The organism is Caballeronia telluris (assembly GCF_001544495.1).
Lineage (GTDB): Bacteria > Pseudomonadota > Gammaproteobacteria > Burkholderiales > Burkholderiaceae > Caballeronia > Caballeronia telluris.
The window spans coordinates 230,099-287,769 of the sequence record NZ_FCNZ02000005.1 but is presented as its reverse complement, the minus strand read 5'-3'; the positions used below and the strand labels follow the sequence as shown (position 1 = coordinate 287,769).

The window sequence follows — 57,671 nt, the reverse complement described above, 5'->3', positions numbered from 1 at the left end:
TCGTAGACCAGGCCATCAGCGGGCGCCACGACGCGCTTCTGGTCCAGCTTCCACTGTGTCTGCGCGAGGGATGCCTGGGCTGCGGCCACCTGCGCCCTTTGCGCGGCGATCTGTTGCGAGCGGCCGGGCAGGCGCGCCACTTCGACCTGGTTCGTCAGCTCGCGCACCTGCGCCGCGGTCGCATCGGCGTTGGCGCGTGAATCGTCGAGCTGCGCCTTCGGGATGCCGCCCGCGCGGAATTGAGCTTCGTCGCGCGTGAGTTGCAAGGCGGCTTTGCGCGCATTGGCCTGCGCCTGCGCCAGTTGTGCGCGGTTCACATTGACTTCGGGCACGCGCTTGCCCGTCTCGATGTCGGCGAGTTGCGCGCGCGCCGTGGCGAGTTGCTGTTGTGCTCCTTCCAATGCAGCGGTTTCATCGACCGCTTCGAGCGTGAACAAGGGCGCATTGGAACGCACGGTTTGGCCGCGCGCGACGGACAGTTGCGTAAGCGAACCCGACTGCGATGAAGCGAGATACACGAATTCGCCTTCGACATAGCCCTGGTAGACATTCCGATCGTCACGCGAGCAAGCCGATAGCAGGACGAGCGCGCAAAGCAATCCAAAATGGATGCCGTTGATCGGCTGCCTGATGCAGCGCCGAGTCAGCTTCGCGCGGGCAGGAGCGAGGTTCATGGAGTCAGCTTCCGTATCGGGTTCGTGGTACGTCTGAAAAGGTAATCAGCTATCCGAAATAGGTGGCGCGCTTGTTTCATGGAAGAAGACAAGAGCTTAGGCCAACAGTCGCGCGGCGAGTTACTCGCAGCCTTCCTGCATCCATCCCGATGGAAACTATTATCGACGTTCTAGTTTCCAAGGTCAATCGCGCATCGCCAACCACCTATTTCGCAAGTGGAATTCGCGACTTAATTAAAAGCTGCGAAGCCGCTTAAGGTTCAGCCCTTTTGAGCGACGTCCTCCCGGGGAAGCAGCAAATAGGCGCTGGCCGAACTCGCGATGGCGAGGGTAGCGGCAATGAGCAGCACTAAGCGATATCCCGATACGAACGACTCGTCGATCGCACGGGCCACGGCCGGATTTCCGCTATGAATGCCTGCTAGTAAGGCGCGCTGCATATACACGGCGTTGCGCATATCGGCGCTCAGAGCAAGCGCTTCGAGTTTTTCTTGCAGCATGCTGTCGAAGCGAACGGACAGCAAGACCCCGAAAACGGCAATCGCGAGCAATCCGGCAATCCGCGAGACGGCATTGTTCACGCCGGACGCCACGCCCGCATCGTTCAATTGAACTGCGTTCATGACCGTGGTCGTCAGTGGGGCGACGCAGGTCGCCATGCCGAGACCGAGCACGAACATGGGCGGAAAGATCGTGCTCCAGTATGAAGCGCCGGCGCGGGTCGATGCGGACGCTGCGAGCCACGCGAACCCTGCTGCGACGATGAGCGGCCCGACGACGAGTGGAAGCCGGGCGCCGTGGCTTGCGATCAGGCCGCCGGACCAGCGGGACAGCGCAAAGATAAGAAGAATGAGCGGCAACAGCGCCGCGCCCGCTTCGGTCGCGGTGTAGCCTTCGACCTGAATCAAGTCGAGCGGCAGGAAGTACAGCGTGCCGCCGAAAGCCGCGTAAAGAAACAGCGTGATGAGGTTCGCGCCGGCGAACGTGCGCGACCGAAAGAGCGCGAGCGGCATCATCGGCGCTGTCGAGCGCGCCTCGACAACCACGAAAAGGATGAGCGCGACGACGCCGCATGCCGCAGTCGTCGCGATGACGGTCCCGCCGCGAGCGGCTTCGATGAGCGCGAACGTCACGCATCCAAGACCGGCGCACGCGAGCAAGGCGCCCGGCCAGTCGAGGGTTTGCGGCATCGAGTCGTTGCGGCTTTCCGGAACGCCGGACAGCGTGATCCAGACGACGACGGCGGCCAGCGGCAAATTGATGAAGAAGACCGCGCGCCACGAAAGCTGTTCGATCATCCAGCCGCCCGCCACTGGGCCGAACGCCGCCATGATCGCGGTGAATGCGGACCACGTACCTATCGCGCGGCCGCGCCTTTCCGCCGGAAACGAAGCGCTGATAAGCGACAGGCTGCCGGGCACGAGCAGTGCCGCGCCGATGCCCTGCATGGCGCGCGCCGTGATGAGCGTGTAGACCGTTTCGGCCAGACCGCACCATGCCGACGCGGCCGCGAAGATCACCACGCCTGCCGCGAAAATCTTGCGTCGGCCATAGAGATCGCCGAGCGATCCGCCGAGAAGCAGGAGCGACGCCAGCGTCAGCGCATACGCTTCGACGACCCACTGGAGCTGGCTAGCCGTCGCGTGAAGGCTTGCTTGCAGCGCTGCCAGCGCGACGTTCACGACGGTTCCGTCGATGAACGCCATGCTCGATCCAAGGATCGCCGCGAGCAGGACGCCGGTTGTAGCAGTCGAGCGGATCATAGGCCTCAAGATTGCTTAGACTGATTCAGGAAGTCGATTGGCAGACGCTGCATATAGAAACGATCTTGGGTATTGCCCGCATAGCACACGCACGTTCGATTTTTCGACATGCAGACGTTTTGTTCACCGCGCGATCTTAGTCATGCAGCTAAACCCGTAGGCCCATTCGCTGCTGTGCTGCCCCGGGTGTTCGGCGTATCGTATGCTCTACGGGCGAGAGCCTTCGTTGCAGCCGCTTAAAACAGTCTTAGAGAGCGTTGCCATGGCCGAAGACAGCCAACCGACAAACGACGACCCCGCGCAGGGTACCGAGGATCCTGCGCCCGCCCGGTTCCTTCCGGCTTTCGTCTGGCGTGCGTCGCGCGATGGCCGCATCGTCTATGCGAATCCATGGGCCTGCCTTTATCTCGGCGTGCCCTATGACAAGGTGCTCGGGCAGCACTGGAACGTCTTTGTTTACCCGGACGATATCGGCTTTGTCATCGACGCGGTTCGTCAGATGACGGGCCGCACGCTGCTGCGCAACGTCGACGTAAGGCTGATGCGCGCGGACGGCGTGTTCCGCTGGCATACGCTGCATCTCCAGGCGACGCGCGACGAGCTGGGTGGAATCGCCGATACGGTGGGCGTGGCGATCGACATCCACGAATGCAAGCACGCGTGGGAATTGTATGAAGCAAGCGAGCGGCGCCTTCAGGCCGCATTTCAGGGTGCCTGCATGGGCGCCTGGGAATGGGACATGAAAACGCGCGTCGTGCGCATGACCGCGCAACTCGCGAAAATCTACGATTTTCCCGAAGGCACCGACGCCGTGATGCTCGCCGAATTGACGGAGCGCGTGGCGCCGGCGTATCGCGAACCCTATCAACGCAAGCTCGATGCGGTCCTGCAGCATCATGCGCCGTTCGAACTCGATTTTCTGTTGGACGAGCGGATCGCGCCGCAGCGGTGGCTTCGCATGCGCGGACATCCCGAGTACGACCACGAGGGATTCCTCGTGCGCGTGTACGGCGTCACGTTCGACATCAGCGATCATCGCATCCATGAAGAGCGGCTGAGTCTCAGCGAGCGGCGCTATCGCGCGCTGGTCGAATCGACCGGAGCGATGGTGTGGTCGGCGACGCCGGATGGCAGCGTGCGGCCAGCGGGCGGTTCATGGGACGATTTCGCGGGCGTCGATCCTTCGTGCATCGCGGGCTGGGGCTGGATGGAACTAGTCCATCCGGAAGATCGCGAGATGGCGCGCGAGAGTTGGCAGAACGCGTTGCGCCAGAAGACCACGCAGTCGCTTACGTTCCGTTTGCGGCGCAAGGATGGCGTGTATCGGATCGTCGAGGCGCGCGCCGCACCGCTTTGCGATCAGAACGGCAATCTTCAGGAATGGTTCGGCACGACGACCGATGTCACTGCGCAGTACGAGGCCAAAGCGGCGATCGAAGCGCGCTCGCTGAGGCTCAGGGTGGCGATGCAGGCCGCCAAGCTCAGTATCGCGACGCTCGATCTGTCCGATTGGGTGCTCTCCATCGAAGATGGCGGCGACCGGCGCAAGACCGAACGCGTTCCTTACGTCGCGGCGCTGCAACGCGTGCACGAAGAAGACCGGGCCGCGCTCGACCGCTATATCCGGCGCCTCGCGAACGGCGAGAAGCCAAGCGCGAACTTCGAATTCCGCCTGAACAATTCCCAGCCCGAGCGGTGGATAGAAGGCAGCGCGCTGCTGCAACTCAGCGCCGCCGGCAAGCCGATGCGCGTCATCAGTTCCGTCATCGACATCACCGAGCGCAAGCGCCTCGAACTGATCCTGCGCGAGTCGAGCCGTCGCAAGGACGAGTTTCTTGCGATGCTCGCGCACGAATTGCGTAATCCGCTCGCGCCCTTGCGAACGGTCATCGCGCTGATGCAAAAGGACGTGCCGCTGGGTGAGCGCGAACAGGACCTCGTCGGCCTGATGCAGCGGCAGGTCGAGCACATGACGCATATCGTCGACGACCTGCTGGAAGTGTCGCGTATCACGCAGGGTCGCATTGCGCTCAAGCGAGAGCCGATTCTGGTGTGCACCGCCGTGTATCACGCGGTCGAGGCCGTGGCCGGCATGGCGCAGGCGCGCATGCAGCACATGCATGTCGAAGTGCCCGACGCGACCAACTGGGTGTTCGGCGACGTCACGCGGGTCTCGCAGATTCTCGTGAACATCCTCAACAACGCCATCAAGTACACGCCGGAAGGCGGCAGCATCAGCGTCACCGCGCATGCTGACGACGCGTGGGTGTCGATCGTGATCGGCGATACGGGATCGGGCATTTCGCCCGATCTGCTGCCGAAGATTTTCGATCTCTTCTCGCAGGGCGAGCGCACGCTCGACCGTTCGGAAGGCGGCCTCGGTATCGGCCTTTCACTCGTCAAGAAGCTCGTCGAAATGCACGACGGACGAATTTCCGTGCAAAGTCCGGGGCCCGGTCGTGGCACGACGGTCATCGTCGACCTGCCGCGGCTGCATCATCAGGAACGTCACTCGGGTGCGACGCTTTCCGCGCTCGATGAGCAACCGGAAGCGGCCGTGCGCCGTATTCTGATCGTCGACGACAATCGCGATGCCGCCGATTCCCTCGCGATGCTCTGCGAAACCGAGAACCACGTCACTCGGGTGGCGTATTCGCCGGCAGAGGCGCTCGACGTCGGGCAGGAATTCAAGCCGGATGTCGCGTTGCTCGACATCGGCCTTCCCGGCATGGATGGCTACGAACTGGCGAGGCGTCTGCGCAAGAAGGGCGAGACGACGCCGCTTCTGATTGCGATCACGGGCTACGGACAAGCAGAGGACCGCATGCGCGCTCAGGCGGCGGGCTTTGACCTGCACTTCGTCAAACCGGTGAACGTGGAGAGCCTGTTGAAAGCGCTGTCGTCGCGCGCCGCATGAGTCGGGCTGGGGCCGACGGCGCCGCCGGTAGCATTTTCCTCGGCTGTTTTTAAGCTGGCGGCAATTAGTCCCACAAAAACCTTTATCGCCGAAGCCGCATTGATCTAAAGATTTCACGGCAGTGAAACGTTTGCCGTGCATATCCCGAATCGCGCGCCGAAGGCATACTGCTTCCTCATAACTAAAAGCATCGAGAGAAGGAAATGACCGGGGAAGCAAGGAAACTCTATTACGTGGGACTCGGGTTGAGTCCCGATCTGCATGCGCGCCTGAAGGACCGGCAATGGGACGTCGAACTCGTCGACCCCGGCAAGCGCGGCCAGGCAATGCGGCGCATCACCGGTGTCAGCGCTGGCATCCTGGATCTCTCCGACTGCCAGTTTCCGCGCGACTGGGCGGTCATGGAAGCCTTGCTCGCCGCTCCGTCGATCGGCTGGATCGCGATCGGCCACCCTGAACAAATCATGGAAGCCGGCGCGCGCAGAGTGATACGCGACTTCTGCTTCGACTATGTGACGCTGCCGACGGCGAATGAACGTATCGTCGATGCCGTCGGCCACGCCCACGGCATGTTGACCTTGCAGGAGGCGGAGGAGAGCAGCGCCCCGGCCCGCGCCGAGGACGAGATGATCGGTTCGTGCGACGCGATGCTCGCGCTGTTCCGCTCGATCCGCAAGGTCGCGATGACCGATGCGTCCGTGTTCATTTCCGGCGAATCGGGCACCGGAAAGGAACTTACTGCGGCGGCGATTCACAAGCGTTCGGTGCGTCGCAACGAGCCGTTCGTCGCGATCAATTGCGGCGCGATTCCGGCGCACCTGCTGCAATCCGAACTCTTCGGCTACGAGCGCGGCGCGTTCACCGGGGCGAACCAGCGCAAGATCGGGCGCGTCGAAGCGGCCAACGGTGGCACGCTCTTCCTCGACGAAATCGGCGATCTGCCGCTCGAAAGCCAGGCGAGTCTTTTGCGCTTCCTGCAAGAGCGCAAGGTGGAACGTCTCGGCGGCCACGGCTCAACGCCTGTGGACGTGCGCATCATCTCGGCGACCCACGTCGACATGCAGACGGCGATGATTGAAGGGCGCTTCCGCGCCGACTTGTACCACCGTCTTTGCGTGTTGCAGATCGACGAGCCGCCGCTGCGCTCGCGCGGCAAGGATATCGAGCTGCTCGCGAAGCACATGTTCGACCGCTTCAAGAAAGACGCCAACCGGCGTCTGCGCGGCTTCTCGCCGTGCGCTATTGCCGCGCTTCACAACTACGGATGGCCCGGGAACGTGCGCGAACTGATCAACCGAGTGCGGCGCGCGATCGTGATGTCGGAAGGGCGGCAGATTACCGCGCGCGACCTCGAACTGGGCGAATACGTCGAAGTCGCGCCGGTGTCGCTCGCGCAGGCGCGCGAAGCGGCCGAGCGGCAGGCGATCGAACTGGCGCTTTTGCGTCATCGTGGACGCCTCGGCGACGCGGCCCACGAACTCGGAATTTCACGCGTGACGCTGTATCGCCTGCTCACGTCGCATGGTTTGCGATCTGCGACGCTTGGCGTCGGAACGTCCGAGACGCAGTGCGCGCGCCCTGCTGCGTGACCTGCTTTCCTGCTAGCCATGACCTCGGAGCCTCAGGGTTATAGCCTGAGGCTTTTCCAGACAGTTAGACAAACGTTTGCGCGCGACCTCGCGTCTTAAGCATTGCTTAGGCGAGCGATCGGGTTTCGGGCGCCCGCGATTGCGGCTCGTCGCGCTGGATGCCCACGTGTTTGTCTAAAGTTAAGCGTCCGTTCAAAAGCATCATTCAACGTGCGGAGACGCACTCATGTCCGCCAGATCCTTGTTGCACAATGCGCCGTATGTAATCGGTTTCGCATTGGCACGGAAATCCTGGCTCCTTCGTCGATGCGCTAGCGAAAGAAGAAATCGTAGAGAGAATGCGTGGCTTGAACGGGGCAGGACTTGAAAGTGGCTTATCGACAAAACGATAAGGCATCCGAAAGGAATGCGGGGGTTGTTTCGCTTGCGCTGCAAACGACGGAGCGCGGGGCGATTACGAATGCGCAAGTGGCGATGTACCACACGGCGAGAAAATATCATGACAAGCTTCATCGCCCGATCGCGGGCTCCGCTGCGCCTGGGACTGGCGGGCGGCGGGACGGACGTGCCGCCTTACTCGGACCAGTTCGGCGGCCTTGCGCTCAACGTGACCATCGAAAAGTTCGCTTACGCGTCCATTGCCCCGCGTGACGACGCGCGAATAGAACTAGTCGCGGCCGACACCGACATATCCTGGCGCGGTCCTGTCGCGCCCGAACTGGCGACGCGTCCGGGCCTCGCATTGCACGTCGGCGTCTACAACCGCATCGTCAGGGACTTCAATGGCGGACATCCGCTTGCAGTCACCATCACGACGTGTTCCGAGGCGCCGCCGGGGTCGGGGCTCGGGTCCTCGTCCACTATCGTCGTCGCGCTCGTTCAGGCGTTCTGCGAACTGCTGTCGCTGCCGCTCGGCGAATACGACATCGCCCATCTCGCTCACGATATCGAACGCGTCGACCTCTGCCTTGCAGGCGGGAAGCAGGATCAGTACGCAGCGACTTTTGGCGGGCTGAACTTCATGGAGTTCTACGGCGACCGTGTGATCGTCAATCCGCTTCGCATCAAACAGGAAACCAAGGCGGAAATGGAGGCGTCGCTGGTGCTTTACTTCACCGGCGTCTCGCGCGAATCGGCGAACATCATCAAGGAACAAAGCGCCAACGTCGCCAATGGCGAGAGCGATCCGCTTGCCGCACTGCACGAAGTCAAGACCGAAGCGGTTCGCATGAAGGAAGCCGTGTTGCGCGGCGACTTTCACGCGTTCGCGCGTTCCATGGCCGACGCCTGGGAATCCAAGAAGCGCATGGCCCGAAACATCTCGAATCCCATGATCGACGAACTCTATAGAGTCGCGATCAATGCGGGGGCTAAAGCCGGGAAGGTATCGGGCGCGGGTGGCGGCGGCTTCATGATGTTCTTTGTCGATCCTATAGATCGGCCACGGGTCATGCGCACGCTAAGCGCCAGCAGCCAGCTCAATGGTCACGTGCTCAATTGCACGTTCACCGATATCGGCGCCCAATCGTGGAGAAAAAAGCTATGACGATGACTGTCCTGGGGGAGATCGACAAGACACTTTCGGTCTTGCAGGCGCTTCGGGCCGATAGCGGTCTGATCGAACGCGTGCAGCAGGTTGCGGAGCGCATCACCGTGGCGTTTCGCGCGGGCAACAAGGTTCTGCTTGCAGGAAACGGGGGAAGCGCAGCCGATGCGCAGCACATTGCGGGCGAATTCGTGAGCCGCTTTTGCTTCGACCGACCCGGACTGCCCGCGTTTGCGCTGACGGTCGACACGTCGGTCTTGACGGCCATCGGCAACGACTACGGCTATGAACGGCTCTTCGAGCGCCAGATACAGGCATCGGGCCGAGCAGGCGACGTGTTCTGGGGATATTCGACCTCGGGCCGCTCGCCCAACATCATTCGCGCGTTCGAAGCGGCTCGATCGGCGGGCATGTTCACGGTGGGCTTTACAGGCAACGGTGCCGGCGCCGCGCAAATGCGCGAACTCACGGACGTCTGTATCGACATTCCGTCGCCGTCGACGCCGCGAATCCAGGAAGCGCATCTGCTGTGCGGTCATATCATATGCGGCATCGTCGAAGAGAAGATCTTCGGATGAGCGACGTCCTGCCATGCCTCATTCTCGCGGGCGGGCTCGGTACGCGCTTGCGTCCGGTCCTCGGCGACGAGATGCCGAAGGCGTTGGCGTCGATTGGCGGGCGGCCGTTCCTGTCGTGGATGCTGCATCGGCTCGTGCAGCAAGGCGCGCCTGAGATCGTGCTCGCGATCGGACACGGCCAGCGACACATCAGGGACTTTGTCGCGTCGTCCCGTGACGGCATCGAAGTGTCGTTTGTCGAGGAGCATGAGCCGTTGGGCACCGGCGGCGCGATCGTGCACGCACTGCGCGCTCACGGTGCGCCCGACATGATCGTGATGAACGGCGATACGATTTCCAACCTCGATCTGCGCGGTCTGTCGGCCTTCCATCGGTCGACCAAGGCGGACCTGGTGATCGCGGCGACGACCGTGCCGGACGGTTCCCGCTACGGCACGCTTGCCTTCGATGCGCAGACCAGGCGCCTTCGCGCATTCCATGAAAAGCGTGAAGGACATGGCTTCATCAACGCCGGAACGTACACGCTAAGGGCAGCAAGTGTTCTAGCGTGCGAATTGCCCAAGCGATTTTCGTTCGAGCAGGATTTCCTGGCTAAACGGGTTGCTGCAATGGATATGCGGGTCTTTCCCGATGTGACGGAGTTCATCGACATCGGCATTCCGCAAGACTACGCGCGCGCGCAGACCGTCATTCCCCAAATGCTAGAGGCTTACGGTCGTGAAGCGTAAGGCGTTATTCCTCGATCGGGACGGCGTGATGAATGTCGACTTCGGCTATGTCCACCAGCCCGAGCGATGCGTGTTCATCGCAGGCATCTTCGATCTCGTTTGTCTGGCAAATGAAACTGGTTATGCGGTGATCGTGGTGACGAATCAGGCTGGCATCGGCCGTGGCTATTACTCGGAAGCGCAGTTCGCGTCTTTCATGCAGTGGATGAGCGATCGCTTTGTCAAAGAAGGCGCGACCATCGACAGGGTCTACCACTGTCCGCATCATCCAGACGCGGCGTTGGGCGCATACCGGAAATCCTGTTTGTGCAGAAAGCCCTCGCCAGGAATGTTCGACGCAGCGCGGCAAGATCTCGATCTGGATATGCCGGCTTCGATCCTGATCGGTGACAAACGATCGGATATGGAAGCGGGACGGCGTGCGGGAGTCGGCCATTGCTTTTTGTTCGGTTCAAAAGAGAAAAGTGAGGTGCCGAATGGCGCGCTGGCAATCGATGCCTTGCTGGAAGTTACCCCATTGTTGAAGGCTAAACCAGCCATTATTCAAGCTTGATGGGTGGCGAGATCACGTTTTGCATGAACGGCTTGCCGACCGCCTTGAGAAAGTAAGAATTGGAAGATCGCTCTGTAAGCGGGATCGACGTGACGGAAGGCGCGTAGCGTCCAACGAGTCTGAACGATGCAGGAGCCGCCTGCTCATAGAGCTCAAGATGATCGACGTTCTCCGGATGGCTAAGCGATACGGCCAGCGTTTGACCCGCGCGGCGCGCATCGATCTTCACGCAACTCGCGATACCCGTTTCGAGCGCGCTGCCCTCCTCATAGTCGTTCCAGGTAACGAGCTGAAGGAAGGGGATTTGCTGATGCGCGCTGTAGTGCTCGTTGAGAATGCGGAAGCCTTCGAGCCACGTCTTGCCGCAGTCTTGTGCAAGTACGTGCGGAGATGCGGCGGCCCACGGCGCCATCGAATCGTCGAAGCCCTTCCACACACCGCCGACCGCGATCTTCGTGGGCTGGCTCGTTGCGGTGTTGTAGAAGATGTCGAGGCCGGTGAGGCTGGCGGGATCGTCTTTCGCGCGTGCTTTGGATTGCGCCTCTACCCAGACGAAAGCGCCTTTGCTTGCGGGAAGATTAAGGCCATGTGCATGAATGTGGACCCAGAGAACGTCGGGACGCGCTGCCTGTATGCGAGCCCAATCCGCTTTGCCAACCGCTTCCATGCCGAATTCGAAGACGACCGGCCGGCCGTCATGACGCAGGTATTGGCGCGAAGGAAAATACTCGCGCGCCATGTAGTCGAGCTGGTGAAGAATGGTCTGGTTCAGGTCGCAGCCTTTGCAAGCGTTGAACTTGAACGTGCCGCTGTCCACCATCAGCGCAAAGCTCATCTTGGGGTTCGCGGCAAGCGCGGGCATCGACGCCTTCCAGGCGGTATCGACGAAATGCCCCTCGCCGTACCAGTCGACGATCACGCCGTCGACGCCGCGCGATGCCATATCGTCGAAGGTGCGCTGCGCCTGGCGCGGATCGTCGGAGCGATAGCCCACGTCGAGGCCGCGTGGGTTCGGCCCCCACCAGGGCAAGTAGTGCGCGAGTACCTTGGTCGTGCTTCCGGGGTAAAGCAACGTATGAACATCGACTTTGGACACGGATGTCGTGCCCGCCAGATTGCCGTTCGACGAGCCCTTGAAAAGCGGGCTTGCGGAAGTGTTGGGCGCATTGAGCGTCGAGACGAATTCGGCAGCGCCCGCATCGACTGTCAAGGCGGAAATCGAAAGCAGTACGGCAAGCGCAATGGGCTTAAGCATGTCTAAAAGAAGAGCCGATCAATTCAATGATGAGAGGATACGGTCTCTGAGTCCTTTAACCATGTTGGCTTGCCAACAGAATGCCGTTAAGCACTGTGGTCTCATGTTATGACATGTTTAATTCCCATCAGGCATCGCCGCTCAAGCCAGAGGCGTGCTTGTATCTCCTGCGAATAGTGGAGTCCATGCATGAGCCGAAACAGACCTTTCCTTGACGACGATCTTGGATGGAGCGACAAGGGATCGCGAGAAGGAATCAAGCTGTCCCCGCTTGACATGGTCGAGAACGTCTTCGACCACAAATGGATCTTCATAGGCGTCTTCTTTGCATGCGTCGTGCTCTCGGTGATGTACATCGCGCTCTCCACGCCGGTGTATTCCGCCGATGCGCTGATCCAGATCGAGGAAAGGAAGGCGAGCACGCTCGGCTCGCTTTCCGACGTGTCGAAAGCGCTTGATATTCAGGATTCGCCTGTCGTCGGAGAAATCGACATCGTTCGCTCCCGTACCGTGCTCGCGCAGGCGATGGACACGACCGTCGCGCAGGCCGAAGTCTCGGTCAAGAATCGCATGCCGCTCGTCGGCGCGTTCCTCGGCTCGATTCTTCCCAAGGAGCCCAGCGGCCTTGTCGCCCCTTTGATCGAAGAACCTTTATGGGCTTGGGGCGGAGAAGCGGTCGAGTTCAAGACGTTCAACGTGCCAGACGAACAGTTGGGAAAGAAGCTTGAACTCGACTACGCAGGTAATGACAAGTGGACCCTCAAGGACGCGGCCGGTAACGAAGTGCTGACCGGGACAGTCGGAACGCCGAGCGCCGCCGCGGGTTACACCGTGAACGTGCAGAAGATGATTGCGCGTCCCGGCACCGAGTTCACCGTGCAGCGCTTCTCGACTCAGGCACGGCTCGAACAGATCCAGAAAGTCTTCAATGTGGTGGAGACGAAGCGGCAATCGAACATCATCCAGCTCGCGTTCGAAGATGCGGACCCGGTGTTCGCGTCGCGCTTTGTCAACGCGGTCGCCGCCGCGTATCTGGAGTCGAACGCGAGGCGTCACGCGGCGGATTCAGAACGCAGCCTTGCATTCCTGAACGCGCAACTGCCGGTCGTCAAGGAGCGCGTGCAAAAGGCCGAGCAGGCGCTAAACGACTATCGCAACAAGGAAGGCACGATCGACGTGCAGGGCGAAGCAAAGATGCTGCTCGACGAATCGGCGCTGGTCGAGAAGTCGCGCCTCGAAGCCAAGCTGGTTTATCAGGATCTGGCACAGCGCTTCACCGGCGAGCAACCGCAACTCGTCGCGGCGGCCAACAAGTTCCGGCAGCTCGATCAAAAGTCGGCGGAACTGCAAGGCAAGATCGCGCGGCTTCCCGCGATGCAGCAACAATATTTGCGCCTCGCGCGCGATGTCGAAGTGAACAATCAGTTGTATGTCGGCCTCTTGAACAACGCGCAGCAGTTGCAGATCGCGCAAGCCGGTGCGATGGGCAATGCTGCGATCGTCGACAAGGCAGTGCCTCCGCAAAAGCCTGCGCGCCCCAAGCGAGTGATCGTCGTGCTGCTCGGCGCTGCGTTCGGCGCGGTCCTTGGCTTCCTCGCGACGCAACTCATTCCGCTTCTCTCGGGAAGTATCCGCGATCCCAAGCGGCTCGAGTCGATGGTGGGCATTCAGACGCTCGGCGTGCTGCCCATCTCGCCGCATCAGCTCGAAGCGAGCGTTTCGAACATTCCGCGCTTCATGGTGAGCAAGGAGCAATCGGACACGCCGCTCGTCGAGGCGATGGACGCACTCGCGCACTCGCTGCAATACAAGCTCGCATCGACGGCGGGCGCAAAGGTCGTGCTCGTGACGTCGGCCGTGCCGGGACAGGGCAAGTCCATGATCTCGGCGAATCTCGCTTATCTGTATGCGGAAAAGGGATTGAAAACGCTCTTGATCGACGCGGACATGCGCAAGTCGACGATCGAACGCTACATGCAGGTCAAGGGAAATCAGGGATTGGCGGGCGTGCTGCAAGGAACGATTGCACCGAGCAAAGCCATCACCGAGCCGTTCGAGAACCTGCACGCGCTGGCCGCGGGCAAGCATGTCAGACACATGCGCAAGCTCCTCGGCCCGGAGAAGATTTCCGCGCTCATCGATTCGATGCGCGAAGAGTACGACATGATCGTGATCGATTCGCCGCCGGTGCTTCCGGCCGCCGATGCCGCCGTGATATCGCGCTTCGCCGACGTAACGCTCTTCGTGGCGCGACAAGGCAAGGTGAGTTATTCGGAAGTGACCGAGTCCGTCTCGCGTCTCTCGAAGGTCGGCACGCAGGTGGACGGTCTGGTGTTCAACGGCTTCGAGCCATCGCCGCTGCGCTATGGCTACTACTCGGACGCGTACCGCTACCTCGACGGCGCTTAAGAAAGGCGCGGACAATCAGCACAATCGAAGGAACCGACAGGCGCACGTTTGCGCGGTCACGGAGAACCGGCGGCATGGATGCAATCAGCGAATCGTTGTTGAACGAGTCGGGGCCTCTGGACGAGACGACCCGGACGCGCGTCGTCTGGTTCCTGGGGCCACGGCCGGCAAGCTGGAACGGGGTGATGCGCTACAGCCTGGATTGCCTGGAGATGATGAAGACGTTCGACGACTTCACGGTCGAGTCCATCGACATCCCCGCAGAGCCGCGCTCGCTCAAGCGCTACTGGACGCATTTCGTGCTTTATCCGTTACGCGCGATGCTCGCAGCGCGTTCGGCAGACCTCATCGTGCTCTACCAGGAAGACATGGCGTACATGATCCCGTTCGTGCGACTCGCGCGCGGGAAGGTCTGCATCGTGATGCATCACGTCATCTTTCCGGACCGCACGCGCGGAATCGTCGAGACGCTCAAAGCACGCTACATGCGCATGCTGCAGCCGCTGATCGCCAAGGCCGATCTTGTCGTATCGACGACGGGCGTCACGGTAAGCGACGGCATCGAGGAACTTGGGATCAAGCCAGATCGCATCGAGCTCGTGCCTAACGCGTTCGACGAACGCATCGTTCCTGTCGATGCCGGCGTGCGTGAACGCGCCCGTGAGCACTTGCGTGAAAAGCTGGGCGTCGCGATCGGCGACGAAAGCGTGTTCCTCAATGTGGGCACCGACGAAACACGCAAGAACAACGCTGTCGTGTTTCGCGCGATGGCGGAACTCGGCCGCAAGGACGTGATGATGCTGCGCGTTGGCAAGGCGCAGAACGCCGCGAACCGCAAGGAGTGCGAGGACATCGCACGGAATGCTGGCATCAAGGCGCATTTCATCGAAGGGGCGAGCGATGAAGACCTCGCGTTCTGCTATCAGGCCGCAGACGTTTATGTATCGCCGACGCTGCACGAAGGTTTCGGGCGCACGGTGATCGAAGCGCAACTGGTAGGGCTTCCTGTGATCGCTTCCGATCTGCCCGTATACCGATTCACGATGGCCGACTCGTTCCTTGCCGTGAGCGAACCGACGCGGACCGCCGGCTGGCGCAGGGAGATCGAACGGATCTTGAAGGACGAACATTTGCGCCGCACGCTGGCGCAAAGCGGTAGGGCGAATGCCAGGCGCTTTTCGAGCGCGGCGGTCAGCGCCGATCTGCACCGCGCGCTGCGTCGTGCGACGCAGCGTCAGGTATAGCGGATCAAAGGACTCTGATGGCAGCACACCATTCGATGCGAGCGGCAAATTCAGGCGCGGCCGGCTACTCCGCCGCCGGTCTGATCTTTCCCGCGTTCTATGCGCTCGCGTTCGTGACCAACGCGGCGTTGCCGTCGCTCGGCCTTGCATCTTACAGCGCGACAGGAGCGCTCGCGCTTGCGGGTGTGGGTCTTGTCGCGCTGGTGATCGCGCGGCCGGTGTTTTCGGTGTCGCTGCTCTATCTCCTTGCCATCAGTCTCTCGGTGTTCGTCGCGGGCGTCGGCATCGAGAGCGGCGGCTTTCTCGTGGAGACCGGCGTCCAGGGCGAAGCAACGGGCGCCTTCAGCCGGCTTCTGTGGTTCTATCTGATCTTTGTGGCTTGCGCCCTGGTCGGCTTCAACTATCTGTATCGCGAGGGTCGCGTGCGTGGGCCGGTCGTGCCGCGCATGACGGTCGAGCAAGGCAGCATCGCGCTAGGGCTCGCGCTTGGCGCGGCCGTGATCGCAACGGGCGTCATCGCCGGCGCGACGGAAGGCTTCGCGCTGCTCAAGGGCGTCAACCGCTTTGCGCTACGCAACGATAGCGCGAGTGCCGGGCCGCTCTTCAACCTGTTCCTGAACAATCAGTTGTTCGTCGCCGTGCTGCTCGGCACGTTCTGTTCGGCGCCGACGCGCTTGGTCAGATGGACCGCGATCCTCATGATCGTCGCCGACGTCGGACTTCTGGTGCTGCATGGCGAGCAGTTTATGTCGGTGCTCGGCGTGGGCCTCGCGGTGCTCGTGCCGTTCATTGCCATCGAAGCCGCGAACGGCGAGCGCGTGGTCCGCTATCTCGGCGTCGGCGCGGCGATTGCGCTCGCGCTTGGCTGCGCATCGGTGTTCTATGCATACAAGGGACAAGGGCTCGACCTGTCGGATACGGTCATGTCGCGCGTCTTGCTGCAAGGCCAGGTCTGGTACGTCGTCGATAACGACGCGGGCCTCTTCGATGCACCAGCTGGCGGCGCGGCCGCATTTTCGCGTGTGCTGAGTTCCCTTGCATCGCCCGCAGCGCCGACGTTCTTCAACGACGGCGCCGTCAGCGGTTTGCGCGACGTGATGCTCGCCTACGGAACCCCCGACGTTCTGCGCGCCTATGTTCGCGACGACGTGACCTTCACGATGGGCCAGATGGCGGTGCCCGTCTACTGGTTCGGCTTCGCGGGCGCGGCGCTCTTCATTGCATTGACCGGCGTCGTGTATGGCGCGCTTGCGGCCGCGCAGATCGTCGTGACGCAGCGTGGCGGGGTCGTGATGCTGTGGCTCGTGACGAAGATCGTCTCGTATGTGGGCTTCGGTTTGCAGCAGGGCGAGTACTGGAATCTGTTCGGCTTGCGCACGCTCGGATACGTGCTGATCGCGCTCGCCTGGTGGTATTGCGTCGATGCCCGCGCGGCCGGGTTCCATCGCCGCATACGGGGATAACGTGAACTCACTCGTGCAACTCCTTTTTTCGTCGTTCTCGGGCGTGGTCTGCGAGAAGATCGTCGGCGCGCTCGCGGCGATCGCAAGCAACCATCTGTTCGCGAACATCTATGGAGCGCAGCTCTTCGGCGAGCTTCAGTTTGCGCTCTCGCTCGCATACGTGGTCGGCAGCGTGGCACTGATCTTCGGTTCTCCGACTATCGCACCGATCCTCGGCAAGCATCGCCGCCTGCGGCACATCGTCTTCTATCGCACGTTCCGTTTACGCCTGACGCTGACCGTCGCGGTGATGATCCTGTTCATGGCAGCGGTAGCCATCGCGATGCCTTCGTCGAGCGCAACGGCCCTCACGCTCATCGCGGCGCTGGTGCTGATCGTCGAACCGCTCGCGCTCGGTTCGCTGATGGCTTATGCGGAAACCAAGCCGTGGGTCATCACGCGGGCGAAGGCGTACGCGAGCGGCGTGCGCGTGCTGTGGCTGCTCGGCGCGGCGCATGCGTCGGTCGGCGCCGTCGTTGCTTCGTTCGCGTGGCCGCTCGAAGCGTGCGTCGCAGCGGTCGCGCCGTTCAGCCGCTATCGGTCGCTTGCGTTCCGCACGCCGAAGTCTCTTCTCGGCGATGCCGTCGTTACGCGAACGCTGGTCTTGCGCGGGCTAAAGATCTGGCCCGCGATAGCGGCGAGCGTCGTCGTGCTGCGCATGGATCGCTTGTTGCTCGGCGTGATGATGTCCAAGGCCGATCTCGGCATCTATGCGGCGGCGGCATCGCTCGTCGAGCAGTGGAATTCGGTCGGTACGACGCTCGCGCTCGCGCTCGCTCCGACGATGGTCTATGCCGCGCGCAACGAACGGCAACTCGTCGCGAGGGCGAGCAAGCTCGCGCTCTATCTCGCCGCGGTGGGTGCGGTCGCGTGGATCGGCAGCATCTTCGTCGGGGAACGCGTGTTCCTGCTCATCTACGGACCGGCCTTCGAAGCGGGCGTGCCGGTCATGATCTATGCGACCGCATGCGCGATCGCCACGTTCGCCGACGCGGGACTCAGCACCTGGCTCGTTGCCGCGCGCCGCTACCGTCTCGTGATGATCAAGCAGGCGATGACCGTCGCGGCCATCGCGGCGGCACCGGTGCTCATGCCGCGCTCGCTCATGATGTACGCGCCCGCGACAGGCACCGCGGTGTCGCTCGTGGTGTTCTGGGCGATCACCTTCGGCTTCGCACTTCACCGCACGGAGCGCGCATGAAGATCTGCCTCAGTGCCAATCGCTTTCCTCCCAATGTCGTGGGCGGCGCCGAAGTGATGGTCCATGCGCTCGCGCTGCAACTGAGCGCGCGCGGACACGAAGTCAGCGTGCTCACCTTATCCGACACGCGAGCGGGCAGCCGCGCGGTCGTGGACGGCATCGACGTGCATCTGCTTCCGAACGTGAACGTCTACAACCAGTTTGCCCATACCGAACGCGGCTTTCTCAAGAAGACACTGTTCGGCGTGATCGACCTGTTCAATCCGCTCGTGCTTGTGATGGCGGTGCGCAAGCTGAAGCAACTGGACGCCGACGTGCTCTGCACGAATACGCTAAAGGGACTTGGCCCGGCAATGTGGATTGCGGCGTGGTTGCGTCGTATTCCCGTCGTGCACATCAATCACGATTACTGGCTCGTCTGCCCGCGCTCGACGATGTTCAAGAACGGGCACTCGTGTTCGACGCCGTGCGGCCAGTGCCGCAGCTTCGCGCGACCGAAGGCGTGGCTGTCGCGATTGGTGAGTCATTCCGTCAGCGTGAGCCGCTTCGTGGAAGAGCGTCATCGCGAACTCGGCTTCTTTGCGCGAAGCGAGCGCAGCGTGGTTCACAACGCGCCCGCAAGGATCTCGTTCATGCAAAGGCTTCCGGGTGCGCCGGGCACGCCGTTTCGCATCGGCTTCATTGGACGCATCGACGAAACCAAGGGCATCGCGCCGTTGCTGGAGAGCGTCAAGCGCGCGAACGTTCAGGATGCCGAACTGCACATCGCCGGCAGGGACAAGGGAGGCGTCCTGCCCGATTTGCTTCGCCAGTACCCTGGCCTCACGGTCAAGCACCACGGGTTCATGGACCGAGAGGCATTCTATGGAATCGTCGACCTCGTCGTCGTCACATCGATGTGGGACGAGCCTTTCGGCATCGTCGCGATAGAGCCGTGGGAGTTCGGCAAGCCATCGATTGCGTTCGCTTCGGGCGGCTTGCCCGAGGTTTACGAGGGCATGCCGGAACTCGTCGTGCCGAAAGGCGATACCGGTGCGCTCGGCGCACTCATCCAACGCATGGCGACGGATCGCGCGTTCTATGCGGACATGGCCTCGCGTTGCCATGCGCAACGCGAGCGCTTCGTGCCGCCAAAGCAGGCGGTCGAGCTGGAAAGGGTACTGATGTCGGCCGTGACGGCACGTTCCAGAACGGCACGCTCGCGACGGGCGATCGATCGCAAAGTCGAGGCCGATGTGTCCGACAAATAACAAGCGGTGTAAAGAACAAGCACGGGGTTGCTCATGAGAAAGCGGGTATTGATGGTGATGACGCGGGACATCCCTCCCGAGGCCACGAACGGGCGCGAGCGAACACTGCGCTTCATCCGGGATGCGATCGGAAGCGAAGTGGAACTGCGCGAGTTCACGATCCGCTCGCTGTTTGAATCGGGCGGCTCAGCCGCAAAGATGGCGGCGTTGATCAGGCTGATGCGGGGTATCGTGACAGGCGCACCGTGTGCGCTTCAGGTCGCGATGTTCGCGGATCGCCGCAAGGAGCGCAAACTCGCTGCGATGATCGCCGAGTTCAAGCCCGACGTGGTCTATCTCGACGGCGTCCGGCTCGTCGACTATGCGTCGGGCATTCGCGTGCTGATCGGGCGAAGGCCGATCATCTTCGACTTCGACGATCTGATGTCGCGCCGTGCCGCGATGCTTTACGATGCGCGCTTGCCGGTCTCTCCCGGCTATCTGACGAAGTCGATTCCGGGACCGCTCGTCAGGCTTGCCAACGCGAGTTTCATCCGCCAGGCGTTCCTGCGATACGAGCGATATTGCCTGCAAGGACACGAGCGTCAGGCGGTCGAAGCGGCGCATGCGGTCACGCTGGTTTCGTCGGATGACGCGCAAGCCCTAGGAGCGCTGCTCGATTCGCGGACGGCGATGCGCAAGGTCCATGTGATCGCGCCACCGATGACATCGACGAGACCTTTGGCGCGTCCTGCCGATCTGCTTCGATTCGTGTTCATCGGTTCGGATACCCAGTTGCAGAACCGGCTTTCCATCGACTATCTGCTTGGACTATGGAAGCGCCTCGCGCCGCGCACGCCGCTCGTCGTCTATGGGCGCATGGTGCGTGAGTACGATGCCGTGCCGAACGTTCGTTTCGCGGGCTTCGCGCCTTCGCACGACGATGTGTACACCTCCGGTTCCATCGCGATGTGCCCGGCATTCCTCGGCGGCGGCATCAAGTCGAAGGTGCTCGAAGCGATCTCGCATGGGTGTCCGCCGGTAGGCAACGCGACCGCGTACGAAGGTCTCGGCTTTCAAGACGCCTCGCTCGCGATGAGCGAGGCGGACCTCGAACGCTTCGTCACCGACCCGTCGAGCCATCTCGACGCCGTGCTCGATGCAGCCGCCGAGTTCGCTGCCTATTGCGAGGCCCACTACAGCGTGACCGCGTTTTCCACGCGCTGGCGCAATCTTCTTGCGCTGTCGCCCGCCATTCAGATGCAGCCCGCAGCACCGCCGATGCCTGCGCATCAGCCATTACATTTGTAATGTGCGCGCGATAACAATCGAGTGTGCGACGGCTCGCGGACAATGTCGGCTCACACTCGACGCGATCGAGGGCACGAGGGAACAATAATGAAACCAATAGTCTTCGGGGGCCGGTTCGGGTGGTTGCATGAAGGACGCGGCGATCGCGGCGTGATCCTGTGCAACACGCTCGGCCACGAGTCCGTGTGGACGCGTAACGGCATGCGTCACATGGCGGAAGAACTTGCGGCGCGCGGCATCTGGGCGTTGCGCTTCGACTATATCGGCACCGGAGACTCGGCGGGCGCCGACGGAACGGCGGACCAGTTCGAGTCCGCCGTGTTCGACATCGAGACCGCCATCGAATGGTTCAGGCAGGAGACGGGCGTCGCGCATGTCACGCTATGCGGCCTGCGGGTTGGCGCAGCGCTCGTGCTGAGTGCGGCGCGGCACCGTCCCGTCGACGACATCGTGCTGCTCGCGCCCGTGATCAGCGGCCGCGCCTACCTGCGCGAACTGACGATGGTCCGCAAGACGTGGTTCGATCAGCTGCCGGCGCCGGTGCAGGCCGTGCAGCCCGCGAGCGGACCGCTCAACGTACTCGGTCAGATCTACAGCGACGAACTCAAGCTGTCGCTTGAAACATTCGATGCCGCCGCGATAATGCATGGCACCACATGCAAGCCGGCCGCACGTGTGCTGATCGCTCACGTAAGGGCGGCCGCGAGCGAATCGTTGCGCTCGGCGCTGATCGCACACGACGTGAGCGTCGAGTATCTTTCCTTCGACGAATTCACGGCCTTCGCTCAGGAGAGCGTGCTCTCCGAACTGCCGGCGAAGACGTTTGCGAGTGTCATCGAATGGATCGCGCCGGGTCGCGCGCGCAGTGCGCAGGTGTCGCCCGGGTCCGCGTCATGGTCCGGCGATCTGATGATCGAAACACCCGAAGCGGTGGACCGGCCGGTGCTTATCGGAGAGCGTCAGTTGTTCGGCATTCTTTGCGAGCCGCGCACCGTGCTCGCGCGTAACTCGGTGCTGCTCATTGCGAATACGTCCGCGAGTGCGCATGTCGGCGACAGCAGGCTTTCGGTGCGTATCGCGCGTGAGCTGGCGCGGCGCGGCATTGCATCGCTGCGTTATGACGCACGCGGTCGCGGCGACAGTCCGGCGGAAGAGGGCGACGTGAAGCCGGGCAAGCCGTTCACGCACATCTATGCGCCCTGCGCCACGGAAGACACGGCCGATGCAGCGCGCTGGCTCGCGGCCAAGGGCTTTCGCAACATCGTGTCGTTCGGCATCTGCTCGGGCGCGTATCACGCACTGCGCGCCGCGATTGTCGAACCTGCTTTGACGGGCGTCGTCACGGTCAACATTCCCACGTTCACCATGCCGCAGCCGCCTTCGCCCGATCGCCCGCGCGATGCCGCGCGAAATTCGCTGGCCGGCTATGCGATCTCTGTGTTCGAACCGGCGAAGTGGAAGCGCGTGTTCCGGGGCGAACGGCGCATCATGCCCATCGTGAAGTTCATCGCGAGCAATCTGACGACACGCGTGCGTACGCGCGTCGTCGATGCGCTCGGACTCGACCGGCGTCAGTTTGCATCGTCGAAAGAAGTGCCGGCCGAGCCGGGCGCGATGTTGCATGCGCTCAATGAGAAAGGCGTTCGCACGGTGCTGGTCTATGGCATCTTCGATAGCAGCATGGACATACTGGCCGCGCATTTCGGCAAGCATGGCAGGCGTCTTTCGCGCTATGAATCGGTGCGTGTCGCTGTCTTCGACGATATTGATCACGCGCTCTTCGCTGCGGCGAGTTCGGCGAAGGTCATCGCTTTGTGCGATACGCTGCTAAAGGAAATGAGCGTGACGTCGAAGGACGCGCCGGTGCCGGACGGAACGCCTGCCATTTCCTAGGCGCGAAAGCCAGTCGGGTGAGTGCTATTGGCTTGCCCGATAGACAGCGGAGCGCCGTGCATTGAGCGCGCGCACTTCGCCATCGGGCGTCGATGCATGGAACGATGCCGAAGTCTTGTTGCGAGCGATCAACGGAATGCGGCGCGTCGCGCCAGGACTAAGATGAAACCAGTCCACGGCCGCATGGAAGTTCGGGTCGACGACGTGCACCCAGCGCGCAAGCCGCGTCGCTGCGACGACGAGTTGCCAGCCCGCCCCAGCTTTCTCCACTTCGACAGTGAGCCCGAGTTCGTGCCGGTCGCTCGCCGACATGTCGGGGAAATGAAACGCTTCCGAGATCGCTTCGCCGCTCACCGCGTCGCGCAGCGTAACGACGGTTGCTTCGTGCGCGCGCGGACCGAAGCGATACGCGTAAGTGAAGTCGAAGAAGTGACCAAGCAAAGGGGTCGCTTTGAGCCGCGTGACGCTACGCGCTTTAAGCACGACATCGCGCGATGCGCCGGCGACCTTCGTCGCACCATCGCGCAGGCACGCGAGCTCGATTCGCGCGTGCACATCGCGCGCGCTTTCGTTGATCAGATGCAGGTCGAGGCCGTCGAGCCCTTCATCGGTGATGACGACCTGGATCGGCTGCAACACGCCGGCGAGGCCGTGCAGTGCGCTCTTGGGAACGCCGAGCGCATCGATGATGCCCCAGCCCGCACCCGCGCGCAGATCCTGCAACTGCCAGACGATGCCGCCCGCACACGACGATCCGGCCCGACGCCATTCGGAGAACACCGCGCTCATCACATCCGCGACCACGGCGCGCGACAGTTCCAGATAGCGTTCGGGATCTTCATAGCGCAGGCGCGCGGTATCGACGTGATAGAGCGAGCGCATGTAGTGCTCGCGCACGTCGTCGAAGTCCCACGGCGCGCCCGGATCGCGCGGCACCGCCTGCTTCCAGCGCGGTTCGTGCGGCCGCGAAGCGTCCGGGATCGAAGCGAGCGCGACATCGTCGGGCACATTGGCGAAGCCCAGGCACTCCGACGCAAAGCGCACTTGCGCGCGACGCGCGTCGTCGAGCGGACGTTGATAGGCGCCGACCCCATAGTAATGCGTGACGCCCGACCGGGTTGCAAACGGAGGCACGTGGATGTCGGCTTCCGCGCTGCACGGCGAGTTGCGGACATACGGCACGTCCGGACGTGCCGCCGCGACGATCGAAGGCAAGTGCTCGGTGAAGAGCCGCTGACTTCCCTGCGCGTGGGAGAGCCCGAACATGGCGGCTTGCTGGTCGGCTTCGCTGCCGCCACATAGCACCGCGAGCGAAGCGAAGCGGCGCGTGCGCGAAAGAAACTGCCGCGCTTCGCGCTCCACGGTCGCGCGGAAGGCGTCGTCGTCCGGATAGTCGAAGTTCGCAAAGGCGAAGTCCTGCCAGACGAGCACGCCGGTTTCGTCGGCGAATTCGTAGAACGTGTCCGACTCGTAGAGCATCGTTCCGCCCACGCGGATGATGTTCATCCCCGCTGCACGCAACGCGTCGAATGTCGGCTTCATTGTTTCGCGCAAAGCATTCAGCGACACGAGGTCAGCGGATGTCCAGCATGCGCCGCGCGCAAAGACGGGCACGCCGTTCACGACGATCTGAAACCCATCGTTCGACGGGCCGCGATCGATCGCGATCTGCCTGAAGCCGACCCTCACGAGCGCAATTTCACCGAGGTCTTCGGATTGCATGCTTATCGCGTGCAGCGTCGGTTCGCCATGCGTATGCGGCCACCACAGTCGCACGTTCGGCACGCACACGCTGCCCGTCAGTGTGCGTGAATCGCTCCAGCGAAGATCGGCAGAAGCTTCCGCGCAATGCAGGCGGACCGCGTGCGCATCTTGCGGATGATGAAAGCGCACGGTCACGTCCGCTATTCCGTCCGCCCCGTCTAAGCGCGTGGCAATGTCGACACGATCGATCGAATCGCGCGTATCGCCGATGAGTTGCACCGAACGCCACGGGCCGGCCGCCTGAATCGGCGGACACCATCCGGGCATGTGGCCGAGCAGCGTCGTGCGCACGTTGCGCAAGGTCGCGGGCTGCGCAAGGCGGGGGCGCCAACGGGCACGCGGGCGCCTTGACGCGAGCGCGGCGCTTAGTGACCTGAAGCAGAGATGAAGCGTTGCTTCGCCATCGACGTGAATATCGACGTCATGCTCGATGAACATTGAATCCGTATCGAGGAGCTTGCGGTTGTCGAGCCAGACTTCGCAGATTGTCGCGAGACCGTTCAGGCGCAGCGTCCGGGCACCATCGGCCGTGAAGCGCACGCGATACCAGTGGTCGCTGAACGCGAACGCGTGCTCCGCGTTTTCGTCGAGCCGCCCGGCTGCACGCAGCGCGGACGCCACCGTTCCCGGTACGGGCGCGTCGATCCATCCGCTGACAGAATCGAGTTCGGCGGGGGACACGAACGCACCGGCCGCAGTCGTGACGCACTGCCATCCGGCGTCGAGCTCGCGCGGCCTGCCGTTCACGAGAAGAGCGCGGCCAAGGGCGTCATCACGCGTTCGTATGACGCTTCGAGACCGTCGAGGCAATCGTCGCAGAAGTCGGGACGCGCCCGCATGCGCGCCCGTGCGAGGCGGAACTGCATCACCATCGATTCGCTCGCGATGTGCTGCGCATCTTTCGCAAGGCTATCGGGAATATCGAAGCCGCGTTCGCGCAGCCAGCCAAGATACGTCGACAGCAATTCGAAGTTCGCGCCCAACTGGCGCATCACGTTGAACGAATACAGATGAAAGTACGAGACGTCGCGGTTCAGCACCGCGTGCACGTGCTCCTTGAAGGCGGCGCGCCACTCGCCGATTGGATTGCTGTTCGGACGCCGTGAGAGATGCATCGCGAGGAGGCTCGCCGAAGCGTCGGCGAGCGACGCATCGCTTAACGCAGGCCGGTTGCGCTTGACGAACTCGGCATAGGGAAAGAGCACATGCGGATTGCCGGCGAGTTCGGAAGCAAGACGAAACAGATAGTCGTAGTCCTCACCGCTTAGCGTGAAATAGCCGGCATTGTGGAAGTATTCCATCTGCCGCGCGCCGGTATCGATGCGCTTGATCCCGATCGTGGTCTTCGAATGCGTCTGCCGATAGCTCGTCGCGCGCGTATCGGGAAGATAGAACGCGTCCACCTCGACGATCACGACATGCCCACGGCGCGTCTGTTCTTGTACCTGGCGTTCGAGCGTGTCGTAGATCGCCAGCTCCTGAGCCTGCACGCCATAGAGCGTCGCGAGATCGTCGAGCAAGAACTTCGGGAACGTGAACTGATCGCCTTCGAACGCCTGCAGCACGGTAAAGCCGAGCGCCGCGCGCGGATCGAGACCGAAGTCGTGCAGCAACTCGATCCACAGATCGACGTAGCAATTGGTCTCGAGCCAGACGCGTTCGCCCTGATGCAACGCGTGGCGATCCGCTTCGCGAGCCAGCGCGCGCGGGGCGGCCTCGAACGCCGGAACCGCGACGGGTTCGATCGATTCGACCGACGCTACCGGCGCGACCGCGGCGCCCTGCGCGCCCACGGCTTCAGCGGGCGAGGGCGTGTTCATGCGGGCGTTCCGAGGCTGGCGAGTCCCTCGGCGATCATCGGCGCGGCGTCGCCCCAGAGGAGCGCGCGCACCGGTGCGGGCCACTGCGCGACATCGAGGCCATGATGGCGGAACAGCGCTAGCGTGGTGCGCTCCATGCCGAAGCCGACGCATGCGGTGTGAGCGAGTTGGTCGTCCGCCTGCTTGATCTTCCAGATCTCGCCGAAGTGTTCCATGTGATAGTTGAACGAGAGGCAGGCGGTCGGCTTGTCCGGTGTCGCGACGGGCACGAGCAGTTCGAACTTGAGTTGTTGCTCGCGCTGGCTGTCGGCGACGATCTTGCCGCCGCGTCCAAAGAACGGATCATTGGCGAGATCGATCTCGAACGGCAATTGCAGCAGTCGCACGAGCATCGAGCCGCGCTCGATCCACTTCTGGCGGAACGCCATCACCTGTTGCGGGCTGCCGACGCGGATGTACTCGCGCATGCGGAACATCTGCATGCGGCTCGGATCGATCGAGGGTTCATGGCGGAAGCAGTACGCGAACACGTCGACGATGGCGCCCGCTTCGGCGAGCTTGCCGCGCCGCGCGATCAGCGGATACACCGGATAGCAGGCGGCCGGCGTGAGCACGAGGCGAGTCGGCTTTTGCTGGTCCATCCATTCGTCGGAGCGTTCCTCGTCGCCGACGGCGATCGTTCTGTCGAGCGCTTCGAGCAGGCGATGATGACCGCGGTCGTTGCCCTGGAACGCATGAATGCTGCCCGCGAGATTCGGGAAGCTCTTCAGGTATTCGCTGTCCTCGAAGTCGTGACGGCGCATCGCGGGCGGAAAGCGCAGCACTTCCGCCTGCTGGTCCGCGCCGAGCAGCGTGATGACCTTGTTCAGTCGCTCGACGACATCTTCGAACACTTCGCTGCGTCCATAGAGACCGTTCTCCCCTGTCTCGATCAGGATGCCGGCTTCGACGAGGCGCGAGCGCAGCGTCGGGTCCGATCCGGTATAGGGCTGCTGCGGGTGTGCGCTTTCTTCGGCCACGGCGAGCGCGGCCTGTTCATTCGGCATGTTCATTTTTAGTTTGTCCCCGTGACGGCGTGCCGCTGCGCGAGCAGCAGATTGGCCGTGTTCAACTCGATGCGGTCGTTGCTTATCATCAGTGGCGCGGAAAGAAGATCGCGAAGATGCCGCCCCACGCTGAATTCGGTGTCGTTCTTGTAGCCGGCCATGCCGCAGATCATCAGCGCTTCCTGCACGACCTGGATCGCAGTCGTCGAAATGGCGAGCTTGAGCATGTTGAGGTCGGACGCCAGTCCGATCGATGCGCCGAGCGGCGTGTCGACCTGGTCGCTTTCTTTAGCCTCCCTCGCGGTGCGCTCGACGTCTGCTTCGGAGACCGCGTCGAGCGCCGCTTTCAGACGCGCCTGCATCATGCGCTGGAGCGTGACCGCCTGCGCGAGCCGCGACGCGGAAGGCGGCAGTGCACCCGGCTTGCCGCGCGCCTGATTGCGAAAGAAGTGATGCGCGCGATTGACCGCGTCCGCCGCGACGCCGATCCATACGGCAGCCCACAGCGTATGCGAGACGGGCAGCATGCTTTCGTCGGCGATCTTCGAAAACGGCGCCGGCAGGATTTGCTCGGCGGTGCCGCGTGCCGTCAGCCGATGTCCTTCGCTGCACGTGCCGCGCATGCCGAGCGTGTCCCACGTGCCGCGCGGTTCGAGCTCGAACGTATCGCGCGGCGCGACGATCAGGACCTGGTCCGACGGCGGCGCGTCCGGATGACGGCGCGCGGTCACGAGAATGCAGTCGGCATAGGCGCCATACGAGATCGTGGGCGCGAGCTTTTCGATCGAGAATGCATCGTCGACGAGATCGACCGCGCAGGCGCTCGTGCGCATGTTGCCGCCGATCGTTTCCTCCGACGTCGCCGATGCAAGCAGCAACTGCTCGTCGACCATGCGCGCGAGCAGATCGCGCTGCCATGCGACCTGCGCGCCGTGATCGACGATGCACGCGACCTGACTCTGGTGCATCGCGTAGATCATCGCCGTCGAGGCGCAAGCTTGCGCCAGCGCTTCGCACAGACGCGCGACGCCATCGAGTGCGAGTCCGTCGCCGCCGAATGCGCGCGGGATCATCGCGGAGAGCAAGCGCTCGTTGCGCATCGCGTCGAACGCTTCGCGCGGGAAGCGCGCTTCGCGGTCGACGGCATCGGCATGAACGGCCGATATCGCGGCGACCCGGCGCACAGCTTCGAGCAACGCGGCTTCGTCGCGCGGCGCTTGCCCGCCGTTGCCGTAGATCAGGGCCGGCATCGACTCTGCGTTGCCCAATGCCTCGGTGCTGGCATTCATGCTGCCGCCTGCGAGCGACGCAGTTCGGTGATCGCTGCGGCCAGCGCGTCGATGCTCGAGAACAGGCGGCGCGTGAGCATGCGGTCCGGAATCTCGATCCCGAACTCGTCTTCGATCGCGAGCATCACATGCACCGTGGCGAGCGACGATAGTCCCGCAGCATAGAGATCGTCGCTGTCGCCAAGCGAATCCACCGGGACGTCGAGTCGGGCAGATTCGGACAGGATGCGGCGCAGTTCAGTTTTCATTTTGCTTCCCCGTGAGGCCCTACCGAGAGAATCGGTTCTGTGATGTCCCGAGTGTTCGCCTGAAGGCCGCGCGCAAGGTCATGCGCGCGCTTGCCCGAAGCCTTCGACCGGTCTCGGGATTGTCCGGCTGTCGGGACATCGCACTCGGGCGCGTGACATCTCTCGTTGGGCGACGAGCGATGCCGTTTGTATGATCGTATTTAACGAATTAGCCGGGATGCGCGTCCGTGCGATGGCGCACGAAATTCCGGCAGTCGACGCACGAAGCAACACATGTCGATGAAGCCAGGGCTTTGATATGAGCCTTTGTGTACGATGCGATGCGCGCTTCGCTGCAATGATCTGTTCGATGCGCACGTTCTGCCGTGCGCCGGCGCTCGCATGCGGACGCGTTCTGTAACCTGTCGCACTCGTTTGTTAAGGACAATAAACTTTGGTTCTCTTCGCGCTCTTCGTCATTTACGTCGCGCTCTTCGTGCTTTGGCGCGGACATCGCCTGCCGGTGCTGATCGCGGGCGGGGTGGTGTTCTGGCTACTCGGCAGCTGGCTCGCCGGGCCGCTCGTGCGGCTCGCGCAGACCGGCCACGACACGACCGTCGAGCCCACGTTCAAGCCGCGCATGGCGTTGATCGTGCTCGGCGGCGGCACAACCTTCGACGCCAGCAATCGCCTCGTGCCGCGAGGCGATACCGGCGCGCGCATCGAAGCGGCGGCGCGGCTTTACAAGCAATGTCGGCAAGTCGAAACAGTATGTAGGGTGATCGTAAGTGGTGGCGACCCACAGCATCACGGACGCACCGAAGCCGAGGTGTACACGCCGTATCTGCTCAAGGCCGGAATCGAATCTTCCGATCTTCTGATCGAAGATCGCAGCATGAACACTTACGAGAACGCTCGCAATGTGGATCGGTTGCTGCGGCAGGATCGTTATGACTCGATGGTGCTGATCACGTCATCCTTGCACATGCGGCGCGCGCTGCTCTCGTTCGAAGCGTTCGGTCTGCACCCGCAACCGTATGTCGCGAGCGTGCGCAATCCGTATTCGTGGTGGGTGCCGCATCCCGAAGGGTGGATCGACTCCGACAGTGCGCTCCATGAGATCGCCGCGGTCATACGCTTTCGGATCTGGCAGTGGCTCGGACTCTACTGATGTCACGCGGGCGTTGGTGAGCGTGCAAACGGCCACGCCGGCGTTTGTGCTATTAATCAAGGACTGCCCCGACGAAATCGACGACGCAGGCCTTAAGCGGGAAGACAGGAGTGCCGCCGCGTGAACCACGTCATCATCGCTCTGATCGTCTTTGTCTGCGTATCGGCCAGCGTGCTGCTCGGCCTCTATTTGCGCGACCATTTGCCGGCGCATCACCTGAGCGACGAATCGAGCGGCGCGATCAAGCTCGGCATCGGGCTCGTTGCAACGATCGCCGCGCTGGTGCTCGGCCTGCTGATTTCGTCGGCGAAGGGCTCGTTCGATACCGTCGAAAACGATCTCATCCACAATGCGGCGAGCATGGTGCGGCTCGACAGCGTCCTCGCGCAGTACGGGTCGCAGACCGAACCGCTGCGTACCACGTTGCGGAACAACTACGCCTCATGGATCGAACTGCTCGATTCGTCGGGTGGTACGCGCTCGGCGCGTCTCGACAATCCGGAAGTCATCGGACGCATGGTGGAGTTTCAACGGAGCGTTGCCGCGCTCGTTCCCGCGAGCGACGTGGAGCGCGACCTGCAGGCGCGCGCGCTGCGTATCACGGACGACGTCTTTGCCGCGCGATCGCTTGCGCTATTGCAACGCGAAGGCACGCTGCCGAAGCCGCTCCTCGTCGTATTGGTCTGCTGGCTTGCGATCATCTTCGGGACGTTCGGACTGCTCGCGCCGCGCAACGGCACGATCATCGCAGCGTATCTGCTGTGCGCGCTCTCGGCTTCCGGCGCGATCTTCCTGATCCTCGAAATGGACACGCCGCTCGATGGCATCGTCAGGGTGTCGATGGGTCCGATGAGGGAGGCGCTTGCCCGGCTCGGTCATTGACTAAGCCCAAGCCGCGACACCTGCGCCGCGTCAGGTCCCGAACCTGAGGCGATACTCTTGCGGCGTCACTTCCAGCGCGCGCAGGAAGCTGCGACGCATCGTCTCTTCCGACCCGAAGCCGCATCGCTGCGAAATGCGCTTGATCGGCAAGCGCGTTTCCAGCAACAGGCTACGCGCGGCCTCGACCCGCAGGCGTTCGATCGCACGCGCGGGCGGCATGCCGGTGGCGCGCGCGAAATGTCGGCTGAAACTTCGCTCGCTCATGCCGGCTTTGTCCGCGGGAACCGGAACCGACAGATCGTCCGCGAGGTGCTGGCTGATCCAGCCTTGCAGCGCCCCGAACTTGTCCTCCGCGATTTGAAGCGAGAGGGCGGAGCTGAATTGCGCCTGGCCGCCGGGACGCTTGAGGAACACGACGAGATAGCGGGCCACCGCCAGCGCAACGGTATGTCCTAAGTCCTTTTCGACGAGGGCGAGCGCCAGATCGACGCCGGCCGTCACGCCTGCCGATGTCCAGACCGGTTCGTCGTGAACGAAGATCGGTTCACGCTCCACGTTCAGCGCGGGGAAACGCCGCTCCAGCTCCGCGCAGTATTGCCAGTGCGTGGCGACGCGCCGCCCGTCGAGCAGCCCCGTGGCGGCGAGCAGGAACGCCCCCGTGCAGATTGCAGCGACGCGGCGTGCGTCGCCCGCTCGCGCGCGCACCCAGTCGACGAGGCGGGGGTCCATGGCCGCGAGATCGACGCCCTCGCCGCCGGCGACGATCAACGTGTCCACTGGCGATCCGATGGCTGGAAGCGGATCGGCGACGAGTCCCACACCCGCCGATGCCGTGACGGCATGCCCGCCTTCCGGCGCGACGATCTTCAATGCATAGGGCGCTTTTTTACCGGCCCCGGCGACGATATCGTTCGCGGATGCAAACACTTGAAGCGGACCCGTGACGTCGAGCAATTGCACGGACGGGTAGGCCAGTATCTCGACGACACGAGGCGTGTCAGGTTCGTCTACGCGTTGCTTTGGCATGTCGGCGTTGTGTTCCAAGAGCCACAGGGTTTCGTGTCGCGTGTAAGGCGCACTGGCAGAAAGCGAGGGGAGGATGGCAACGAAGCGCGGATCGGTTCGCCTATTCTGCTTGATGTCGGCGGGAAGCGTCTGCATGCAGGTTGAAGTGCAGCGCGTCCTCGCAACACGCACAGCAATGCCCCAATCACGGAGAACGGCATGACCACGATCACAATGACGAAGACCGCACCGCCTCAATGGCTGCTCGACATGTGGAAGGAGATCGACGACAAGACCTTCGGCAAAGGCTTCGACTGCTTCGCCGAAGATGCCGTATGCAATCTCGGTGTCGCCGACTGGCACGGACGCGAGGCAATCCGCAACCACCTTCGCGAGTTCATCGACAAGGGATTCACCGCGCATCACGATGTCGTCGAATATCTCGATAGCCCGTCGCTGAAGATCTTTCACGGCATCGTGACGATGACGTTCGACGAACCCGGCACGCAGCCCGTCAGGCCGAGCATGACGCACTTCTTCTACATGGACGAGGCCGATCCGACGCTGGTGAAGCGCTGGGTCGGCGCAGTCGGGCCGACCGCATTCTGATTTGCCTGACACATGGCCGCGCGAGCAAGCAAAACTAAAGACGGCGCCGCGGCAGCCGTTATCACGGTGTAAGGCTTGGGTCCTCCGGCATCCGCACGGGTGCCGGACAACCGGCGCGCAGCTTCTTCGTCCTTTCTCCAAGACATACCGTGAAAAAATTTAGCTTCAAGGCCAAGCTGATCAGCACCGTCGGCTTCGTTTGGCTCAGCCTCATTCTGCTTTGCGTGCTCAACGCGCTTTCGACGCGCCAGATGCTGATGCACCAGCGCGAAACCGCGCTTGCGGAGCAGGTGCAATCGGCGATGAGCGTCGTGCGGTTTCATGTGAAAGAAGCGCAGGGCAAGAAGGTTTCCGAGGCGGACGCCAAGGCCGCCGCCCTCGCGAGCCTGCGCGCGGTGCGTTACGGCGAGAACGGCTATCTGCTCGTCGTCGATTCGAACATGGTGCAACTCCTGAACCCGGTGCGCCCGGAAACCGAGAACAAGATCAACGATCTCGTCGACCGCACCGGCAAGCATTTCACCGCGGAAATCGTGAAGCACGGACTCGACGGCACCCACCTTACCTCCTATCTGTATCCAAAGCCCGGCCAGAACGAGCCGCTGCCGAAGATCGCTTACGGCGACTACGTGCGCGACTGGGACTGGCATGTGTACACCGGCGCCTACATCGACGACATCGACCGCGCGTTCTATGCGATCGTGCTGAAGTCGCTGGCGATCGTCTTCGCGATCGGCGCGGTGCTGACCTTCGCGATGGCGTTCATCATTCGCGGCGTGCTGCGCAGCATCGGCGGCGATCCCGAACAGGCGGCGGTCATCTGCCGGCGTATCGCCGATGGCGATCTCAGCGAGCCGGTGCGAGTCGCCACCAACGATCGCGCGAGCCTGATGTATTCGATGCACGCGATGCAGTCGCGCCTCACCGAAACCCTCGCGCAGATCAAGCTCGTCGCGGACGGCATCACGGCCGCGTCGCGCGACATCGCGGACGGTCACACCGACCTCTCGTCGCGCACCGAAGAGCAGGCCGCGTCGCTGGCCGAAACGGCATCGAGCATGGAAGAGCTCACGTCCACCGTGCGGGTCAATTCGGATAGCGCGAGCCAGGCGAGCCAGCTTGCGCAAAGCGCGTCGTCGACGGTGGAAAGCGGCAGCGGCGTCGTCGCCGGCGTGGTCGCCACGATGGACCGCATCGCGGGAAGCTCGGAGAAGATCGTCGACATCATCGGCGTGATCGAAGGCATCGCGTTCCAGACCAACATCCTTGCGCTGAACGCTGCGGTGGAAGCGGCGCGCGCGGGCGAGCACGGCCGCGGCTTCGCGGTCGTGGCATCGGAAGTCCGTGCGCTGGCGCAACGCTGCGCCAGCGCCGCGAAGGACGTGAAGACGCTGATCGACGAATCGGTCGGCAACGTGACTCAAGGACAGGACCTCGCGCAGCAGTCCGGCGCGACGATGCAGCAGATCCTCGCTGCGGTGACGCGCGTGACCGGCATCATGGGCGAGATTTCCGCCGCGTCGTCGGAGCAGACGCGCGGCATCGAACACGTGGGTGTCGCCATCGCGCAGATGGATTCCGTCACGCAGCAGAACGCCGCGCTGGTGGAGCAGGCGACGGCAGCCGCAGCCGCGCTCGCGGGACAGGCCGACGAACTGAAGCGTGCCATTGGCGTGTTCAGGCTCGCGGCCTGAAGTCTCCCGGGAGTTGCGATACGCGGCGTGTACGTGGATCATTGGGAACTTCGCCGCCGTCGCGACGCGACATGTCGCGGCAAGGCCCGGCACCCACCCGATGTTCCGCCTCGCAAGGACGAACCCGCTCCATGAAACTCTACGGCAGACGCAGTTCCATTAACGTGCAGAAGGTGCTCTGGTGCCTCGCCGAACTCGGTCTTGAAGAAGGCCGCGACTTCGAGCGCATCGACGCCGGTCTGCATTTCGGCGTGGTCGATACACCCGAATTCCGCGCGCTCAATCCAAACGGCCTCGTTCCGACGCTCGTCGAGGACGGCCGCGTGCTGTGGGAATCGAACACCATCGTTCGCTATCTGGCGGCCACGCGCGGCGGCGATTCGCTGTTGCCCGCCGATCCCGCCGCGCGCGCGGACGTCGAGCGCTGGATGGACTGGCAACTGGCGACGCTATGGTCGACGTTGCGCGTCGCGTTTCTCGGTCTGACCCGCACGCCGGAGCACGAGCGCAACTACGACGCGATCAGGACATCGCACGCGCAGGCGGCGCGCATGCTCGGCATCGTCGATGCATTGCTCGCGCGCCAGCCGTTCCTCGCGCAAGATCGCTTCACGCTCGCCGATGTGTGTGTCGCGTTGTCTGCCGAGCGCTGGTACTCGCTCGCACGGAATTATCCGGAACGGCTCGAACCCGCACCGGAACTGCCTTCGTTGCAGGCGTGGTTCACGGCGGCGACGCAGCGTCCGTCGTATGCGAAGGTGGTTGGCACCTGAGCGCGCCGCCCCGCGCTCGTTCGTCGCGCGTGCCTAGCGCCGCAACTCCGTAATGATTTTTTCCGCGAGAAAGTCGCACGGCGGCCGTTTCGACGCCGTGCTGCGCGCGAGCACCACTTCGAGCGCGGCGATCTCGGGCAGACCTTGCGCCTGTCCGAGCAGCGCGAAATGCGAAGGCACGGCGCACCGCGCGAGCGGCACGATGGCGAGACCGGCTTCGGCCATCGTCAACAGGCCGAGCAGGCTCGGGCTCTCATACGACGTGCGATAGCTGATCTTCGCGCGCTCCAGCGCGCGAATGGCGTTCTCGCGCGCCACGCTGCCGGGCAGGAACACGGCGATCGGCAACGGCCGCTCGCGCCAGATTTCATGGGCGCTCGGCGCGGCGGCCCAGACCATCGGTTCGAGCCGGATGAACTCGCCCGAGAGACCCTTGACGCGCGTGGCGCAGACGAGATCGACGGAACCGTCCTTCACCATCGGGGCGAGCGCGACGCTCGGCAGGCCGACCACCTGTATCTCCACCTTCGGATACGTCGCGGAAAACTTCTTGAGGATCGGCGGCAGAAGCGAGGACGCGTAGTCGTCCGGCACGCCGATGCTCACGCGCCCGGTCACGTCGGGCCGGACCACGGCCGCCCACGCTTCGTCGCGCAACGCGAGCATGCGGCGCGCGAACGTGAGCAGCACTTCGCCGTCCTGGGTCGGAACGACGCTGCGGGGCTTGCGCACGAAGAGCGGCTTGCCGATCGCGGTTTCGAGCGTCTTGATCTGCATGCTCACCGCCGATTGCGAACGATGCACGACTTCGGCCGCCCGGCTGATGTTGCCGGTGTCGGCTACGGCGACGATCATCGCCATCACGTCGAGGTCGAGTGCCTTCATCGAGATATGCGCTGCTATCAGAAAAGTAGATGGATGCCATCAATATTATGCGATTTTCTTGATTATCGTCGTGCGGCATAGTGGCGTCAAAGGAGTCCACCGATGAACGCGCGAACCGATCTCTCACTGCTGGCTGTGCCCGACATCTCGTTTGCGACGATTGCCTCGGGCATTTGCGTTCCGTACGTCGAGGCGGGCGAGGGCGCGCCGCTCGTGTTCGTGCATGGATCGCTTTGCGACTACCGTTACTGGAGTGCGCAGACGGCCGCGCTGTCGAAGCAGTTCCGCTGCATCTCCGTGAGCCTCAGCCATTACTGGCCGGCGAGCGAAGCGTGCATCCAGGGCGAGTTCGGCTGGGAGACGCACGTCGCGGAACTGGCCGAGTTCATCGAGGCGATCGACGTCGCGCCGGTCAATCTCGTCGGGCACTCGCGCGGCGGCTGCGTTGCGTTCCAGTTGGCGCGCCGGCATCCGCGGCTCGTCCGGACGCTCACGCTCGCGGACCCGGGCGGTCCGTTGCAGATCGACGGCAGGCCGGACGCCGCGCTGCCGCCGGCGACCAATGCGTTGCGCACGCGCGTTGCGGCGATGATCGAGGACGGCGAGATCGACGCGGGCCTCGAACTTTTCGTCGACTCGGTGAGCACGCCCGGCTCGTGGCGCAGAAGCCCGGCGAGCTTTCGCGCAATGGCGATCGACAACGCGACGACGCTGCCCAAGCAGTTGCGCGATCCGCTGCCCGCCTATTCGCGCGAGACGGCGCGCGACGTCAAGTGCCGCACGCTGTTGATCGAAGGCGAAAAAAGTCCGCGCATGTTCCGCAACAACGTCGACAAGCTCGTTAACTGGGTCGACTTCGCGCACCGCGAGACGATCGCGGGGGCGTCGCATGGGATGAACGTCTCGAATGCGGGCGCTTTCAATCGGCTCGTGCAGGCGTTTGTTAGCGCGTAAGCGCTCGTTTTTGCTCGATTGGTCGTGTTGCGCGTACTCGATTGTGATATGTTGTGCCCGTTAATGCGTGTTTTTACGAGACACGAGCACCACGAGCGCAACCGACCCATGCAACGAACCCGACAAGACGCCCTCGACGGACTTCTCCCCGACGAACGCGAACGGCTGATCCTGGACCGGCTGCGCATGCATGGCCGCGTGCTGGCGTCGGAACTAGCAGCCGAATTGCGCACGTCCGAGCACACGGTTCGCCGCCATCTGCGCGATCTCGCGGACGCGGGACACTGCAAACGCGTGTACGGCGGCGCGCTGCTCGCATCGCCCGCCGACCGCAGCGCGTCGGACCGCATGCGCGAGGCCGTCGACAGGAAGGCGAGCCTCGCCGCGACCGCTGCGTCGATCGTCAAACCGGGTCAGGTCGTCCTGCTCGATTCCGGATCGACGAACGTCGCCATCGCAAACGCGCTGCCAGACCACGCCAATCTGACTGTCGTGACGAATTCGCCGCAGGCGTGCGCGCGTTTGCTCGACCGGCCTGGTTTCGACGTCATCCTGATCGGCGGCCGGGTCGATGCGCGCTCGGCCGGCGCGACGGGTGCTACCGCGCTCCTGCAAATCCAGCAGATCCGCGCCGACGTTTGTTTTCTCGGCGCGTGCGCGTTCGATCCGGCCGAAGGCGTCGCCGCCTTCGACGCCGAAGAGGCCGAACTCAAGCGTGCAATGGTGAAGTCGAGCGGCGTGGTCGCGATCGCGGCGACATCGGAAAAGCTGATGACGGCCGCGCCGTTCGTGGTCGCGCCGGCCTCGGCGGTGGATTGCCTGATCGTCGAAGCCGGACTGTCCGCCGAACGCCTCGCGCAGTTGCGGGCGGCCTGCGGCAACGTGATGGAGGCATCGGCATGACGCGGCCCGTCAACCTCGGGCGCGAGCGCATCGCGACGCTCGCGGTCTTCCTCGGCAACGGATTCGGGATCGGCGCCTGGGCCGTGGAAGTGCCGCGCATCAAGGAAAGCCTCGCCGTCAGCGACACCCAACTCGGCTTCGCGCTCTTTGCGTTCGCGCTCGGCGCCATCATCGCGATGCCGCTCGCGGGCAAGCTCGCGCCCCGCTTCGGCAGCGGCCGCGCCACCGCGCTGCTCGCGGCGGCGTTCGTCGTCGCGTTGCCGCTGCCCGCGCTGATGCCGAACCTCGTGTCGCTGTGCGCGGTGCTGGTCGTGCTCGGCGCGGCCAACGGCGCACTCGACGTCTCGATGAACGGCCACGCGAGCGCCATCGAGTCGCAATGGCGCGCGCCGATCATGTCGTCGTTTCACGCGGGCTGGAGCGCGGGCGGCCTGCTCGGCGCCGCGACTGGCGCGATGCTTCAGAAAGCGGGCGTGGATGTGATCGGCGGACTGGCGCTGCCGGACGTTTTCATCGCGGCGCTGATGCTCGCGGCTGCGCTCTTCGCGCTGCGCGAGGAAGGGCCGCGCACGACGAGGCCCGCTCCCGGCTTCGCGCTGCCGAGCGGCGGCGTGACGAAACTCGCGGCGCTCGCGTTTCTCTGCATGATGGTGGAAGGCGCGGTGGCCGACTGGAGCGCCGTCTTCCTGCGCTCGGTCCTGAGCGGCGACGCGAGCATTGCCGCGCTCGGCTACTCCGCGTTCGCGCTGTCGATGGCGGCGTGCCGGATCGTCGGCGATGTGTCGGTGCGGCGCTTCGGTCCGTCGATGGTCGTCGCGGCCGGCGGACTCGTCGCGACCGTGGGGCTTGCGCTGGTGCTGGGCCTGCCGAATGTCGTCACGGCTTGCGTGGGCTTCGGGCTGGTCGGCATCGGCCTTGCCAACATCGTGCCGGTAATCTTCAGCGCAGCCGGACGCTCGACTGCGACGCCGGCCATCGGCGTCTCGATGGCGGCGACCGCGGGCTATGCCGGGTTCCTCGTGGGTCCGCCGCTGATCGGGCTCGGCGCGGGATTCGTCGGCTTGCGGCTCGCGCTGTGCGTGCTGCTGGCGGCGGCGCTCGTCGTCTGTTTCGCGGGCGGCAAGGCCGTGCGTCACGCCGAAGGCCCGGCGACGGTCCACTGACCAGCCGACACACCGTTAGCCTTTGTCTTAGCCATCGTGACTTCTGCTCGCCTTAGCAACGTCAAGCCGCACAACGAGCCATGAAGCGCGATGGGCGCAATCGAGCAATCGTGGCGTAGGGCTTAATGCGATGCCGCGCGTTGCAGCATGAATCGCTCGATCTGCGGAAGCGTGACGTAGCCCTTCTTCTGCGTGTCGATTTCGTCGAAATGCTGCGCGACGCGCGGCATGCCCGACGCGGCCTGCTCGCGAGTCAGCTTGCCGTCGTGCGTGGTGTTGGCGCTTGAGAATCGGGTCTGCAATTGCTGCATCGCGTGTTCGACGTGCGGCGATGCGCCCATCGGCTGAGTCGCGGTCTGCGCGAATGCGCCGGTCGAACAGGCAAGGGCGCTACACGCGGCAAGGAGGGCCAGCATCTTTTTCATCGGGGTTCTCCGGTCGGACATCGATCGATTCAACGCTTCGCTGCGTCGGATGCCGCCGCTTCTTCCAGGCGAGTCATCCGTTGACAGACGCATTCTAGGGACGCCACCCGCGGCAAGGCAATTTCCGGCTCGCTACAAATCGTGTCGCGGCGTGTCATGGCGACGAACTCGCTCGACGCCGCCTTTAAGCGACTACATGATCCCTCGCCGTAAAGCCCGCGACATCGAATGAAATAGGTTTTGGCTCCTCTTTCGCGGGCTTTTTGCCTATCGTTTGCAACGTCGGCGCCACGAGCGCCTCAACGGTTCGCGAAGCGAGCCACCGGCGGCATGCCTTCCCACGCGAAGGTTCGACGTACCGATCGCCGCCGGATCGATGCACGAGGAATCAAATGAACTTTCGTATGATCAGTATCTCTGCCGCCGCCGCTCTCGGTCTTGTCTGCTCCGAAGGCGCGTCTGCTTCGACCGTCGTGCGCGTCACCTACATGGCGCCCGCCATCGTCTACGCGCCGCCGCCCCGTCCCGTCTACTACTACGTTCCCGCCGCGCCGACCTACGTCGTGCCGGTGGCGGCGCCCGTCGTTCCGCTGCCGCCGCCGCGCCCGACGATGGTCGTCGTTCAGCCCGCATACGCCGTCGCGCCGATGCGTGTCGTCACCTATGCGCAGCCGGTGATGGTCGTGCCCGTCGCGGGCATGCACTGACGTTCGCTCGTGTGCGACGTAACGCGTGCGCGGCAGCGTCAGCGGCGTTCGCGGACGGCGAGGAACGCCGACTGCAGCCGCGACGCCTTCGCGCCGAGCAGCGCGGGCACTTCGTCGAGCCGCACCGGTTCCGGTGCGGCATCGCCGCGCGGCGGCGGATTGTCGATTGCAAAGAGCAGCGTCTCGCCGTCGGGGCCGAGGCCTTCGGCCTGCACGGTCATCGTCGCGAGCGACACCTTGCTGATGCCCGCGACGCGCTTCACTCCGTTGATCACGATGCCGACCGGCGTGATGTCGCGCGGGTGAAACGAGCGCCTGGTCAGCCGCACGTCGGTGAGCGCGACCTGCACGATCATCGAATCGGCCTGCGGTGTATCGACGAGGACGGCATTCTTCAGCACGTCCGCGCGCAGGATGTCGGTGAACGCAGCGGTGAGCGCGGCCATCTGGGTCGGCTCGATGCCCTTGTACGGCGAATCGGGCGCGAGAAAGATCTCGATCGGCGCGAGGTAGATGCTGTGCAGCGCGGCGCGTTGCGTGTCGTAGTCGGGTGCGATGTAGCCAGTCGTGCCGGGCAACTGCGGAACCGGCGCGAGCCGCACGTCCGGCGCGATCAGACCGTCGGCCCGCGCCGCGCCGCATGCAACGGCTAGCGCGATCATGAGCGGGGCCGCGAAGCGTAATGCGCACGCGGGCGAAGGCAATGGCTCTTTCATGGCGTCTCCTGATGATGGGCCTCGTCGTGATCGGCATTCTTTTGCGTGCGCCGCTTGGCTGTTGTGTTCTAGACCATCAGCCTTACAGCGCGCCCGCCGTGCCATCGCAGCCTCATTACTCAGACGTGACGCCGCGCGTTCGCAAAGCGGTGCGCTCATCCGCTGCGCATCTGTTGATCTGGCTCCTATACTGAATCAGCGACTCGCGACGCGTGTCCCAAGCGCCGTCGACGGGTCGCCGACCCGGCGTGCCGCAACCGGCAGCCGGTTGCGCGTTGTTCTCCCCGGAGACCAGGATCATGTTATTCATCGCCAGATGGACCGCGTTACCCGAAGTGGAGAAGGTGGCGAGCGAGCGCTTCGTGAAGACGGGCGGCGCGCCGCCGGAGGGCGTAAAGATGCTCGGACGGTGGCACGCGGTCGGCCCCGTGGCAGGGATTGCGGTGTGCGAGTGTTCGGACATCGAACCGCTCGCGGCGTGGGTGCACGAGTGGGCCGACTTGCTGAGCTTCGAAATCACCCCCGCGCTGACGGACGAACAGCTCGGCAAACTGCTCTCGACCGCGCTCGCGCAGGGTTAGCGCGGCTAACGGGCCTCTTTTTTGCGGGCAGGTTCACCGGGCGATGGCGCGTTCTCGCCGTCACTTCGTCGCGGATCGCGCCCGCAATACCGGCAATGTATTCCGCGAATTTCCGGTCCCGGCGTTAGGGTTTGCCGGGCTTGCCGCGATGGCGCCGTTGCTGCAGAATTTGGAACGTACTAGTTAGTTAAAATTATCGGCTGGACGGCCCCGAGCGCCGGAGCCCGAGCCGCAAAGGAGCGAAGAGCATGACTCAACCCTGCATTATCTCGGTCGCCATCACCGGTTCGGTCCCCAAGAAGAAAGACAATCCCGCGGTGCCGGTCACGATCGCGGAACAGATCGAAAGCACGCACGAAGCCTATGAAGCGGGCGCGTCGCTGGTTCACCTGCACGTGCGCGACGAAGACGAAAAGTCGAGTTCGGACCGCCATCGTTTTGCCGAGCTTCAGGAAGGCATTCGCAAGCACTGCCCCGACATCATCATCCAGTTTTCAACGGGCGGTCGCGGACGGTCGTTCGAACAGCGCGGCGCGATGCTCGATCTCAAGCCGGACATGGCGTCGCTTGCGACGGGCTCGGTGAACTTCCCGACGACCGTCTACGAGAATCCGCCCGACTTCGTGCGCTCGCTAGCGCAGATGATGCTCGACCACAACGTGAAGCCCGAAATCGAGATCTTCGATCTGGCGATGCTTTACAGCACGGTCGATCTCGTCAATCAGGGCCTGTTGAAGACGCCGGTGCACGTGCAGTTCGTGATGGGCGTGAAGAACGCGCTGCCTGCGCGCCGCGAGATCCTGGAATTCGAAGTCGAGCAGCTGAGGAAGAACCTGCCCGACGCGACGTGGACCGCGGCCGGCATCGGTCGTCACCAGCTCGAAGTGAATCACTGGACGCTCGAAATGGGCGGCCACTGCCGCACCGGTCTCGAAGACAACGTCCGCTGGGACAAGGACACGCTCGCGAAGAGCAACGCGCAACTGGTCGAGCGCGTTGCGAACCTGTGCGCGGAGTATGGGCGGCCGGTCGCGACTGCCGCCGAAGCGCGCAAGCTGCTTTCGATGTGACGGTCGCGGCTTCGTGCCGAAACGGCGCGCTCTGCGGATAAACCCGAGGAGCGCGCCCGCGGTACAACAACTCGAATAATTAGCCTTACAATCGGGGCTTTACGCCGACATACCGTGAAGCCTCTACATGAACGACGAGCGCAAGACATCGGGTCTGGCCGACCGGATCTATAGCGACATCCTCAACAGCATCATCGAAGGCGAGTTCAAGGAAGGCGACCGGCTGCTGACCGAGCACGCGCTCGCCGAGCGTTTCTCCACCTCGCGCCCGACCGTGCGCGAGGCGCTCGCGCGACTTCGGGCCGACGGCATCATCGTGACGCGGCGCGGCTCGGGGACGACCGTCGGCCGCCGCCCCGATCCGGATGTGCGCCGTTTCGCGCCGCTCGAAACGCTGTCCGACATCCGCCGCTGCTACGAATTTCGCGTGGTCACCGAGGCGGGCGCCGCCGCGCTTGCCGCCCGCCACGCCGACGAGAGCGACATCGCCGCAATCGAGGCGGCGTGGGACGAACTGGAACGCGTGATCGAGACCCAGGGCATCGGCGCGAAGGACGACTTCGCGTTCCACCTTGCCATCGCGCGCGCCTCGCACAACCAGTTCTTCATTACCGTAATGTCGTTCATCGAAGAACAGGTCGTGTTCAGCATGAATCTGTCGCGCAATCTGTCGCTCGTGAAGACGCTCGAACGCCAGCGGCTCGTGCAGGCCGAGCATCTCGAAGTGCTCGAAGCGATCCGCGCGCACGACGCGGACCGCGCCGGTCACGCCATGGCCGCTCATCTGCAGAACGCGCTAGACCGGATGTTTGGCAACTAGGATTCTCAAGCGCCACGCTTAGCGAACAGCACCGTAGGTCAAGTTGCTAGACAAATCTCCGGTATGAACGCCATTTCGTCATCCATCACCCGCGAGACTCGACCGGCGGCGTCTCGCTTTCCTGGACCGCTTCACGCGGCAATGCGGGCTGCGCTCCGGCCGTGTCACTGCCTTTTGTCGAACGGATTCCGGACACTGCGCGTGCGGCATCCTTCGACTGGAAATAGACCTTGCCCCACAATGTGTTGGCGATCTGGAAACTGGACGTGCGCTTGACGTTTCCGCGGCTCCAGTACGCCTTGAACTCTTCCGTGCCGATGCCGAAGTCGATGTCCATGCGCCGTTCCAGACACCACCTGATGACGAACTCGTTAAGGATCGTGCCGGGGCTGAACTGTTTCATCTCCGGCACGAACGAGCCGATCATGTAGTAGTGGCATCCTTTGCCGATGCCAAGCATCGCGGAGGCGATGACTTTCTTGTCCAGTTCGACCACGAAGATGCGCGCAAGCGGCTCGCCGCCCGCCGATTCGAGCAGTCCGACGAGGAAGTCGCGATAAGCGGTCGAATAGAGCCAGGGGCCGCGCTTGTCGACACGTGCAGCCCAATCGCGCTTGTACGAGAGGATCCAGTCCACCGACTGCTGATATTCACCGTCGGGCAGATCGAGCATCCGGATATCGAGTTCTCCCTGTCTGCCGAGGCGCCGCTCGCGTATGCCCGGCTTGCGGTTCAACGACTTGCAGAGCGTTGTCCAATCCACTTCGTTTCGCAACAGCGCCGCAGACGAAATGCTCTGCTTCTCTTCGATGAGTCCCTTGTGTGCCGATGCCAGGTCGTGCAAGGTGGTGCCCGCTCTCACGAAGGGCAGAAAGAACACGTCGGCGCCGCAGAGGCGCGTTGCCGCGTGCCATGCCTGCGCGATCGCTTCAGCGGCAGCCGGACCGTCTGCGACCAGCATGCTGCTCTGCTCGACCGTGCCGGGCGTGAGCGTGTTCAGCACTCTCCAGATGCCGCGTCGGTAACTGACCAGGGGCCAGACGAGCGTGAGCCGCCCGTTCTCGCGGTACGTGATGCAGCGCAGGCGCTGGCCGCGCGGGTTTGCAACGTGATTCCACGCGAGCCAGCAGAACCGGAACGCCTGGTTATGGTGACCATTCGCTTCGACCCACAGTCTGTCCCATTCGTCTTTCAATGCGAGGAATGCATCCGGCTCGGTGATCACTTCCAGTCGGGACTGCGCGTGACTCATATCGTCTCCATACGGCTGACTGATTTCTTGTCGCGATTCGGGCTGCGATGGGGGCGCAACACGCCCCTCATGCGGCACCCGTCGCCTAGGCTTCGCCCGTCACATAACGGCGCGCACTACGGCGGATGGTGCGCATCACGGCGTAATCGCCCCTGATGCGCTCGACCATGAGTCTTTGCGCCGGCGTTCCGCCAAAGCCGCTCAGGAACGTCAGCAGATTCATGTTCGGAATGCCGTCGAAGTCGAACGTGAGATCGCGCTCGCGCGCGGCGCGAATCGCGATCCAAAGCAAAAGGGCAATCGAGCCGCTGTGCGAGTCCTCCGCGCGCGACGAAAGCAGGTAGTACATCGTCGTCTTGTCCCACACGAGAGCGATCTCGGCGGCGAGCGAGCCATCCGCTGCGAACGCGCCTAACAGCATGCCGGCCTTGCGCTTAAGGACTTCGCCTAGCAGTTCGCGCATCATGCGCGATCCGTAGACGTTGCCACGCTTGCGGCGCTCGAGATTCGCATCGTAGAAGTCGACGAACCGGTCGGCGTCGTGCATTTCCCGCGCGGTCAGACGCTCGGCGGCGCGCCGGATTACGTTGCGCGTATTGGCTCGCATGTCCGTCCAGACATGCTCCTCGCTGCGGCCCGGCGGAATCTTGAGCGTGAAGCTCGCGGACACGGTGAAGCCCTGCAATGCGAACGCGACGGCTTCGGCGATGCGCGTATCGAGCGTCTGCTGAACGACGGCACAGGAGGGCAGCTTGGCGATCAGTTCGCCGGCGATGCCGATACGGCGCCGCCATTCCTGATCGGTAGGTTTCTTCGCCGGCTTGATGACGGGTCCGAGCGTGCGGGTGAGCGGCGGTTGCGTCGAGATGCGCCAAAGCCCCTTTCTATGCAGCGAATAGGGCATCTCCGCGATGACCTCGCCATCGTTCTCCACGACGGCGAGCGCCCAGTTTCCGCCGGTGGTGATGTCTAGCCACCACGGTTCATGAAAGAGCGAGCGCTCCGTCAGCCCGGCAAACGTTGCGGGCATCGACGGTTCTGCAAACAGTTCACGTGCTGATTTCTTGACTTCGAAATTCAAAGGAAAAAAAGAGGTTCCTAGCGGAATACCAGATTGGACCATATCGTGTCGCCTTCGCTGACGAGTTGTGCCGCACACCAGTTCATGACGCTGGCCGCTGCGCCCCAGGCGAGGGATGAGCGGTGATCTTCATGTGCGAAATTAGCAAAACTGCTGCGTGACATGTACGGCATGCCTGAGATACTTCGCTTCTACCCGCATCGTTGCTGACAAACACAGAAGGAGATGTCTCCGGTCTCCGGATGTGTTATCGGACAGTTCATTCGCACGCCCGTCCTTTTCGGCAACGGCCTTGTCTGTCGAATGTGAGGTCGACCACGACGATTCGAGAATAACCGCGTGACAATCACTAAAACGTGCGTCGCCGTACATTGCTTTCCAATCCTTACTTTGAATATGTTTAGTGATTTGACACGATTAGCGGATTTTGCATGACAATCGCGTGAAGCTTTGTCTAAGCCCGCTTTCACGGCGCGCGGGGCTGATTCGCATTTCGTCACCGCTGCGGCGCCTGGAATCGCGACCGAGATACTGCCTTGACCGACCTTCAGGTCAGACGTTCGCCGCGTCTTTAGCAAACACGATCCGGTGGGACCTTGAATCAAGACGCCTTTCTTAGATACGGGTTGCTGGGTGTGGCCGCAGTACTTCTGCTGAGCGCCTTTTATCCGCGACGCGACGACGGGGCTTACATGAGGCGTGCCGCTGCAGCCTCTATGGCGGTTCCCGAGATCGTCATTCCTGCACTCGTCGATCCCGTTAGCCCGCTCGCGTTCGGTGCGAAATGCGATGGCGTAACGGATGATTCGGCCGCATTTCAGGCCGCAGTCGATACGAGCGATGTCAAGGTGCCTGCCGGGACTTGCGTGATCAACGCGACGGTCGAGATTACGGTGAGCAATCGGCATCTGGAGTGCTCGCCCGGCACGACGCTGACGCAAACGGGGAAGGGCGGCGGCCGGATATTCAACATCTTCTCCCGGACGGGCGACGTTCTGACGGGCAACAGCATCGTCAACTGCAATTTCGTCGGCACCAATACGGCCGCTCCGCAATATTTCGACGACGACGCAAGGCACTACAACATTCCCGTCCAGACGCAGGATCGCGTAAGCAAGTTCATGCTGATCGGCAATACGTTCAGCCGCTTCTTCGGCCAATCGATGTTCCAGACTTATGGAAGGGTCGATGGCGGAAGCGGCGACGTCGTCGCCTACAACGTATTCAAGAGCTGCGGCTACTACGGCCCTGTCTTCGTCGCCCATACCAACGGATATATCGGCCACAACATACTCGTGGATTGCGCGCTCGGCGTGGAGAACGACAATGCGACGCAGCTGAGCGGAGGCAACCTGATCGAATACAACACAATCAGCGCCATACACGGGTATGGGGCGCCGGATATGAGAAGCGCAGCCATGCTGACCGGAGGCGTGGCGGGCGGCGCCGACTATTCGACAAACGTCGTGCGCTACAATTCGGTGCGAGGCACGAGTGACCCCGGTGGGGTTCACGGCGCTGGCAGGCCCAGCCATATTTATCAAAGGGCGCCGCAGGGTGCTGCACAATATTGGCATAATAATTGCACTGCAGGATGTGTTGTTATCGACTGACAGGGCGCTCTCGCAGGGCCGAAATCGGCCCCTTACGCCGCAATGACCCGACTGTTGGGCCTTCTACTGTGGAAGGCGAACGATTCGAAGTCATCTGAATAAGTGCGGCGCGGCCAAACAGTGACACTCGATAGTCGGATTCATTCACACACTTGCTATTCGTGACCACGGTTTATGACCCCCATACAGATCATCGGTACTATCGCGTTCCTAATCGTTATCGCGCTCGCAGTCGTTGGCGTGGTCGACGTCTTCCGACGCCGGCAGACCAGCGGCGGCGATGAACGACACTCAAACGGCGCGCGCATGCCGGAACCGACTACCAGCAAAGCCTCGCGTCTGTCGACTAACGAGTCCAAGGCCAAGGAGAACGGTTTTACCCCTTGATTCACGTGTAAAAAGTTCAATCCATCACTCCGGTTTGCGCACAGGTGGTGCCTGTTACTCCCTTGCGCTCACAGCCGATCTCCCGTGGCTCTGGGACGATGCGTTTTACCGCCGCTGAATACGTGCGAAGCCGCTTCGTCATTGACAGAAACGAAACGGTGACTGTGCAGTTGATCCGCGAATTTTCGCGTCCAGAACAAATAGAGAGCGAGGCCGAAGGGAATCTGCGTCAGCACCAGCATCGGTGCGCCGCTCGCCTTGATCAAGCCGCTCAGTCGTCTCTTCGCAAAGAGGCCGTAAGCGATATAGCGCCAGGCCATCGGGACGCGGACCTTGAGTCGGACCTGCTTCGACAGAAACCACCTCACGCTTTCCACTGAGCCATTTGGCGACCGCACGTTGATCGAGTGGTCGCCGCGCGTCAGTCCGCCCGGAAGATAGTTCGATATGTAGACGATCTGGTTGATATGAACCATTTCGTACAGCAGTCCGATTTGGGCCCATACCGCATCTTCCGCCAGGAACCGCTCGCCTTCGAACTCGGGAAATGGGAAGCGCTTGAGGATATCGGTGCGATACACCTCGGCTTTGTCGCCGGACACGCCTCGGTTGAACCGCATGTCGATGTACGAGGCGATCTCCTCGTTTCGCGGAAAGGGCTGGCCCAGCGGTACGTTTTCGCTGATGCCCCGAAGAAAGCAGATCCCGGAGAGGCGATCATTCCCGAACAATGACCAGGTATCGAGCGTCCGCCGCACGGCATCGGGCAGCAAGTAATCATCGCTGTCTACGATGAACACGAGCGCCGAGTTTGTCGCCGCTATGCCGGCATTGAGCGCTGTGTGCTTGCCGTGATTCTCCTTCCTGATATAACGCATGTCGATCAAGCCTTCGGCACAGAGTCGCTCGCACAATGCCGGCGTCGAATCCGTGCTGCCATCGTCGACCACGAGCCACTGAAAGTCGTGACACGTCTGGGCCACCAGGCTTCGATAAAGACGAGGCAGGTATTCCGCACGGTTGTACGTAGGCGTGACGATGGTCAGCGGCTTGTTCATGACAGGTCGATTCACAGTGGCGTTCGGATCTGGTGCGCGTCTACGTCCACATCGGCGACGCGGTCTTGGGGCGTCGCGCGGTGGGGATATTCTCGGCAAGCGGGGCAGGTGTCGGGAAACGAGACACGAGAGGCAGCAAGCCTAAGAAGAGCACCGGGTTCATGTACGAAAGCTTCGACGACATGATCAACGCGAAGAACAACATGCCAGCAACGTCGCGGCGCATTCTCGACAGGATCCAGATCGGAATGAGCACGCCGGCAATGCCGTACTTCACGATGAAGAAGTTGAACAGGCCGGCGTCGTTGAGCGAGGACACTTGCGGGCTGCCGGCCCCTGAAGCGAGTCCGTACAGACTCGACTCAAGACCAAAAGGCCCGTAGCCGAATACGAAGTCCCAGCCGTGCCGAGTCTGATAGGCGAATTTCATGAGCGCGAGGCGAATGCCCGAGTCGGCGCCGACCTTGAGAAGGAAGCTGTCGAGATATGCGGCAATCAGGCCGGGCGAGGCAACGATCACCACGGCCAATAGGACGCTCCACCAGAACTTCATGCTCCTGTCCTGAATCAGGACGGTCGCTGTCAGCAGTACGCCGGCCTGGACGACCGCAGCGGCAGATTGCGTGATGAGCATCGCCACGATCGCGAACAGGACAGGCAACTTGGCAGGCTGCGAACCCTGAGCGCGGCTCAACAGAATGTATCCGACGGCCATTACGCCCACCGCCGCGCTGAACGTCGACGGTTCCACATACAGACCTGTAGGCCTGAATTCAAAGATCGGATTCACGGACTCGTAGTTGAAATAGCGCGACGCTTCGCCCGTGACCGGTTGCACGAAGTCGATGTACTTTTTCGTCACGATCAGCACGGCGGTCTGCAGGAAGAGAATCGAGCTGTTTAAGACAAGCAGCATGCCGAGCGCCGTCACGACCTGGTGGATGCGCGCTGCAATGAGCGCTCTTAGCGACACCATGAAGAGAGCGACAAGCAAGAGAAACATATAGTTGTTGCCGGCGGATTTCTCGAGATCGGGCGCCACGCCCCAATGCGCTGTCATCAGAAACCACAGATAGCATGCGCTGATCACCGAGGCTGCCGAGATCGTACAGATCAGGTACGCGGGGCTAAAGAAAATCTCACGAGAATCCTTCGTCGCCATACAGCACAGCCATAGCAGCAGGATGCCCGCCATCTCCACGTAGGCGCGATGACTGGTGAGCGACGCAATCAGCAACGCTATAAAAATGTAAAAGGTGTCGGCACCGAATCTGCTCTTCATGCATTCTGCTCCCATGGAATCTCGGTCGAACTGCGGGCTTGCATTTCCCATGGAGAGATGCGTCGGGCACAGGCCGGCACTGGCGCTCAATGCCGGGTTTGTTCGGCTGTCCTGGAGGTGACCTCATGGCTCACGCTTGCGACGAGCCAACGCGGTGCCTTGAATCGCACAATGGACGCATAGAGCCATACGTAAGTCGCGACAAACATAAGCGCCGTCAACGAGAGGACGACCTGGCTATGCCAAAAGAGCGACGCCGGCACGATGCCGATCAAGCTAAGGATCCAGAGATACGGCGAAGTGCGCGCATTTCTGCGCGAGTGCTGTCGTGTGGTCTGCAGCATGCCTCCGTGGCGAACGAGACGCTTGAACACCAAAGTGTGCAAGTGAATGCCATCCGGATCGCCCGCAGGACGCCCTCGCACTATGCGCCTGCGGTAGATGGAGAAGACCGTTTCGAAGGTCGGATAGATCGTGACCACTGCTGCATACCAAGCAGATACGTTCGGATGACGCGCGATGAGCAGCACGGCGAGCTCCGCCATCATGAAGCCAACGAAATAGGCCCCGCCGTCGCCAAGAAAGATCGACGCTGCCGGATAGTTCCAGATGAGGAAGCCGAGGATGGCGCCAATCATCGTTAAGGAAACCGACAGCACCAGCCAATCGTCGACCTGGTGTGCAACATAGCCGAGCGATCCAAAGACGAGAATGGCAACTCCCGAGGCGAGGCCATTAAAGCCGTCGATAAGATTCATTGCATTGGTTAAGCCAGCAACCGTAAGAAGCGTAAGCGCGACTGCAATCGGGGTAATCACCAAGAATTGATCTATTAGCGGCAGATCGATACGACCGACGACGGCATGAAGGAAGTACACGCCTGCCAAGGCCGAAGCGAAACCGCATAGCAAGCGCACTGCAGGGCTGACGCTCTTCGTCAGGTCCTCGATGACGCCGCCGCACAGAACAGGTGCAGCGCTCAAGAGCAGCAGCGCCGGTTCGCCACGAGGATTGACTCCGAACAGCGCACCCACCGCGAACGTAATGCCGGCCGCGCAAACGATAGCGATGCCTCCTACGCGCGGCACGGGAGCGGAATGGTTCTTCTGAACCCCTTTGAGATCGTGATCAAGCGCTAAGGAGCCGAATACATCGGCGTACCTGACGATCACGAAAGTCACGAGGAAGCAACTGGCAAATCCTAGCGCAAGATTTAGCATGTTCTCTGTCAGTCACGTAAGGAGCTTTAAAAGATGCAGTGCGATACGGCTATGGACGTCAGTCCATGCAGGGTGCCTCAAGAGCTTTCATGCATCAACGCAAAGACAGAGCCGCAGGAATGACGGAAGGCACCATTTCGACATAGTGTCGTTCGTTATGCATCCCTCGACAGGTACTACAAGACGTACAGGATGTCTCCGGGATTGCCGTTGTCACAATCCCTTTTTTTCTTCGATATTTCGTGTAAATCGCAGTCTAAGAAAAAGATCTTTAAGGACGATGACATCCTAGTCGCAAAGCTGTCGGTCGTCTAACCGCGTTTACGACGATCACTATAGAGCGCTCAATGGAGGTTGCGCAGTGGCTTCATGCATCAATAGATCGGAAGTGTGCGAGAGCACACACTGCCACCTTCAATTACAAATTTTGGTATCACGGCTCGTATAAGGTGTTGCTATCGCGGCGAGCCGGGTATTACGGAGCGCCTTCCGTGGGAGTCCGAACGGCATGACAAATGGAAGACGGTTCCGGCTTCATACGGCACGTCTTCGCGTAAGTGTTTACATTGGTCAGTTTATTGAAAATAAGGCGCGGCAGAAAAGCTGCTCATTCCTCGATCACGCACTGCCTATATTGCAGAACGATCTACAACGAGACGCCAATGAAACGAGCAAATAAAACCTCGTATCTAACAACGGAGAATTCGAATCAAGGAGGGCTGGGATTACTAATAGGCAGACTATTAAGACGGTGGATGTTGATCGCAGCGATAGCCGGCTCGGTGATGATACTGGGCGGGCTCTACGCATTTCTCAGCGAGCCTGTCTACCAGGCAAACATCCTCATCAAGGTGGACGACACATCCGGGGCGCCCACGTCCTCAGGCCGTGACATATTGAGCAACGTCTCCGCTTCCTTCGACGCCAAGTCGAGCGCGGAAGGCGAGATGCAGATACTCGGCTCGAAGCTGATCGTTTCGCACGCAGTCGACGCACTCAAGCTCTACATCAACGCGAAGCCTCACTACTTCCCGTTGATCGGCGCATGGGTCGCGCGGTACTACAAAAGCCTTCCCTGGCCGCATTTCCTTCAGGCGGACGGTTACGCATGGGCAAACGAAGCGATCGACATCGCTTCTCTCGATGTGCCCAAAGACATGGAAGGCGCTGGCCTGTCCATTACCGCACTGGAAGACGGGCGCTATTCGCTCGACGGCGACCAGCTCGACGCCCCGGTTACCGGCAAGGTCGGCGTGACGGAGCGCTTCGACACTAAGCAAGGCGTGATCACATTGCGCGTCGACAGGCTCGTAGGAAAGCCCGGTGCCGCGTTCGACGTGGTGCGCTCGTCGCGACAGGATGTCGTCGCGGACCTTCAGAAAGCCTTGCAGATCACCGAGCAGGGTACGAAATCGAACGTCCTGAGCTTGACCTTGAGAGGCCGCGATCCTGCCAGGGTGAGCGCGACCGTCAACGAGATCGGACGCGAGTACGTTCGCCAGAACGCAGATAGAAAGGCGGTCATCGCGGCCAATTCACTCGACTTCCTGCAAAGCCAGATGCCGGCGATGAAGCAGCAGATGGAAGAGGCGGAAGCTCGCTATAACGCGTACCGCAACACGCACACGCTGCTCGACATCGGCGAGGAGAGCCGTATCGCGCTAAAGAACGCTTCCGAAGCCGAGATCCAGCTTCTCACGCTGCGACGCACCCGTTCCGAACTTTCAAGCAAGTTTCGGGCGATGCACCCGAGTATCGTCGCCGTGGACGAACAGATTGCGTCCATGCAGAATTATCTCGACGACCTCAACGAGCGCGTGAAGTCCTTGCCTGTGGACGAGCAGGGCGCTCTTCGTCTGATGCGCGAGGTCCGCGTGAGCAGCGACCTTTATTCGGAACTGCGCAAGAACATCGAGGAACTGCGGCTGATCCGCGCCGGCAAGGTGGGAGCGGCGCAACTCATCGACGCGTCGGACACTCCAAAGCACCCGATCCGCCCGATCAAGTCGCTGATCTTGCTGGTTTCCGCGCTGCTTGGCGTGCTCATCGGAGTGGGGGTCACGCTGATGCTCGATCATCTGTTCGCGGGGGTGACCGAGCCCGAAGATATCGAGGCGCAGACAGGACTCATGGTTTACGCGACTCTGCCGCTCAGTCCTAAGCAGCGCGAACTGGAAAAGCAGGCTGAGACCGAACCTGAGCGCCAGGGGCTGCTCGCGTTACGTTTTCCGGGCGACCCGACCGTCGAAAGCTTGCGTTCGTTCCGCTCTGCGTTGCAGTTCGCCATCCTTGGTGCGCGTAACAACATTGTCATGTTGGCGGGCCCGCTTCCCGAGATCGGCAAGTCGTTTGTCACGGCGAATCTGGCAACGATTCTTGCGGCGGGCGGCAAGCGTGTCCTGCTCGTGGACGGGGACCTGCGCAAGGGCCATCTGCACACGAGCTTGGGCTGCGCGCTAGCGCCGGGCCTTGCCGAGGCACTCGTCCATCCCGATTCATTCGACAAGCTCATTCAAAAACAGATTCAGCCGAACCTCGACTTTCTGCAAGCCGGGTTCTATCCGTCGAATCCGTCGGAGCTGCTCATGGGGAAAAACTTCAGCACGCTGATGATCGCAGCATCCAATCAATACGACATCGTTTTGATCGATTCGGCACCGGCGCTGGCCGTATCGGATGCGGGCATCATGGCGCCGATCGCCGGATCCATCTTCCTGGTCGCGCGCTTTGGCCAGACGAGAATCGGCGAGATAGAAGAGTCCACCAAGCGCTTCGCGCAGACCGGCGCACGAGTGAGCGGCGTGTTGCTGAACGGATTTTCTCTCCGCAGGGCCAACTATGGGCATGCAAGCCGCTACGGCAGCCATGCCTACACAGCTTACAAGTACGACGCCAGCGTGCAGTGATTGAACAAGAATCAAAAGAGCCAGGTGGTAGCACGCGCTGCCCTTGGCCTATTCCGGATGCGCGCGCGCTCGCGTCGTTACCCATGCGAGAGTGTCGCAGCAACGTCGAGCTTTGTCGGGGAGCGGGAGTTCATGGTAACAGCGTTGATGTTCCAAATTGCTCAGTGGCGAAACCGGCTGCTTCGAGCTCATCCGGATCATCTGCGAATAGCCAAAGGAGCCGCGCGCATTTCCGCATTCGTGTTAGTCGGAAAATGTGCCGGTGCTTTAAAGGAAATCGCAATTGCATATCAGTACGGCATCAGCAATGTCGTCGATGCCTATCAGTTCACCGTCACGCTCGTGACATGGTTGCCGGGCACGGTGCTGGCGGTGCTGAGTGTCGTGCTGGTGCCGGCCTTCGTCAATTTGCGCAAGAAGAGCAAGGAGCAGCAGGTGCAGTTTGTCGGCGAACTGCAGGCGGCGGCGCTCGTGACCGGCGTGATCTTTGCGATTGCGCTTTATCTCTTCTGGCCTCTGTTAATGGACACCATGGGCGGGGCGTTCGCGGCGTCGACGCGAGAGATGTGTCGCCAGCTGATGCTGGGCATGGCACCGACGGGCGTCCTCATGCTGGCGGCGAGCGTGTACGCGGCGCGGCTTCAGGCGCGTGAGAGGCACATCAATACGCTGCTCGAAGGCGTACCTGCCGCAGCGATCCTGTGCTGCGTGCTGCTAGCGGGCAACGGCGGATCGGTCCTCCCGCTGATCATAGGAACAGTCATCGGACTTGCCGTGCAGGCGCTCTGGCTGGGTGCGCTTGCTCGAAACGCGGACGGCGTTCATGGCGGGCTTAAGCTTTCCTTTCGATCGCCCGAATGGATTCGCACGTTCGGCGCAGTGAGAACCTTGATGATCGGGCAGATCGCGCTGTGCTTCTGCGCGCCGCTCGACCAGTACTTCATGGCGCACCTGGGCGAGGGCGCGAACGGTACGCTTGGCTATGCGAATCGCGTGCTTGCCTTGTTGCTCGGTATGGGAGCGATGGCCGCAGCGCGGGCAACGCTGCCCATTCTCTCGGACATCTTGCATCAAGGCGATCATGAGCGCGCCCGTAGAACCGCATTGACGTGGTCATTCGTGGCGCTTGGGGCGGGCATCGTCTGCGTCGCCGTGTCGTGGGTCGCCGCGCCGAAAGTGATCGCCTTGCTGTTCCAGCGCGGTGCCTTCACACCAGACGACACCATTGCAGTCGCGCGCGTATTTCGTTGGGGCCTGCTGCAACTGCCGTTTTACTTTGCCGTGCTCGTGTGCTCGCAGATGTTTGCGAGCGAGGGGCGCTTCAGCATCATGGCGAAGATCGCGGTAGCGGGTTTCATCGTGAAAGCCGTTGGCAACTGTCTTCTCGTGTCGAGGTTAGGCATACCCGGCGCTCAGTTATCCACCGCGATCATGTATGCCAGTACGTTCGTCGTGTGCATGGTGCTCTTGCGCATGCGGCCCGACGCTCATGAAGGGTCGACTCCCGACTGACGCTTCGCGCACATTGGTGGCCCGAAGCGCCGCGGAATGGCGGGTTCAATCATCTGTCACGAGAACAACTATCCGATGAACATCGTCCTCGTAGTGAATTCAATGGAAACCGGCGGTGCAGAGCGCGTCGCGTCGACGCTCGCCAGCTCATGGGCGGAGCGGGGCGACTCCGTGACTTTGGTTGCGACGTTCAGCGGACGCGGCAACTGTTTTTATCCGGTGTCCGACAAGGTCCGGATGGTCTATCTGGCCGACCTCGTCGGCCGCAAAGGACGTGGGCCGCTCACACTGCTAAAGCGCCTCGTCACGCTAAGAGCGCTGCTTCGCGATTTGAGAGCCGACGTGATCGTCTCGCTGCTGACCAACGTGAACATCGTCACGATCGTTTCATCTTGCGGACTTGGCATTCCTGTCATCGCATGCGAGCACAACGATCCCTCCGCGGACGGACGCTCGATGCTCTGGAAGGTGTTGTGCCGGATCGTCTATCCGCAAGCAAAGGTGTTGACGTTCCTTTCAGAGAACATTGCAGCACCGTTTCGCAAGTGGCTTCCTGGCGAGCAACGCCTCGCGGTGATACCGAATCCGATCGCGAATGAAATCTATCAGGAGAACCGTCCCGCAGCGTCGCCCGGAGCGCGCAAACGCCTCATTTCGGTGGGACGGTTGCATACGCAGAAACAATACGATTTGCTGATCAAGACCTTCGCATCGCTCGCCAGCGACTTTGCGGACTGGGACCTGTGGATCTGGGGCGAAGGTCCGGAACGCAGCGAACTCACGAAGCTGATCCACGAACTGTCCTTGACGGATCGCGTCTTCCTGCCGGGCCGGACCAGCACGCCTTGGCGGGAAATGGCGGCGGCCAATGTCTTTGTGCTCTCGTCTCGCTTCGAAGGCATGCCGATGGCCTTAATGGAAGGAATGGCGCTTGGGCTGCCCGCCGTCGCGTTCGACTGTCGCAGCGGACCAAGAGAGCTGATGCGCGGCGGTGAGGACGGGTTGCTGGTCCCTCCCGACGATGCGCATGCCATGGCAGCCGCACTACGCCGGTTGCTGTCGGACGAATGCTTGCGCGCCGAACTCGGCGAGAAGGGCGCGACATCGATCCGCGAGCGCTATTCGGTCCCGTCCGTGTTGAGTATCTGGGACAGGATTTTCACGGACATCCGCGTACGTTGAGACGTGTTATCGAGTTTCGGACGCGGCCGAGCACAGGCCGGTTTGAACCCATGCTGCAGCCAGGGCCGGCAGTGCCATCAGGAAGAGCGCAAATGATCAAGCAAAAAGTCATTCTCCTTGCGAATACAGATTGGTATCTCTACAACTTTCGTCTTCCGCTTGCAAACAAATTGCGAGACAACGGTTACGAGGTCATCCTGGTTTCGCCCGAAGGCAAGTACGGCGCCAAGCTGCAAGAACTGGGTTTCAGATGGCATGTCATGCCGATGAACCGCCGCAGCGTGAATCCGTGGCGGGAAGCCAGTCTCGTCCTTTGGCTGGCGCGTTTCTTTCAGAGGGAGAAGCCGGCGCTCGTTCACGGTTTTACCATCAAGGGTGCCGTGTACGGCTCGCTTGCTGGAAAGCTGGCGGGCGTACCGATCCGGATCAATGCGGTGGATGGCATGGGATACGTATTCACCAGTCAGGACCTGCGTGCGCGCCTGCTTCGTCCACTGGTCAGACTCGTCATGCGTTCGGCATTCAACGGTCGCAGAACGGCCATCATCCTGCAGAACTCGGATGACATAGCGCTCTTCAAGCAGGCAGGCTTAGCAGACGAGCGATCCATACGTCTCATCAAGGGCGCGGGCGTCAATTGCTTGCGCTATATCCCGCGTCCTCCGGCCGACGCCGGGCAGCGCGCGCCGCTGCGCATCCTGCTTGCCGCCCGGCTGATCTGGGAGAAGGGCATTGCCGAATATGTTGAAGCCGCGCGTCGCTTAAAGGGAGAGAGCCGGTCGGTGAAGTTCTTCCTCGCAGGTGCGCCTGACGAAGGCAACCCCGCCGCTGTCGACAAGGCGTTAATTGAAGGCTGGGTTCGCGAGGGACTCGTCGACTGGCTCGGTCACGTAAGCGACATGCCCGGCTTGTTGTCGACGATGGACGTCGTCGTCTTGCCGAGCTACTACCGGGAAGGCCTGCCCACTACCTTGATCGAGGGTGCGGCCTGCGCGCTCCCGCTCATCACGACGGATGCTCCTGGTTGCCGGGAGGTCGTCAGTCGCAATGGTGATGACGGCATTTTGATCCCTGCTCGCGACAGCAGCGCGCTCGCCGATGCGATTCGGCTACTGGACGACGACCGCGCGTTAGGCATAAAGCTGGGCCTGGCAGCGAGAAAAAAGGTCTTAAGCGAATTCGACGAAAACATCGTGCTTGGGAAAACGCTGGCGGTATATCGGGAACTCGGCGCTCAAGCGAACTGAACACTCGGTCGACGCGTGACGCGCCTCGCTGTGTG

At 62.3% G+C, this 57,671-nt stretch carries 47 protein-coding genes (1 of these 47 cut by a window edge); 30 read left to right on the top strand and 17 right to left on the bottom strand.

What is annotated here, in order from left to right; genetic code table 11:
• Positions 1–674, bottom strand: partial view of an HlyD family secretion protein gene (locus AWB66_RS09205; protein WP_087629969.1) — the 5' portion only. The gene continues 331 nt to the left of window position 1, outside the view; only the first 674 of its 1,005 coding nucleotides appear in the window; the start codon lies at positions 672–674; its stop codon lies beyond the left edge, outside the window.
• Between the two features lie 260 nt (positions 675–934).
• Positions 935–2,437 (bottom strand): MFS transporter, encoded by a 1,503-nt coding sequence (locus AWB66_RS09200; protein ID WP_087629968.1) that lies wholly within the window; start codon positions 2,435–2,437, stop codon positions 935–937.
• Between the two features lie 262 nt (positions 2,438–2,699).
• On the opposite strand from AWB66_RS09200, the gene AWB66_RS09195 reads away from it, so the two are divergent.
• From AWB66_RS09195 to AWB66_RS09170, 6 genes are all read left to right on the top strand, one after another.
• A complete protein-coding gene (locus AWB66_RS09195; protein ID WP_087629967.1) occupies positions 2,700–5,354 on the top strand; it encodes a PAS domain-containing hybrid sensor histidine kinase/response regulator in 2,655 nt (884 codons plus the stop codon).
• A 203-nt stretch (positions 5,355–5,557) separates the two neighbouring features.
• Complete coding sequence (locus AWB66_RS09190) at positions 5,558–6,943, top strand: sigma-54 dependent transcriptional regulator (RefSeq protein WP_087629966.1); 1,386 nt, start codon at positions 5,558–5,560, stop codon at positions 6,941–6,943.
• Positions 6,944–7,442: 499 nt separating this feature from the next.
• Positions 7,443–8,489 carry a GHMP family kinase ATP-binding protein gene (locus AWB66_RS09185; protein ID WP_087629965.1) on the top strand — a complete coding sequence of 349 codons (1,047 nt, stop codon included), beginning with the start codon at positions 7,443–7,445 and terminating at the stop codon, positions 8,487–8,489.
• Positions 8,486–9,067 (top strand): D-sedoheptulose-7-phosphate isomerase, encoded by a 582-nt coding sequence (locus tag AWB66_RS09180; protein WP_087629964.1) that lies wholly within the window; start codon positions 8,486–8,488, stop codon positions 9,065–9,067. Before AWB66_RS09185 ends, AWB66_RS09180 begins: the two co-directional genes overlap by 4 nt.
• On the top strand, positions 9,034–9,795 hold the full coding sequence (locus tag AWB66_RS09175; protein WP_327354081.1) for a nucleotidyltransferase family protein: 762 nt from the start codon (positions 9,034–9,036) through the stop codon (positions 9,793–9,795). Before AWB66_RS09180 ends, AWB66_RS09175 begins: the two co-directional genes overlap by 34 nt.
• A complete protein-coding gene (locus AWB66_RS09170) occupies positions 9,785–10,348 on the top strand; it encodes a D-glycero-alpha-D-manno-heptose-1,7-bisphosphate 7-phosphatase (protein WP_087629962.1) in 564 nt (187 codons plus the stop codon). Before AWB66_RS09175 ends, AWB66_RS09170 begins: the two co-directional genes overlap by 11 nt.
• Here the strand turns inward: AWB66_RS09170 and AWB66_RS09165 are convergent.
• Positions 10,335–11,603, bottom strand: coding sequence for a glycoside hydrolase family 71/99 protein (locus tag AWB66_RS09165; protein WP_087629961.1), 1,269 nt, complete (start codon positions 11,601–11,603; stop codon positions 10,335–10,337). The genes AWB66_RS09170 and AWB66_RS09165 overlap by 14 nt on opposite strands.
• A 189-nt stretch (positions 11,604–11,792) precedes the next feature.
• Here AWB66_RS09165 and AWB66_RS09160 point away from each other — a divergent pair, with 189 nt between their 5' ends.
• From AWB66_RS09160 to AWB66_RS09135, 7 genes are all read left to right on the top strand, one after another.
• The gene (locus tag AWB66_RS09160; protein ID WP_087629960.1) at positions 11,793–14,012 is read left to right on the top strand and encodes a polysaccharide biosynthesis tyrosine autokinase; all 2,220 of its coding nucleotides are present in this window, start codon (positions 11,793–11,795) and stop codon (positions 14,010–14,012) included.
• Between the two features lie 74 nt (positions 14,013–14,086).
• Positions 14,087–15,256 carry a glycosyltransferase gene (locus AWB66_RS09155; RefSeq protein ID WP_087629959.1) on the top strand — a complete coding sequence of 390 codons (1,170 nt, stop codon included), beginning with the start codon at positions 14,087–14,089 and terminating at the stop codon, positions 15,254–15,256.
• 17 nt (positions 15,257–15,273) lie between these two features.
• Entirely contained in the window at positions 15,274–16,719 is a 1,446-nt protein-coding gene (locus AWB66_RS09150) for a DUF6418 domain-containing protein (RefSeq protein WP_235021053.1), read from the top strand.
• 13 nt (positions 16,720–16,732) lie between these two features.
• Positions 16,733–17,959, top strand: coding sequence for an MATE family efflux transporter (locus AWB66_RS33655; RefSeq protein ID WP_159462899.1), 1,227 nt, complete (start codon positions 16,733–16,735; stop codon positions 17,957–17,959).
• Positions 17,956–19,209 (top strand): glycosyltransferase, encoded by a 1,254-nt coding sequence (locus AWB66_RS09145; RefSeq protein ID WP_159462898.1) that lies wholly within the window; start codon positions 17,956–17,958, stop codon positions 19,207–19,209. The genes AWB66_RS33655 and AWB66_RS09145 overlap by 4 nt, the downstream gene beginning before the upstream one ends.
• A gap of 33 nt (positions 19,210–19,242) precedes the next feature.
• Complete coding sequence (locus AWB66_RS09140; RefSeq protein ID WP_125469693.1) at positions 19,243–20,499, top strand: glycosyltransferase; 1,257 nt, start codon at positions 19,243–19,245, stop codon at positions 20,497–20,499.
• Between the two features lie 87 nt (positions 20,500–20,586).
• A complete protein-coding gene (locus tag AWB66_RS09135; protein ID WP_087629955.1) occupies positions 20,587–22,392 on the top strand; it encodes a serine aminopeptidase domain-containing protein in 1,806 nt (601 codons plus the stop codon).
• Between the two features lie 24 nt (positions 22,393–22,416).
• Here the strand turns inward: AWB66_RS09135 and AWB66_RS09130 are convergent, their stop codons facing one another.
• The 5 genes from AWB66_RS09130 to AWB66_RS09110 form a co-directional block, all read right to left on the bottom strand.
• Positions 22,417–24,837 (bottom strand): glycosyl hydrolase 2 galactose-binding domain-containing protein, encoded by a 2,421-nt coding sequence (locus AWB66_RS09130; protein WP_407642275.1) that lies wholly within the window; start codon positions 24,835–24,837, stop codon positions 22,417–22,419.
• A 62-nt stretch (positions 24,838–24,899) separates the two neighbouring features.
• Positions 24,900–25,976 (bottom strand): DUF1839 family protein, encoded by a 1,077-nt coding sequence (locus AWB66_RS09125; protein WP_087629953.1) that lies wholly within the window; start codon positions 25,974–25,976, stop codon positions 24,900–24,902.
• Positions 25,973–27,028, bottom strand: coding sequence for an amino acid--[acyl-carrier-protein] ligase (locus AWB66_RS09120; protein ID WP_087629952.1), 1,056 nt, complete (start codon positions 27,026–27,028; stop codon positions 25,973–25,975). The genes AWB66_RS09125 and AWB66_RS09120 overlap by 4 nt, the downstream gene beginning before the upstream one ends.
• Positions 27,029–27,030: 2 nt before the next feature.
• Positions 27,031–28,311, bottom strand: coding sequence for an acyl-CoA dehydrogenase family protein (locus tag AWB66_RS09115; RefSeq protein ID WP_087629951.1), 1,281 nt, complete (start codon positions 28,309–28,311; stop codon positions 27,031–27,033).
• On the bottom strand, positions 28,308–28,559 hold the full coding sequence (locus AWB66_RS09110; RefSeq protein ID WP_087629950.1) for an acyl carrier protein: 252 nt from the start codon (positions 28,557–28,559) through the stop codon (positions 28,308–28,310). The genes AWB66_RS09115 and AWB66_RS09110 overlap by 4 nt, the downstream gene beginning before the upstream one ends.
• A 433-nt stretch (positions 28,560–28,992) precedes the next feature.
• Between AWB66_RS09110 and AWB66_RS09105 the strand changes: the two genes are divergently transcribed.
• Positions 28,993–29,709 carry a YdcF family protein gene (locus AWB66_RS09105; RefSeq protein WP_087629949.1) on the top strand — a complete coding sequence of 239 codons (717 nt, stop codon included), beginning with the start codon at positions 28,993–28,995 and terminating at the stop codon, positions 29,707–29,709.
• A gap of 120 nt (positions 29,710–29,829) precedes the next feature.
• Positions 29,830–30,591 (top strand): bestrophin-like domain, encoded by a 762-nt coding sequence (locus tag AWB66_RS09100; protein WP_087629948.1) that lies wholly within the window; start codon positions 29,830–29,832, stop codon positions 30,589–30,591.
• A gap of 30 nt (positions 30,592–30,621) precedes the next feature.
• Here the strand turns inward: AWB66_RS09100 and AWB66_RS09095 are convergent, their stop codons facing one another.
• Positions 30,622–31,617: a GlxA family transcriptional regulator gene (locus AWB66_RS09095; protein ID WP_087630021.1), complete on the bottom strand. Its 996-nt coding sequence runs from the start codon at positions 31,615–31,617 to the stop codon at positions 30,622–30,624.
• A 198-nt stretch (positions 31,618–31,815) separates the two neighbouring features.
• Here AWB66_RS09095 and AWB66_RS09090 point away from each other — a divergent pair, with 198 nt between their 5' ends.
• The 3 genes from AWB66_RS09090 (at position 31,816) to AWB66_RS09080 (ending at position 34,672) form a co-directional block, all read left to right on the top strand.
• A complete protein-coding gene (locus AWB66_RS09090) occupies positions 31,816–32,205 on the top strand; it encodes a nuclear transport factor 2 family protein (protein WP_087629947.1) in 390 nt (129 codons plus the stop codon).
• 149 nt (positions 32,206–32,354) lie between these two features.
• Positions 32,355–33,899 carry a methyl-accepting chemotaxis protein gene (locus AWB66_RS34960; RefSeq protein WP_087629946.1) on the top strand — a complete coding sequence of 515 codons (1,545 nt, stop codon included), beginning with the start codon at positions 32,355–32,357 and terminating at the stop codon, positions 33,897–33,899.
• A 131-nt stretch (positions 33,900–34,030) separates the two neighbouring features.
• The gene (locus AWB66_RS09080; protein WP_087629945.1) at positions 34,031–34,672 is read left to right on the top strand and encodes a glutathione S-transferase family protein; all 642 of its coding nucleotides are present in this window, start codon (positions 34,031–34,033) and stop codon (positions 34,670–34,672) included.
• 33 nt (positions 34,673–34,705) lie between these two features.
• Here AWB66_RS09080 and AWB66_RS09075 read toward each other — a convergent pair whose 3' ends face one another.
• Positions 34,706–35,557 carry a LysR substrate-binding domain-containing protein gene (locus AWB66_RS09075; protein ID WP_200818953.1) on the bottom strand — a complete coding sequence of 284 codons (852 nt, stop codon included), beginning with the start codon at positions 35,555–35,557 and terminating at the stop codon, positions 34,706–34,708.
• A 102-nt stretch (positions 35,558–35,659) separates the two neighbouring features.
• Between AWB66_RS09075 and AWB66_RS09070 the strand changes: the two genes are divergently transcribed.
• The 3 genes from AWB66_RS09070 (at position 35,660) to AWB66_RS09060 (ending at position 38,577) form a co-directional block, all read left to right on the top strand.
• A complete protein-coding gene (locus AWB66_RS09070) occupies positions 35,660–36,511 on the top strand; it encodes an alpha/beta fold hydrolase (RefSeq protein ID WP_087629944.1) in 852 nt (283 codons plus the stop codon).
• A gap of 108 nt (positions 36,512–36,619) precedes the next feature.
• Positions 36,620–37,414: a DeoR/GlpR family DNA-binding transcription regulator gene (locus AWB66_RS09065; RefSeq protein WP_087629943.1), complete on the top strand. Its 795-nt coding sequence runs from the start codon at positions 36,620–36,622 to the stop codon at positions 37,412–37,414.
• Positions 37,411–38,577 carry an MFS transporter gene (locus AWB66_RS09060; protein WP_087629942.1) on the top strand — a complete coding sequence of 389 codons (1,167 nt, stop codon included), beginning with the start codon at positions 37,411–37,413 and terminating at the stop codon, positions 38,575–38,577. The genes AWB66_RS09065 and AWB66_RS09060 overlap by 4 nt, the downstream gene beginning before the upstream one ends.
• A 122-nt stretch (positions 38,578–38,699) precedes the next feature.
• Here AWB66_RS09060 and AWB66_RS09055 read toward each other — a convergent pair whose 3' ends face one another.
• Positions 38,700–39,002, bottom strand: a complete 303-nt coding sequence (locus AWB66_RS09055; protein ID WP_087629941.1) for an EF-hand domain-containing protein — start codon at positions 39,000–39,002, stop codon at positions 38,700–38,702.
• Positions 39,003–39,406: 404 nt separating this feature from the next.
• Between AWB66_RS09055 and AWB66_RS09050 the strand changes: the two genes are divergently transcribed.
• Positions 39,407–39,709 (top strand): hypothetical protein, encoded by a 303-nt coding sequence (locus AWB66_RS09050; protein WP_235021052.1) that lies wholly within the window; start codon positions 39,407–39,409, stop codon positions 39,707–39,709.
• Between the two features lie 38 nt (positions 39,710–39,747).
• On the opposite strand, the gene AWB66_RS09045 is transcribed toward AWB66_RS09050, so the two are convergent.
• Positions 39,748–40,425, bottom strand: coding sequence for a DUF3313 family protein (locus AWB66_RS09045; protein WP_159462897.1), 678 nt, complete (start codon positions 40,423–40,425; stop codon positions 39,748–39,750).
• A 299-nt stretch (positions 40,426–40,724) separates the two neighbouring features.
• Between AWB66_RS09045 and AWB66_RS09040 the strand changes: the two genes are divergently transcribed.
• From AWB66_RS09040 to AWB66_RS09030, 3 genes are all read left to right on the top strand, one after another.
• Positions 40,725–41,006 (top strand): DUF3303 domain-containing protein, encoded by a 282-nt coding sequence (locus AWB66_RS09040; RefSeq protein WP_087629938.1) that lies wholly within the window; start codon positions 40,725–40,727, stop codon positions 41,004–41,006.
• A 248-nt stretch (positions 41,007–41,254) separates the two neighbouring features.
• Entirely contained in the window at positions 41,255–42,076 is an 822-nt protein-coding gene (locus AWB66_RS09035; RefSeq protein ID WP_087629937.1) for a 3-oxoadipate:acetyl-CoA acetyltransferase, read from the top strand.
• Between the two features lie 127 nt (positions 42,077–42,203).
• On the top strand, positions 42,204–42,896 hold the full coding sequence (locus AWB66_RS09030; protein ID WP_087629936.1) for a FadR/GntR family transcriptional regulator: 693 nt from the start codon (positions 42,204–42,206) through the stop codon (positions 42,894–42,896).
• 85 nt (positions 42,897–42,981) lie between these two features.
• Here the strand turns inward: AWB66_RS09030 and AWB66_RS09025 are convergent, their stop codons facing one another.
• Positions 42,982–44,148: a GNAT family N-acetyltransferase gene (locus AWB66_RS09025; RefSeq protein ID WP_087629935.1), complete on the bottom strand. Its 1,167-nt coding sequence runs from the start codon at positions 44,146–44,148 to the stop codon at positions 42,982–42,984.
• Positions 44,149–44,233: 85 nt separating this feature from the next.
• Positions 44,234–45,178: a GNAT family N-acetyltransferase gene (locus tag AWB66_RS09020; RefSeq protein ID WP_087630019.1), complete on the bottom strand. Its 945-nt coding sequence runs from the start codon at positions 45,176–45,178 to the stop codon at positions 44,234–44,236.
• A gap of 647 nt (positions 45,179–45,825) precedes the next feature.
• Here AWB66_RS09020 and AWB66_RS09015 point away from each other — a divergent pair.
• Complete coding sequence (locus AWB66_RS09015) at positions 45,826–46,842, top strand: hypothetical protein (protein WP_125469692.1); 1,017 nt, start codon at positions 45,826–45,828, stop codon at positions 46,840–46,842.
• A 455-nt stretch (positions 46,843–47,297) separates the two neighbouring features.
• On the opposite strand, the gene AWB66_RS09005 is transcribed toward AWB66_RS09015, so the two are convergent.
• The 3 genes from AWB66_RS09005 to AWB66_RS08995 form a co-directional block, all read right to left on the bottom strand.
• Positions 47,298–48,287 (bottom strand): glycosyltransferase family 2 protein, encoded by a 990-nt coding sequence (locus AWB66_RS09005; RefSeq protein WP_087629932.1) that lies wholly within the window; start codon positions 48,285–48,287, stop codon positions 47,298–47,300.
• Positions 48,288–48,327: 40 nt separating this feature from the next.
• Positions 48,328–49,569: a hypothetical protein gene (locus tag AWB66_RS09000; RefSeq protein WP_087629931.1), complete on the bottom strand. Its 1,242-nt coding sequence runs from the start codon at positions 49,567–49,569 to the stop codon at positions 48,328–48,330.
• An 86-nt stretch (positions 49,570–49,655) separates the two neighbouring features.
• Positions 49,656–50,789 (bottom strand): MraY family glycosyltransferase, encoded by a 1,134-nt coding sequence (locus tag AWB66_RS08995; RefSeq protein ID WP_087629930.1) that lies wholly within the window; start codon positions 50,787–50,789, stop codon positions 49,656–49,658.
• 662 nt (positions 50,790–51,451) lie between these two features.
• Here AWB66_RS08995 and AWB66_RS08990 point away from each other — a divergent pair.
• The 4 genes from AWB66_RS08990 (at position 51,452) to AWB66_RS08975 (ending at position 57,636) form a co-directional block, all read left to right on the top strand.
• Positions 51,452–53,695, top strand: a complete 2,244-nt coding sequence (locus AWB66_RS08990) for a polysaccharide biosynthesis tyrosine autokinase (RefSeq protein WP_087629929.1) — start codon at positions 51,452–51,454, stop codon at positions 53,693–53,695.
• The gene (gene murJ / locus AWB66_RS08985; protein ID WP_235021051.1) at positions 53,696–55,207 is read left to right on the top strand and encodes a murein biosynthesis integral membrane protein MurJ; all 1,512 of its coding nucleotides are present in this window, start codon (positions 53,696–53,698) and stop codon (positions 55,205–55,207) included.
• A gap of 75 nt (positions 55,208–55,282) precedes the next feature.
• Entirely contained in the window at positions 55,283–56,389 is a 1,107-nt protein-coding gene (locus tag AWB66_RS08980) for a glycosyltransferase family 4 protein (protein WP_087630017.1), read from the top strand.
• Between the two features lie 92 nt (positions 56,390–56,481).
• On the top strand, positions 56,482–57,636 hold the full coding sequence (locus AWB66_RS08975; protein ID WP_087629928.1) for a glycosyltransferase family 4 protein: 1,155 nt from the start codon (positions 56,482–56,484) through the stop codon (positions 57,634–57,636).
• Positions 57,637–57,671 lie beyond the last annotated feature (35 nt).

Bases quoted from the DNA above. Each gene is read 5' to 3' on its own strand.
- AWB66_RS09110 (WP_087629950.1), bottom strand. From the start codon at position 28,559: ATGAAAACTGAACTGCGCCGCATCCTGTCCGAATCTGCCCGACTCGAC.
- AWB66_RS09025 (WP_087629935.1), bottom strand. From the start codon at position 44,148: ATGAGTCACGCGCAGTCCCGACTGGAAGTGATCACCGAGCCGGATGCA.
- AWB66_RS09165 (WP_087629961.1), bottom strand. From the start codon at position 11,603: ATGCTTAAGCCCATTGCGCTTGCCGTACTGCTTTCGATTTCCGCCTTG.
- AWB66_RS09080 (WP_087629945.1), top strand. From the start codon at position 34,031: ATGAAACTCTACGGCAGACGCAGTTCCATTAACGTGCAGAAGGTGCTC.
- AWB66_RS09145 (WP_159462898.1), top strand. From the start codon at position 17,956: ATGAAGATCTGCCTCAGTGCCAATCGCTTTCCTCCCAATGTCGTGGGC.
- AWB66_RS09040 (WP_087629938.1), top strand. From the start codon at position 40,725: ATGTTATTCATCGCCAGATGGACCGCGTTACCCGAAGTGGAGAAGGTG.
- AWB66_RS09070 (WP_087629944.1), top strand. From the start codon at position 35,660: ATGAACGCGCGAACCGATCTCTCACTGCTGGCTGTGCCCGACATCTCG.
- AWB66_RS09180 (WP_087629964.1), top strand. From the start codon at position 8,486: ATGACGATGACTGTCCTGGGGGAGATCGACAAGACACTTTCGGTCTTG.
- AWB66_RS09035 (WP_087629937.1), top strand. From the start codon at position 41,255: ATGACTCAACCCTGCATTATCTCGGTCGCCATCACCGGTTCGGTCCCC.
- AWB66_RS08995 (WP_087629930.1), bottom strand. From the start codon at position 50,789: ATGCTAAATCTTGCGCTAGGATTTGCCAGTTGCTTCCTCGTGACTTTC.
- AWB66_RS09120 (WP_087629952.1), bottom strand. From the start codon at position 27,028: ATGAACATGCCGAATGAACAGGCCGCGCTCGCCGTGGCCGAAGAAAGC.
- AWB66_RS09075 (WP_200818953.1), bottom strand. From the start codon at position 35,557: ATGAAGGCACTCGACCTCGACGTGATGGCGATGATCGTCGCCGTAGCC.
- AWB66_RS09005 (WP_087629932.1), bottom strand. From the start codon at position 48,287: ATGAACAAGCCGCTGACCATCGTCACGCCTACGTACAACCGTGCGGAA.
- AWB66_RS09060 (WP_087629942.1), top strand. From the start codon at position 37,411: ATGACGCGGCCCGTCAACCTCGGGCGCGAGCGCATCGCGACGCTCGCG.
- AWB66_RS09050 (WP_235021052.1), top strand. From the start codon at position 39,407: ATGATCAGTATCTCTGCCGCCGCCGCTCTCGGTCTTGTCTGCTCCGAA.
- AWB66_RS09175 (WP_327354081.1), top strand. From the start codon at position 9,034: ATGCGGCATCGTCGAAGAGAAGATCTTCGGATGAGCGACGTCCTGCCA.
- AWB66_RS09140 (WP_125469693.1), top strand. From the start codon at position 19,243: ATGAGAAAGCGGGTATTGATGGTGATGACGCGGGACATCCCTCCCGAG.
- AWB66_RS08980 (WP_087630017.1), top strand. From the start codon at position 55,283: ATGAACATCGTCCTCGTAGTGAATTCAATGGAAACCGGCGGTGCAGAG.
- AWB66_RS09090 (WP_087629947.1), top strand. From the start codon at position 31,816: ATGACCACGATCACAATGACGAAGACCGCACCGCCTCAATGGCTGCTC.
- AWB66_RS09135 (WP_087629955.1), top strand. From the start codon at position 20,587: ATGAAACCAATAGTCTTCGGGGGCCGGTTCGGGTGGTTGCATGAAGGA.
- AWB66_RS09000 (WP_087629931.1), bottom strand. From the start codon at position 49,569: ATGAAGAGCAGATTCGGTGCCGACACCTTTTACATTTTTATAGCGTTG.
- AWB66_RS09185 (WP_087629965.1), top strand. From the start codon at position 7,443: ATGACAAGCTTCATCGCCCGATCGCGGGCTCCGCTGCGCCTGGGACTG.
- AWB66_RS09190 (WP_087629966.1), top strand. From the start codon at position 5,558: ATGACCGGGGAAGCAAGGAAACTCTATTACGTGGGACTCGGGTTGAGT.
- AWB66_RS09150 (WP_235021053.1), top strand. From the start codon at position 15,274: ATGGCAGCACACCATTCGATGCGAGCGGCAAATTCAGGCGCGGCCGGC.
- AWB66_RS09065 (WP_087629943.1), top strand. From the start codon at position 36,620: ATGCAACGAACCCGACAAGACGCCCTCGACGGACTTCTCCCCGACGAA.
- AWB66_RS09195 (WP_087629967.1), top strand. From the start codon at position 2,700: ATGGCCGAAGACAGCCAACCGACAAACGACGACCCCGCGCAGGGTACC.
- AWB66_RS08975 (WP_087629928.1), top strand. From the start codon at position 56,482: ATGATCAAGCAAAAAGTCATTCTCCTTGCGAATACAGATTGGTATCTC.
- AWB66_RS09030 (WP_087629936.1), top strand. From the start codon at position 42,204: ATGAACGACGAGCGCAAGACATCGGGTCTGGCCGACCGGATCTATAGC.
- AWB66_RS09045 (WP_159462897.1), bottom strand. From the start codon at position 40,425: ATGAAAGAGCCATTGCCTTCGCCCGCGTGCGCATTACGCTTCGCGGCC.
- AWB66_RS09200 (WP_087629968.1), bottom strand. From the start codon at position 2,437: ATGATCCGCTCGACTGCTACAACCGGCGTCCTGCTCGCGGCGATCCTT.
- AWB66_RS09115 (WP_087629951.1), bottom strand. From the start codon at position 28,311: ATGAATGCCAGCACCGAGGCATTGGGCAACGCAGAGTCGATGCCGGCC.
- AWB66_RS08990 (WP_087629929.1), top strand. From the start codon at position 51,452: ATGAAACGAGCAAATAAAACCTCGTATCTAACAACGGAGAATTCGAAT.
- AWB66_RS09160 (WP_087629960.1), top strand. From the start codon at position 11,793: ATGAGCCGAAACAGACCTTTCCTTGACGACGATCTTGGATGGAGCGAC.
- AWB66_RS09095 (WP_087630021.1), bottom strand. From the start codon at position 31,617: ATGCCAAAGCAACGCGTAGACGAACCTGACACGCCTCGTGTCGTCGAG.
- AWB66_RS09020 (WP_087630019.1), bottom strand. From the start codon at position 45,178: ATGCCCGCAACGTTTGCCGGGCTGACGGAGCGCTCGCTCTTTCATGAA.
- AWB66_RS09055 (WP_087629941.1), bottom strand. From the start codon at position 39,002: ATGAAAAAGATGCTGGCCCTCCTTGCCGCGTGTAGCGCCCTTGCCTGT.
- AWB66_RS09125 (WP_087629953.1), bottom strand. From the start codon at position 25,976: ATGAACACGCCCTCGCCCGCTGAAGCCGTGGGCGCGCAGGGCGCCGCG.
- AWB66_RS09155 (WP_087629959.1), top strand. From the start codon at position 14,087: ATGGATGCAATCAGCGAATCGTTGTTGAACGAGTCGGGGCCTCTGGAC.